Annotated in this window: 43 protein-coding genes and 6 pseudogenes (1 of these 49 cut by a window edge); 7 read left to right on the top strand and 42 right to left on the bottom strand. The window is 47.7% G+C overall.

All coding sequences use genetic code 11. The features are described from left to right. On the bottom strand, positions 1-428 hold the start of the coding sequence (locus ACSQ8P_RS10905; protein WP_436235188.1) for a glycoside hydrolase family 2 TIM barrel-domain containing protein. 2,020 nt of this gene lie to the left of the window's left edge; 428 of the gene's 2,448 nt are visible here — the first part of the coding sequence; it begins with the start codon at positions 426-428; its stop codon lies off the left edge, out of view. Positions 429-780: 352 nt separating this feature from the next. On the opposite strand from ACSQ8P_RS10905, the gene ACSQ8P_RS10900 reads away from it, so the two are divergent. Further along, positions 781-1,656 carry a DMT family transporter gene (locus ACSQ8P_RS10900; RefSeq protein WP_436235187.1) on the top strand — a complete coding sequence of 292 codons (876 nt, stop codon included), beginning with the start codon at positions 781-783 and terminating at the stop codon, positions 1,654-1,656. A gap of 321 nt (positions 1,657-1,977) precedes the next feature. Here the strand turns inward: ACSQ8P_RS10900 and ACSQ8P_RS10895 are convergent, their stop codons facing one another. The 5 genes from ACSQ8P_RS10895 to ACSQ8P_RS10875 all read right to left on the bottom strand — a co-directional run bounded on the left by ACSQ8P_RS10895 (position 1,978) and on the right by ACSQ8P_RS10875 (position 4,720). After that, entirely contained in the window at positions 1,978-2,154 is a 177-nt protein-coding gene (locus ACSQ8P_RS10895) for a hypothetical protein (protein ID WP_436235186.1), read from the bottom strand. Continuing rightward, positions 2,151-2,609 carry a hypothetical protein gene (locus ACSQ8P_RS10890; protein ID WP_436235185.1) on the bottom strand — a complete coding sequence of 153 codons (459 nt, stop codon included), beginning with the start codon at positions 2,607-2,609 and terminating at the stop codon, positions 2,151-2,153. Before ACSQ8P_RS10890 ends, ACSQ8P_RS10895 begins: the two co-directional genes overlap by 4 nt. A gap of 192 nt (positions 2,610-2,801) precedes the next feature. Then, complete coding sequence (locus ACSQ8P_RS10885) at positions 2,802-3,473, bottom strand: ABC transporter ATP-binding protein (protein ID WP_436235184.1); 672 nt, start codon at positions 3,471-3,473, stop codon at positions 2,802-2,804. Positions 3,474-3,538: 65 nt separating this feature from the next. Continuing rightward, positions 3,539-4,063 (bottom strand): RNA polymerase sporulation sigma factor SigK, encoded by a 525-nt coding sequence (gene sigK, locus ACSQ8P_RS10880; RefSeq protein ID WP_173115694.1) that lies wholly within the window; start codon positions 4,061-4,063, stop codon positions 3,539-3,541. A gap of 108 nt (positions 4,064-4,171) precedes the next feature. Beyond that, positions 4,172-4,720: a TetR/AcrR family transcriptional regulator gene (locus tag ACSQ8P_RS10875; protein WP_436235183.1), complete on the bottom strand. Its 549-nt coding sequence runs from the start codon at positions 4,718-4,720 to the stop codon at positions 4,172-4,174. A gap of 195 nt (positions 4,721-4,915) precedes the next feature. On the opposite strand from ACSQ8P_RS10875, the gene ACSQ8P_RS10870 reads away from it, so the two are divergent. Beyond that, positions 4,916-5,275, top strand: a complete 360-nt coding sequence (locus tag ACSQ8P_RS10870; protein WP_436235182.1) for a ketopantoate reductase family protein — start codon at positions 4,916-4,918, stop codon at positions 5,273-5,275. A 30-nt stretch (positions 5,276-5,305) separates the two neighbouring features. After that, complete coding sequence (locus ACSQ8P_RS10865; RefSeq protein WP_436235181.1) at positions 5,306-5,962, top strand: hypothetical protein; 657 nt, start codon at positions 5,306-5,308, stop codon at positions 5,960-5,962. Positions 5,963-6,227: 265 nt separating this feature from the next. Here ACSQ8P_RS10865 and ACSQ8P_RS10860 read toward each other — a convergent pair whose 3' ends face one another. From ACSQ8P_RS10860 to ACSQ8P_RS10835, 6 genes are all read right to left on the bottom strand, one after another. Further along, positions 6,228-6,767 carry a nucleotide-binding domain containing protein gene (locus tag ACSQ8P_RS10860; RefSeq protein WP_436239498.1) on the bottom strand — a complete coding sequence of 180 codons (540 nt, stop codon included), beginning with the start codon at positions 6,765-6,767 and terminating at the stop codon, positions 6,228-6,230. Positions 6,768-7,022: 255 nt separating this feature from the next. Further along, positions 7,023-9,428, bottom strand: a complete 2,406-nt coding sequence (locus tag ACSQ8P_RS10855) for a glycoside hydrolase family 95 protein (protein ID WP_436235180.1) — start codon at positions 9,426-9,428, stop codon at positions 7,023-7,025. A 45-nt stretch (positions 9,429-9,473) separates the two neighbouring features. Next, on the bottom strand, positions 9,474-11,522 hold the full coding sequence (locus tag ACSQ8P_RS10850; protein WP_436235179.1) for a beta-galactosidase: 2,049 nt from the start codon (positions 11,520-11,522) through the stop codon (positions 9,474-9,476). A 247-nt stretch (positions 11,523-11,769) separates the two neighbouring features. Beyond that, positions 11,770-13,137: a glycoside hydrolase family 140 protein gene (locus ACSQ8P_RS10845; RefSeq protein ID WP_436235178.1), complete on the bottom strand. Its 1,368-nt coding sequence runs from the start codon at positions 13,135-13,137 to the stop codon at positions 11,770-11,772. Positions 13,138-13,559: 422 nt separating this feature from the next. Continuing rightward, entirely contained in the window at positions 13,560-14,336 is a 777-nt protein-coding gene (locus ACSQ8P_RS10840) for a response regulator transcription factor (protein WP_436235177.1), read from the bottom strand. Between the two features lie 300 nt (positions 14,337-14,636). Further along, the gene (locus ACSQ8P_RS10835; RefSeq protein WP_436235176.1) at positions 14,637-18,080 is read right to left on the bottom strand and encodes a hypothetical protein; all 3,444 of its coding nucleotides are present in this window, start codon (positions 18,078-18,080) and stop codon (positions 14,637-14,639) included. Positions 18,081-18,194: 114 nt separating this feature from the next. On the opposite strand from ACSQ8P_RS10835, the gene ACSQ8P_RS10830 reads away from it, so the two are divergent. Continuing rightward, on the top strand, positions 18,195-18,377 hold the full coding sequence (locus tag ACSQ8P_RS10830) for a hypothetical protein (RefSeq protein ID WP_436235175.1): 183 nt from the start codon (positions 18,195-18,197) through the stop codon (positions 18,375-18,377). 173 nt (positions 18,378-18,550) lie between these two features. Here ACSQ8P_RS10830 and ACSQ8P_RS10825 read toward each other — a convergent pair whose 3' ends face one another. The 5 genes from ACSQ8P_RS10825 to ACSQ8P_RS10805 form a co-directional block, all read right to left on the bottom strand. Beyond that, entirely contained in the window at positions 18,551-19,201 is a 651-nt protein-coding gene (locus tag ACSQ8P_RS10825; protein ID WP_436235174.1) for an SGNH/GDSL hydrolase family protein, read from the bottom strand. A gap of 156 nt (positions 19,202-19,357) precedes the next feature. Continuing rightward, complete coding sequence (locus tag ACSQ8P_RS10820) at positions 19,358-20,920, bottom strand: extracellular solute-binding protein (RefSeq protein WP_436235173.1); 1,563 nt, start codon at positions 20,918-20,920, stop codon at positions 19,358-19,360. A gap of 120 nt (positions 20,921-21,040) precedes the next feature. Then, positions 21,041-21,922 (bottom strand): carbohydrate ABC transporter permease, encoded by an 882-nt coding sequence (locus ACSQ8P_RS10815; protein WP_436235172.1) that lies wholly within the window; start codon positions 21,920-21,922, stop codon positions 21,041-21,043. A 19-nt stretch (positions 21,923-21,941) separates the two neighbouring features. Continuing rightward, positions 21,942-22,934, bottom strand: a complete 993-nt coding sequence (locus ACSQ8P_RS10810; protein ID WP_436235171.1) for an ABC transporter permease — start codon at positions 22,932-22,934, stop codon at positions 21,942-21,944. Positions 22,935-23,360: 426 nt separating this feature from the next. Next, complete coding sequence (locus ACSQ8P_RS10805; protein ID WP_436235170.1) at positions 23,361-23,525, bottom strand: hypothetical protein; 165 nt, start codon at positions 23,523-23,525, stop codon at positions 23,361-23,363. 8 nt (positions 23,526-23,533) lie between these two features. Here ACSQ8P_RS10805 and ACSQ8P_RS10800 point away from each other — a divergent pair, with 8 nt between their 5' ends. Next, a complete protein-coding gene (locus tag ACSQ8P_RS10800) occupies positions 23,534-24,016 on the top strand; it encodes a glycosyltransferase family 8 protein (RefSeq protein WP_436239497.1) in 483 nt (160 codons plus the stop codon). A gap of 308 nt (positions 24,017-24,324) precedes the next feature. On the opposite strand, the gene ACSQ8P_RS10795 is transcribed toward ACSQ8P_RS10800, so the two are convergent. The 4 genes and pseudogenes from ACSQ8P_RS10795 to ACSQ8P_RS10780 all read right to left on the bottom strand — a co-directional run bounded on the left by ACSQ8P_RS10795 (position 24,325) and on the right by ACSQ8P_RS10780 (position 30,393). Continuing rightward, a complete protein-coding gene (locus ACSQ8P_RS10795) occupies positions 24,325-27,480 on the bottom strand; it encodes a glycoside hydrolase family 2 TIM barrel-domain containing protein (RefSeq protein ID WP_436235169.1) in 3,156 nt (1,051 codons plus the stop codon). Positions 27,481-27,524: 44 nt separating this feature from the next. After that, complete coding sequence (locus ACSQ8P_RS10790) at positions 27,525-29,276, bottom strand: sensor histidine kinase (protein ID WP_436235168.1); 1,752 nt, start codon at positions 29,274-29,276, stop codon at positions 27,525-27,527. 402 nt (positions 29,277-29,678) lie between these two features. Then, positions 29,679-30,032, bottom strand: a pseudogene (locus ACSQ8P_RS10785) (FGGY-family carbohydrate kinase); the annotation flags it as partial. Positions 30,033-30,120: 88 nt separating this feature from the next. Beyond that, complete coding sequence (locus tag ACSQ8P_RS10780) at positions 30,121-30,393, bottom strand: hypothetical protein (protein WP_436235167.1); 273 nt, start codon at positions 30,391-30,393, stop codon at positions 30,121-30,123. A gap of 297 nt (positions 30,394-30,690) precedes the next feature. On the opposite strand from ACSQ8P_RS10780, the gene ACSQ8P_RS10775 reads away from it, so the two are divergent. Then, positions 30,691-31,638, top strand: a complete 948-nt coding sequence (locus tag ACSQ8P_RS10775; RefSeq protein ID WP_436235166.1) for a GH39 family glycosyl hydrolase — start codon at positions 30,691-30,693, stop codon at positions 31,636-31,638. On the opposite strand, the gene ACSQ8P_RS10770 is transcribed toward ACSQ8P_RS10775, so the two are convergent. The 13 genes and pseudogenes from ACSQ8P_RS10770 to ACSQ8P_RS10710 form a co-directional block, all read right to left on the bottom strand. Then, positions 31,532-31,996: a hypothetical protein gene (locus tag ACSQ8P_RS10770; RefSeq protein WP_436235165.1), complete on the bottom strand. Its 465-nt coding sequence runs from the start codon at positions 31,994-31,996 to the stop codon at positions 31,532-31,534. The genes ACSQ8P_RS10775 and ACSQ8P_RS10770 overlap by 107 nt on opposite strands. Before the next feature lie 381 nt (positions 31,997-32,377). Further along, a pseudogene (gene polYB, locus ACSQ8P_RS10765) lies at positions 32,378-32,556 on the bottom strand (DNA polymerase IV); the annotation flags it as partial. 233 nt (positions 32,557-32,789) lie between these two features. Continuing rightward, positions 32,790-33,187, bottom strand: a pseudogene (locus ACSQ8P_RS10760) (ABC transporter ATP-binding protein); the annotation flags it as partial. After that, a pseudogene (locus ACSQ8P_RS10755) lies at positions 33,183-33,269 on the bottom strand (IS3 family transposase); the annotation flags it as partial. The pseudogenes ACSQ8P_RS10755 and ACSQ8P_RS10760, both read right to left, overlap by 5 nt. Before the next feature lie 926 nt (positions 33,270-34,195). Continuing rightward, entirely contained in the window at positions 34,196-35,383 is a 1,188-nt protein-coding gene (locus ACSQ8P_RS10750; protein ID WP_436235164.1) for a cytochrome P450 family protein, read from the bottom strand. A gap of 166 nt (positions 35,384-35,549) precedes the next feature. Continuing rightward, complete coding sequence (locus ACSQ8P_RS10745; protein WP_436235163.1) at positions 35,550-37,148, bottom strand: sulfatase family protein; 1,599 nt, start codon at positions 37,146-37,148, stop codon at positions 35,550-35,552. Between the two features lie 112 nt (positions 37,149-37,260). Beyond that, positions 37,261-39,519, bottom strand: a complete 2,259-nt coding sequence (locus tag ACSQ8P_RS10740; RefSeq protein WP_436235162.1) for a beta-glucosidase family protein — start codon at positions 39,517-39,519, stop codon at positions 37,261-37,263. A gap of 25 nt (positions 39,520-39,544) precedes the next feature. Then, entirely contained in the window at positions 39,545-41,104 is a 1,560-nt protein-coding gene (locus ACSQ8P_RS10735; RefSeq protein WP_436235161.1) for an ABC transporter substrate-binding protein, read from the bottom strand. A gap of 118 nt (positions 41,105-41,222) precedes the next feature. Beyond that, complete coding sequence (locus tag ACSQ8P_RS10730; protein WP_436235160.1) at positions 41,223-42,809, bottom strand: response regulator transcription factor; 1,587 nt, start codon at positions 42,807-42,809, stop codon at positions 41,223-41,225. Positions 42,810-42,829: 20 nt separating this feature from the next. Continuing rightward, positions 42,830-44,602, bottom strand: coding sequence for a sensor histidine kinase (locus ACSQ8P_RS10725; protein WP_436235159.1), 1,773 nt, complete (start codon positions 44,600-44,602; stop codon positions 42,830-42,832). Positions 44,603-44,688: 86 nt separating this feature from the next. Next, positions 44,689-45,576, bottom strand: coding sequence for a carbohydrate ABC transporter permease (locus ACSQ8P_RS10720; protein ID WP_436235158.1), 888 nt, complete (start codon positions 45,574-45,576; stop codon positions 44,689-44,691). 18 nt (positions 45,577-45,594) lie between these two features. Further along, a complete protein-coding gene (locus tag ACSQ8P_RS10715; protein WP_436239496.1) occupies positions 45,595-46,464 on the bottom strand; it encodes an ABC transporter permease in 870 nt (289 codons plus the stop codon). Between the two features lie 187 nt (positions 46,465-46,651). Next, on the bottom strand, positions 46,652-47,425 hold the full coding sequence (locus ACSQ8P_RS10710) for an SDR family NAD(P)-dependent oxidoreductase (RefSeq protein WP_436235157.1): 774 nt from the start codon (positions 47,423-47,425) through the stop codon (positions 46,652-46,654). A 368-nt stretch (positions 47,426-47,793) separates the two neighbouring features. On the opposite strand from ACSQ8P_RS10710, the gene ACSQ8P_RS10705 reads away from it, so the two are divergent. After that, the gene (locus ACSQ8P_RS10705; protein ID WP_436235156.1) at positions 47,794-49,572 is read left to right on the top strand and encodes a sulfatase; all 1,779 of its coding nucleotides are present in this window, start codon (positions 47,794-47,796) and stop codon (positions 49,570-49,572) included. 379 nt (positions 49,573-49,951) lie between these two features. Here the strand turns inward: ACSQ8P_RS10705 and ACSQ8P_RS10700 are convergent. The 8 genes and pseudogenes from ACSQ8P_RS10700 to ACSQ8P_RS10665 all read right to left on the bottom strand — a co-directional run. Continuing rightward, a pseudogene (locus ACSQ8P_RS10700) lies at positions 49,952-50,350 on the bottom strand (sigma-70 family RNA polymerase sigma factor); the annotation flags it as partial. 47 nt (positions 50,351-50,397) lie between these two features. Further along, positions 50,398-50,622 (bottom strand): hypothetical protein, encoded by a 225-nt coding sequence (locus tag ACSQ8P_RS10695; RefSeq protein WP_436235155.1) that lies wholly within the window; start codon positions 50,620-50,622, stop codon positions 50,398-50,400. Further along, positions 50,606-50,803: a fibronectin type III-like domain-contianing protein gene (locus ACSQ8P_RS10690; RefSeq protein ID WP_436239495.1), complete on the bottom strand. Its 198-nt coding sequence runs from the start codon at positions 50,801-50,803 to the stop codon at positions 50,606-50,608. Before ACSQ8P_RS10690 ends, ACSQ8P_RS10695 begins: the two co-directional genes overlap by 17 nt. 69 nt (positions 50,804-50,872) lie before the next feature. Continuing rightward, positions 50,873-51,117, bottom strand: a pseudogene (locus ACSQ8P_RS10685) (glycosyl hydrolase); the annotation flags it as partial. Between the two features lie 42 nt (positions 51,118-51,159). Beyond that, positions 51,160-52,605 (bottom strand): sulfatase, encoded by a 1,446-nt coding sequence (locus ACSQ8P_RS10680; RefSeq protein ID WP_436235154.1) that lies wholly within the window; start codon positions 52,603-52,605, stop codon positions 51,160-51,162. A gap of 151 nt (positions 52,606-52,756) precedes the next feature. Continuing rightward, on the bottom strand, positions 52,757-54,397 hold the full coding sequence (locus ACSQ8P_RS10675; protein ID WP_436235153.1) for a sulfatase-like hydrolase/transferase: 1,641 nt from the start codon (positions 54,395-54,397) through the stop codon (positions 52,757-52,759). 50 nt (positions 54,398-54,447) lie between these two features. Then, a complete protein-coding gene (locus tag ACSQ8P_RS10670; RefSeq protein ID WP_436235152.1) occupies positions 54,448-55,995 on the bottom strand; it encodes a sulfatase family protein in 1,548 nt (515 codons plus the stop codon). 87 nt (positions 55,996-56,082) lie between these two features. Then, positions 56,083-57,600 (bottom strand): extracellular solute-binding protein, encoded by a 1,518-nt coding sequence (locus ACSQ8P_RS10665; RefSeq protein ID WP_436235151.1) that lies wholly within the window; start codon positions 57,598-57,600, stop codon positions 56,083-56,085. Between the last annotated feature and the right edge of the window lie 71 nt (positions 57,601-57,671).

The following is a 57,671-nucleotide window of genomic DNA, read 5'->3' as shown; positions in this document are numbered from 1 at the left end:
CCTGCACCGGAATACCAACGGGCATCCTTTTGATTCATGGCAACAACCTTGATCTCGTTTTCCTCGCCGTATTTCAAAAACCGATCAGCTTTAATATAAAAATTTGTATAACCGTACGGATGCTGTCCAGCAAAATCGCCGTTAATGTACACCATCGCATTCATGTAAACACCTTCAAACTCGATGGTTACACGTTTTTCTTTGTATTCCGACGGCACGAAGAACTTCTTTTTGTAGTCATATCCCCCTTCTGGGAAGAAACCAATGGCGACGTTTCCCCCTTCCTCGGGCTTCAGTTTCTTGTTTCCTATCATGGCATCATATGGAAGTGTAATTGTCTTAGGAGCGATGGGTGCAGCTACAATCTCCGAAAAAAAACCTGACTTCGGTCCAACCGTCCAATTATCGTTAAAGGAAGTTCTTATCATCGTTTATCTCGCCTTTCAATTTGAAATTATGGCAAGCTGCAATTGTATTTGTTGATGCTTGCTACTCCATTGTAATAATAGGCGTTTTACATGGCTTCTATATTTCCGTCATGCAGCTTTCAATTTTCCGTTGTCTCCTATTCAAATACTTCACTATCCGGTTTTACTGTTCACCGTAATTCTATGCTATAATTCTTGTAAAATTAGACTAGAGGTGAATCAAAATGTATTGGACTCCATTATTTGAAAACGATGTACCAGTAGCTCCCTTCGGCTCTTAGTGGAGTGAAGGTGACTACTTCTCTCCGTTAGGGGCATTTTCGACCCAAATAAAAGACGGAGGGCATCAAAAATGAAAAACACCTTATTAGGTTCTATATATTTAGCTTTAGCATCCAGTATTTGGGGTGGTATGTACGTTGTCGTTAAAATGGTAGTATCGGTCATACCTCCACTGGAACTTGTGTGGATGCGATACTTAGTGGCTATTGTAGCTCTTCTCATTATCGGCTTAATCACACAACAAAAATGGCGGATTGAGAAACGTTATGTCTTAATAATCATAACCATTGGTGTCATTGGTAATGCCATTTCAATTGTTGCTCAGGAAACGGGTACAATGCTATCCTCAGCACAAATGGGAGCCATTATAACTTCTTCAACACCAGCATTTATGGTTATTTTTGCTCGCTTACTCCTTAAAGAACGGTTGACGTTAAAAAAGGGAATCTCTGTTTGTTTAGCGACAATTGGAGTTTTTCTCATTGTTGGAGTCGGTCATATGGATCTGTCCAGTAAACTTGGTGGTATTTCACTGCTTATTGCGGCTTTAACATGGGCACTCATGTCTGTACTTGTCAAGCGTGTGCCGAGTGATTATTCACAAATTGTGTTAACAACCTATTCTATCTTGGTAGCTCTAATCGTGTTGACCCCTTTTGTTTTGCCACGATTACATGCAATTAATATGTCTCAACTGACTCACCCGACTATTTGGGGAGGACTCTTGTATTTGGGTATTGTCTCGACAGCAGGTGGATTTATACTTTGGAATCGTGGATTACAAATGCTTAACGCCTCAAGTGGGGGGGTATTTTTCTTCTTTCAACCCGTGGTTGGAACATTACTTGGTTGGCTTATGCTAGGAGAGAAAATAGGTGTAACGTTTTGGATAGGCTCTATCCTAATTCTCATAGGTGTTTTATTCGTTATCATAGAGAAAAAATAGTATTTAAACACCCCTTCAACCGTATCTGAAGGGGTGTTGCTTGTTTAACAGCACTCATTATTCATGAATAAATATAATTGCCTTTATTCAACTAAACTGCTCGTCCCTCGGTTCTAATGCTTTATCTCACTTTTACTCACTCATTCGCAGGATTCCGTTGCCTTGGTTAACAGTAGTCGTCTGAAAAGTACATTTACGTACAGCAGAACCTTCTCCTCACTGATGTCAGCGCCACAAAAACTTAGCTCGATTGCTCTACCCGGGACCTATCTAACCACACCATATAGGCGTAATAAGTACCTCATTAAGATTTTTTCAAACCTAAGCATCCTTCTCCTTGTAATCGAAGAAGCCGAAGTCCGCATGCAGGAGCGTCCCTCTCAAATCCTGTGCGCACAGCCCGACGAATGCAACGGTAAAAGATAATTTACGTTGGTAAATATCGGCCAAGATTGCCAGAATACACTGTCGGACCGATAGACTGCCACGCCCGATCATCTGTACGATAAGAAGAATTGAATTTTATCGAAATTCATTGTTGCTTTAAGATGTATGTGTTCCCCTTCAGGAATCGGCACATAAGCGTCCAATCCATCATGCTGCCCCTGATCGCTTAGGATTAACGCCAGATGCTTGCCCAGTTGTTCATCACGGGAGATGCGCAGATAGTTAATGATCGGATTCATCATAGTAGTACAAGACCCGCCATTTGGGTAAAAACTTCCGGCTCGAACGCCACGCATGTCAGCATCTCGCACTGGAAGCTTTGAATGCGTCTTGCCACCGACATTGAATTCCATGAAAGCGTTATTCTTTAGGTCGATGTGCATATTCTTTTGGACAATATTCAATAAAACATAGAGGGCATAATCACGAATGATCATGCCCTTCGAATCAACTTCCACTTTTGTCCCGAAGACCCGTTTTTCAACCCTATCTTTACTCAGTCCCAATATAAATACCACCGACAGACACAAATGTTGTGGGAAGTTACATAGTGGAATAAGGTTTTGACTGTCAAAAGGAGCCTGTTGGTGAAGAAAGGCAGCCGAATACAGACCATGCCCTTTTGAAATGCATAAAAAAATCAAATAGCCTTACGATTTCTCGTAAGGCTATTATCATTTGTTGTATATTCAGCATATTTAATGAACCAACCGCCCATCCCGAAACTTTACAATCCGTTTCGCCTGATCCGCTACCTGCCGGTCATGCGTTATCACTATTATCGTTCTTCCTTGCTCATTCAACCTCCTGAAAATATCCATAATCTCCACACCAGTCTTCGAATCCAACGCACCAGTAGGCTCATCAGCCAAGATGATCGGCGGATCGCCCGCCAACGTACGCGCAATGGCAACGCGTTGCTGCTGCCCGCCGGATAGCTCCGAAGGAAAATGATTCCTCCGGTCGAGCAAATCCACCGCTTCCAGCGCTTGCATTACCAGCGGCTCCCGTTGTTTTCTCGTCATCCCCCGATATATCAACGGAAGCTCAACATTCTCAAACGCACTCAACCTCGGCAACAGGTTAAAGCTCTGAAAAACAAACCCGATCTTCCGATTCCGAATCTCAGCTAATTGCGAATCCTTTAGAGCGTGAATCTGCTTTCCATCCAGAACATAATGGCCTTCATCCGAAATGTCCAAACAGCCGATGATATTCATCAGCGTGGACTTGCCAGAGCCCGAAGGTCCCATAATGGCGACAAACTCGCCTTGCACGATGTCTAACGTAATGTCATCCAACGCACGAATCGTTTCGCCGCCCATATGATAAAATTTACTAACATGCTCAATTTGAATTAAGGCTGTCATTGTCTTCGCCTCCATTATCTGATGCCAAATAAATGAAGAATGCGATGCTACAACCTAACGATGACTTACCGCTTCGCCTTATAAAACTCATGATACAGCTTCATGAGCGCCCGTTTCTCGATACGCGATACGTACGAACGTGAAATTCCCAGCTCCTTCGCAATCTCCCGCTGCGTCCGCTCTTCGCCGCCAAGCTCCAAACCAAACCGACCGACAACAACTTCCTTCTCGCGGTCGTCCAGTATTTCCAGATTGCGATAAATCTTGCTCTTCTCAATCTTCAACTGCACCGCATCTACCACATCGTCCGCCTCGCTGCCGAGGATGTCGATGAGCGTAATTTCGTTCCCCTCTTTGTCCGTTCCAATTGGGTCATGCAAGGACACATCTTTCCGCGTTTTCTTCAATGAGCGCAGATGCATCAGGATCTCATTTTCAATACAACGTGCCGCAAAAGTCGCTAGCTTTGTCCCTTTGTTTGGGGAGAAGGATTCGATAGCTTTGATCAGGCCAATCGTCCCGATTGAAATCAAATCTTCCAAATCTTCTCCTGTATTGTCGAATTTTTTGAGGTTATGAACACGAAGCAACGTAAACTCCCATTTCGCTTCCCACTAACTCTTTCAGTAGATAAGAAAAGAGGCCGCATAAGCCTGAAGGTTTCTTGAAGTTAAATAAATTGGCTTGGTTGTCTATTTTTAGGAGAGTCCTTTTTCTGTTGTGTTGTGATTGCCCATTGAAGATATAAGATAGGCAATTGTTCGCGGACTTTCATCGCTATTTGACCCAAGCCATTGATTAATCACTCCAATGGAACCATGAACTTTGTAAGTAAAAGAGTAGTCCATTGTTAAAACTCCCTTCCCATTCCTTCGCACATAATCTGCTAGCAAAACTTGTGATAAAAAATCCGTGTTTTCTCTCTCTGAAATCAAGATTTTATACATGGTTTTCTTTGCTTGAATAATGTGCAAAAGGTTAACTAATGATTCTTCCGTTGTGCAAGTACTTTCTCCCGTTTCTAACGTTGCCATGACTTCTTGATTAAACTCATCTTGCATGACTTCAAATAATTCGAAAGGATCCTTATAGTGCAGATAAAAGGTACCCCGGTTAATATCCGCTAATTTACATATTTCAGTGGCCGTTATTTGAGCCAGTTTTTTTGTTTCTAACAATTTAATGAAAGTCTCTTTTATGAGATCGATCGTGTATTTCGTTCTTCTATTATTTTTAATTCCAACCATTGATATCACCTCTTTCCTCATCCTATCAACAAATCCACACTGAATTGCTGAATGAATAACACTTACTCACTTATTGCTTATTGTGAAGGTAGTCATGAAGAGATTATACTGACATCGTGATATTAAATCAACATATGTTCATTCAATGGAAATCTTATCTTACATTTCCGTTTCATCTAAGTAAGGAGCGATAAAATGACAACCGTCGTTAACAAACCTAAGATCCTAATTATAGGCGCTGGGGCCGTTGGTTATTCTGTTGGTTACCATCTACACCTATCCAACACTGAGATTACATTTCTTGTTCGTAAAGGTCGAAAATCAACTTTCGATTCTCCACAGAAACTATACTGCTATGACGATGCTACATTAAAAGATTTTCATGGTTATAACGTTATTGAGGATGTAGAAAAAGTGAAACCCCAAATTTATCAGTTTATTATCATTACACAGGACGGGAGTGCAAGTCGAATGCCTGAGGGCATAGATCTGTTAACCAAGCTGGGGAATATCGTGCGTGGTTCTGAAACAATTGTAATTATGTGCGCATTTTGAAGTTGGATTCGTGAGCATTATCTAGAAGTTATGCGAATTCCAGAAAATCAGTTGTTAAGAGGAATACTCGGTACACTAAGTCACCAATCCCATGCTGTTTTACCCATACATGAGCCAACGGATCCTAAAAAAATTTCCCAAGCTATAGTCTGTTATAAACACCCGAAAAACAACATTGGTTTTCAAATTGAGACTAAGAATAAAAAGGCAGCGAAGCAATTTATTTCACTGTATAATCGTTCCCAAGTGTCTCGTTGCGGCCAAGTAAGCCCTTCCATGTTCAATGTCTACTCAAGTGTTGGTTTTCCAGTATACGCTGCTTGTGATATTTTGGGCTGGCCAAATTTTTCATCAATTATCACGAATAAAGAACTTTGGGATCTTGCTTGTCGTGCACAAATTGAAATTGCAACCCTACCTAAACATGGTTTGTCAGGAAAACTCATAGGTTTGATGATGAACTCGTACATGACAGCAAAAATCCATCTGAAAATGGAACGAGATATGTTGCCTTTAGATTATCAAGCATTTAATCGTTTTCATCATGGTGGTAAGGTTCGCACTCAGGACGTACAATCTCTTCGGGATTCAATAGCAGAAGGGCAACATCAAGGTCGATCTATGAAAGCTTTGAAGGAATTGCTGCAACTTGTGGTTGAACATGAGGCAGCAAGTAAGGAAGTTTAGAAAGAGAAAAGAGGTCCTTGCTCTCTCGGCAAGGACCCTTAACAAATATAGAGTAGTACTACGATTTCTCGTAAGGCCAGTATGGCACCGACAATGCTTTCATCGCAGGATGATCTGAAAGCCCTAATCAAACATCGGAAATAGCAGGTGATATTTCACCTGCTGTATCCTTAGCATATGAAATGCTTCAAACACCTCTAAGCGTTTCGCCATCTGAATATCACGATTTTCAGACACATGAAATCTATCGACCTTCGGGTTTTCGTTATCTATAACCAGCAACCTTTTCAAAAAAATTCGCGGTGCCAACCTGTCCGCCCTTGAGTACTAGTTCAAGACCCTCAAACTGAGGGTCATTCGCATAAGCACTGCAGAGCGGCCCTCCCGGATCAAGTGTAGCTATACATTCTATAGCATACACACCTAGCTCCCTCGTCACATACCCTGAGGTGTCTCCTCCTGCAATCAAAATACGTTTAATTCCAAGCTGTCTTACTAGCTCTTTAGCTAAAGAGCCAAGAGCCATGCCTAGCAATCGGCTGCTGTCTTCTGCCCTAATTCCCTCAGCGGCCAATACCTTGCGCATAGCTTCGATGCTCTCATCACTTGGACCTGTTGCCGAATACATCATGACATGTTTCCCTTGGGACAGCCACTGTTGGGCTTCTAGCTGCAGCTTTACGCGGGCAGCCTCTCGCGTTTCTGACATGATCAGTTCGATAATGGGTACACGAATACCCACAAATCCTGCTTGTAAGTCATGTTGAATCTGTTCTTCAGTGACCGGTGAACAGCTTCCTGAAATAACAAGGAGGGGAGGTTTAAGGACATCGAGGCCAATGGGGTTATGTGTATATACGGTTTTTCAACTTGCAACTCGTATCATGATTAGATAACCTCCATTTACGGTGTCGTTGAGTTCGAAACGGTATTCTTACAACCTCGGAAATAAAAAGATTGCCAACAACTACCTAGGCAGAATAGCCGGATCATTGGCAATCTTTTATGTCATCCCATCTTAAACCTGAGTGCCTCGCCAACTCTCGCTAGGAGTAGCCCATCATGACCTTTTGGAAATAATGTGTGAAACGTCTGCAGTGATCGTGTAGCTTCGGCCAGCTTCGGCCGTGAAAGCGATCACGCCATCTTCTACCTGCTCCCAATCTGCGACTTCTACCGCAATTGGCACTGCTGTGCGCACTTGGCAGCGTCCAGACTGTGAAGCTCGGATAGCTGCGCTCAGTAGCTTCCCATCCGCCCAGTCCAGATCGAGCTCGTAGCCACCGCGGGCGCGGATGCCGCTTATCCGGCCGGAAAGCCAAGCCTTCGGGAGCGCAGGCAGCAAATGCAGTTCACCAGCATGGCTCTGCATGAGCAGTTCGGCGATGCCTGCCGAAGCCGCGAAGTTGGCTTCGATTGTGAGCGGATAGAATGTTATTTTCGGATGGCGGTGCGCATTGAATAGGTTCGGAAATGGATTGCCCAGTAGTTTAGTCAAATACGAATGTGCCATCTCCCCATCTTCCAGACGCGCGTACATGCTAATATTCCACGAATAGCACCAGCCGATCGTATCCTCGCCTTCGTACACACGGCGGCGATCTAGGCTGACACGGGCGGCCTTAGCCAGTTCTGGCGTCCCGCGAACCGTAATCTGATTTCCCGGATGCAACGGGTACAGATGGGCGGTATGACGATGGCCCGGCTCCGCTTCATCAAAGTCGCGATACCATTCCTGCAATTGGTCGTGCCGACCGATTCGCAGCGGGAGCAGCCGCTCCAGAGCATCCTGCAAGGATTGTCTGAACTCCGTATCCGTTTCCAAAACACGTGCAGCCTCGATACAGTTCGTGAACAGCTCGCGCATCAGAGCTATGTCCATCGTTGAGCTCATACTTACCGCAGCCCGTTGTCCATCGGGTGCAATGAATGTGTTCTCCGGTGACGTCGACGGCACCGAGACGAGATTACCTTCACCATCCTCCACCAAGTAGTCGAGACAGAACAGTGCCGCTTCCTTCATAATCGGATAAGCCTTGCTTCTTAGGAAGTCCTGATCGACGCCGTAAGCGTAATGCTCCCACAAATGCTGGCACAGCCATACGCCGCCCATTGGCCAGTACGCCCAGCTTGCCGAGCCTTGGGAAGGACTCGTATTACGCCACAGATCGATGTTGTGGTGCGACGCCCAGCCCCGACAGTTGTAATAAGCCTCTGCCATACGTGCTCCGGCGATTCGTAAATCTTCCAGCAAATCGAATAGCGGTTCATGGAACTCCGCGAGATTGCAGACCTCAGCCAGCCAATAGTTCATCTGAGTATTAATATTCGTCGTATAGTTGCAAGACCATGGCGGCTTCGTCATGTTATTCCAGATGCCCTGCAGCGTCGTCGCCTGTGTGCCGGGACGCGAAGCGCTTATCATCAGGTAGCGGCCGAACTGGAAGAATAGCTCAGTAAGCCGCTCGTCCGCTTGACCGGCCAGTACGGCCGCGATCCGTTCGTCGGTCGGGATGTCATCGCGGCTTGGCGCGTCAAGCTCCAATATCACGCGATCGAAGTACTGCGTGATGTCCGCGATATGGCGTTCCCGCAGCTCGGCGTAACTCAGCTTCGCCGCTTCGTTCAGCCATGCGTCGCAACGCGGTCGCGGGTCCAACCCTTCGAGAGCGGGATCGTGGTCGAAGCCGTTAAAGCTGGTCGCAGCGGTCAGCAGCAGCGTTACTGCATCGGCTCCCTTTACGACTAGTCTTCCGCCATGCGTCTCGACATTTCCACCCTCAAGGATTGCCCGAAGATGAACCTGAAACTGGATGCCTTTATTTTCCTCGTAAACGACCGTATCTTCCGATAGCTCTTTCTCGTGATCCAGCAGGCTTGGCGCTGCGCCAGTCAGGATGATGCGGTCGATTCCAAATTTCTCGACGCCGTAATTAAGCCGGCTGGTGAGCGCCGCCTCCAGTCCGATTGCCCCCGTACGGTCGGCTTCGAGCCGCATGACCATCACCTGATCGACTGCTGACGCGAACACCTCCCGTTTTATGCGCACACCGCTCGACAACACATATTCAGTCAGGAACAAACCAGTGCGCAGATCAAGCTCACGCCGGTAATCTTCCACCGAGGAAGGATGGCTCATAACGATCTCCAGATCGCCCATGGCTTGGAACGCATTGCCCGCCGGCCCTAGCATATGCTCTTCAATAACCGCTTGAGCATCGCTGTACCGGCCTGCGAAGATGAGCCTGCGGCTCTCCTCCAAATAACGCAACGGCTCCTCGCGCTCTACCTCCCGCTTCGTACCAGACCACAGTGTATCCTCGTTGAGCGCAATTTGCTCGCGCTTGATACCGCCATAGACCATACCGCCCAAGCGGCCGTTGCCGACAGGCAGCGCCTCGACCCAATCTTCAGCCGGCTGGCGGTACCACAATTTCATGTGTTTGCCGCCTGTATTGTCTTTCATTGGTTCAGCTCCCCTGTAGTTGTGTATGAACTAACACTTCGTGCCTTACGCATTAACGACTGCCAAAATCCGGACATCCAACGCGGTAAGCAGCAGCGTGCCTTCGTGTGAAGTGCCGTTTAACAAATCAACATAGGTGCCCGCACCTATCTGAACTTCCTCTGCAGCCTCGTTATGATTAAGCAAGAACAGGAATGCTTTTCCGTCTTTGACACGGACGGACACCTCCACGCCGGAAGGCGTATCCAGCAATGGCTGTATGCCGCACGTTTCACACAAATGCCCGATCAATCCGCTCAGCATAGATGGCTCCGGCGAGGTCGCTACGTACCATGCCTCGCCTGATCCGCGTCGGTTGCGCGTAAGGGCAGGGAAGCCTTGGTAGAAGTCGCGCTCGAATACGGCAAACGGCTCTGCTCCCTCGGCATGAACGACATCACACAACACGCCGCAATCGTACGAGCCTTCCAGCTCGCCAAGCTGCAATGTCATGACGACGCGATTTCTCTGATGTTCCATCGGTGCGTCGATCTCCTCCACCCATATACCGAGCAGCTCGCGAAGCTCGCCCGGGTAGCCGCCAGGCATAACCAGATCGCTCTCGCCAACGATGCCGCTAAACGTTGTGGTAACCAGCGTGCCGCCCTGCTCCACGAAATGCTCCAAACGTGCGGCATAGCCCGGATGAAGCAAATACAACACCGGAGCAACCACAATCTCATAATCAGTCAGAGCCGTTTCCACGCCGATCATATCAACCGGTATATTCCGGCTGTAGAAGGCTTCATAATACTTCTCGACTTCCTTGACATAGCGCAGATCCACGGTTAGTCCGCTGGAATGCTCTATCGCCCACCAGATTTCCCAATCGAACACGATCGCCGCGCGTGCATCAGAGCGCGCGCCAAGCAAAGTATCGCCTAGCTGCTGAAGCTCACTGCCGATTTGGGCACATTCCCGGAATACCCGGGTATTCTCATGGCCCGCATGATCGATCATGGCCCCGTGGAATTTCTCGAAAGCGCCGAGCGAGCGACGCAGTTGGAAGTACATAACCGCATCCGCACCGCGGGCGACTGCATGATAACTCCATAGTCGGTTTATGCCAGGACGCTTCAGTGCATTGCGGGGGCGCCAGTTGAGCTGAGTCGGGCACGATTCCATCAGCATGAACGGGTCTCCGCCTTTCAATCCTCGCATCAAATCGTAGCGCATCGCCATCTGGCTCGGGGTCATGTCGTCTCCGGGATACATATCGAGCGCAATGACATCCAGTTCCTTCGCCCATTTGAAATAATTAAGTGGCTTGTACGTCCCGTTGCTTTGAAAGTTCGTAGTCACAACCGCATCCGGATTTACGTCCTTGATGGCGTCCCGTTCCAGCTTGTAGCATGCCAGAATGGAATCTGAATTAAAGCGGTCATAGTCGAGCGAAATGCCTTGGAAGGCGGTATCATCCGGATTGCTCGAGCTCAAGTGCTCGCTAAGCGCGCTCGGCAGCACAATTTCGTTCCAATCGTAGAACGTATGGCCCCAGAATCGGGTATACCAGGCGCGATTCAGCTCCTCGAGCGTGCCGTACCGTTCGTGCAGCCACATACGAAACGCCGTCTCGCAGTTGTCGCAATAACATCTCAAACCGTATTCATTATTGACATGCCACAGCAGCAATGCAGGATGATCCATATAGCGCTCCGCAAGCTTGCGTGCCATCCGCTCCGAATATAGCCGGAAGGTCGGGCTGTTCGGGCAAGAATTATGCCGGCGTCCGAACTTGCGCTTGCGGCCGTCATACTCGACCAGCATGACATCGGGATACCGCATCGCCATCCATGCAGGATGAGCCGCCGTCGACGTACCAAGACAGACCTTAATTCCCTGTGCATGAAGCTTATCCATCATCTCGTCCAGCCAGTCAAAGCAATACGTTTTCTCATCCGGCTGATTAAGCGCCCACGAGAAAACGTTGAGCGTGACAATATCCACACCGGCGATCTGGAACAGCCGCATGTCCTCATCCCAGATTTCCCGTGGCCATTGTTCCGGGTTATAGTCTCCTCCGTACATTAATTTCGGTAAGTTCTCCGTAAACATCAGCTATTCGTCCCCTTGGCTTCAAAGAATCTTTTGATTTCCATCACACTGCGGCGCAGACTCGACAGCGTAGGCTTGCCGATACACTCCTGAGCTATTACGTGTAGGTAAGCGCTATCTTTTCTATTAATTGTAATCGCAGAATTGAAGCAATACAGCGTTCATTATTAATGAATTTGCTTTAGATTTTGTACAGCCCCCGCAGCTGATCAACACAATGGCTCCTGTGGAGGGTACTCTCAGGGCATTAGCGTGAAAGAGGGAGACCTGGCGCCGCAAATCCTTGATCGACATCGTCAAGCACCAGCACCCAGTCGTTGCCAGGTACGCTTACCGTTGGAGGAACGAACTCTTGTGTTCCTTCGTTGTCCACCACACCAGCGGAATCACTTTCACCTGTTCGCGGATTGAACCACCAAACCGCGGCCCGCTTGCCGGAGAATAGTCCAAGTCGGAGGGTGATCGTCCGGCCCGTATAGGTGTACGCCATCAAATAGCTCTTACCCAAGTTCACGAATAAACGATCGTATCGGTAACCTGGATCGCCGCAAATCGCTGTCTCGTCAGGCGTCCGCTCATCATAAGGTCTTGATAGGACCAGATGCTTCAAATGGACCATCTGCTTCGCGCCGTCATCATCCAACGCATCGATCCAGCTCCGCGTGCAGCCGTATGCTCCGACGCCCCGCTCCTCTGTATGAAACTGCATAACCGCATTGTGTCCGTATGTATGTCCGAATGCGCCTGCGAACACTGACCAATAGGCATAACGCCTTACATCGTCCACCTTCCATCTTGGAGCTTCCAGGAAATGCAAGCCATGTGGAATATCCTCATAAGACGGCTCGCCATCTATCGTCGGCTTCAATGGTACTTTGGCCCAATCTATTTGCACAAATCGCCAGTTGTCTTCGCCGACTAACGTGTCGGGATTGTCCTCTTCCATCTGGTCATAGCTGCGATGCCCCGACTGAAACATATTGAAGTCGAGCCAATCCTCGTTATGGAACCACGTCGAGGACTGTGTCCGTCCGTACGGATGGAACGTCATCAGGTGATCTGGAGCAGCCTTCCGTATCGCGCGGCCCATATTGAGCCATACATCCCTATTATCGCTGCCACGGATATCGCCTCCATTCAGCCAGATCACGTTAGGACGATCCTTATAGCGATTACCGACCCATTCGCCGTAACGCTCCGCTGTCCCGGCATTGATTGAATAATGCTCCACAACGCTGCCCCATACGGGGACAAGCGCGACATACAGCCCTTCACGCTCTGCCATGCCGATCACCTCATCCGCATATGACCAATAACTTGTAAACTCTGGAGATCGTTCCGCATCGGGTTTGTCCAAATCGAGATCTCGGAACGGCACTCTCCCGTAAACGTTTTCAGAATTCAGATCATGCACAAGCATGATCTGGATGACGTTATAGCCCTTGTTTTTCCGGTCACGCAGATAGGTTAGCGCCTGTTCCCTCGTCGTCCGCTTTAAGAGCAGCCATGCCGTATCTCCCAGCCAAAAAAACGGAGTGCCGTCTGCATGCTGCAAAAAGCGTCCGTTTTCCGTAACAATTAGTCTCCCGTTATCCCAAGCTATCTGATTATTCAATTTCATTTACCTCCTATTTCAACTGCATTATACAATGAGAGCTTGATGCGCAATTACGCTCAAGCTCTCATTGTTTGGATTAACTGGTCTCATTCTCCGTATAAGAAAAACAGCGGCGTCGAAGCCGGCACGAAGAGCAAGAGCCAGTTCTCCGGCAAAAGCCACCTCACAGCGGCATCAGCACCCGCGCAATAGTTCGCACAGAGCTGCGAGCGGATTGGCTTTGACGGAATAAAACAACTCCCAGCCTGCAGGCAGAGTCGCTGTTAATGTTGTGCACTGACCGGCGATTATGTCAGCATCATATAGGTAGTACGGCGTTCGTCAGACATCCATTCCTTAACTTTCATATCGACCCAATCCCTTCTGGACATTTTGCATTAAGGTGATCTGCGAGTTTAAGCGGGAACATTTTGTAATGACTAATGCATTTTGTAGTGCTGCCGATATTCGCTCGGTGTGAGACCGCAATATTTTTTGAAAACGCTGAAGAAGTGTCGGACGCTCTCGTACCCAACTTGCTCGGATATACGGTGCAAGGAATCCATCGAATCGCCCAGCATTAGTAACTTCGCCTTCTTAATGCGGTACAGATGTAAATAATTGATCAACGTCAGCCCAGTCTCTTTACGAAAGAGCGAGGAGATATAATTTGGATGTAAGTATACATGCTCGGCAATTTGATCAAGTGAAATATTTTCCCTATAATGCGTCTCGATATGACGGATAATTTTTTTGACGTTCTTGGACATTTGATCGTAGTCGACGCCAGGGACGTTTTCTTCCCAATCTAATGAGGCTCGGGAGGTAACCTCATCTTCACTTTCCAGTAGCTCAAGTGACAAATTCGTCATCACGTCATAAAGCTCTGCCTTATTAATCGGCTTCAACAGATAATCAATCACTCTACAGCGTATTGCTTGGTGCAGATAGGTGGGATCATCGTATCCGGTCAAAATTATGAAGCGATTGCACAGGCCTCGCTCACGCACTTTTCGTATCAGTTCTAGTCCGTTCATCTCCGGCATTTGAATATCCGTAATAAGCAAATCGGGACGGAAGTTCTCCAGCTTTTCAAGCGCATCAAATCCATCATACGCACTGACGATCTGCGAGCACGGTGTCTGCCCTTTCTCAATGATATTAATCAACCCCTTTAACATAAAGGGCTCGTCATCTACGATCATCAGGTTAAGCATGCTATCCCTCCTCGTACTATGAGCTTTAGTGTGATAATTGTGCGTTCGCTGACATTGTATACCTTGGCCTGAATTCTCCTTCTGTAGCTCTAGTTCATGCCCTAGTACCGTTGAATTGTAAACGCATCCAATATATGAAACCGACGTATCCATTATTGGAATTTTATTCTATCTATTCAATTCTAACATTCTACTTAAAATTCAAGCAATATCATCAAGCGTCTAAATCCACGCCGACGACCTTTTCGGGTAAGAGAAATCCGCCTTGCGGGACTTAGTCACCTAATGATGTGCAAGTTGTTATTTGGTGGCGTACAGGCGAACGGGACCATACAGGCCGCCGGCCGCAAACGCCTTTTCCCAATGCTCAGGCATTGTATCAGACTGCCAGTAAGACACCTTCGGATTCGTGGATCCACCGACATTGCTTGACGGGCGTCCGATTTCATAATGGGTTCCCAACGTGTTTGTCACCCGAATACGCAGATGATGCGATCCCGGGCCGAAATCAAGCTTGAATCGATATGGGCTCCATGCGCGTACACCAAGCGGGTTGCCATTCAGCCATACCTCGGCTGTGCCGCGAACATGCCCCAGCTCAAGTACCGCGCCATTGTCTTCTTTCCATTCGACCATCGCTTCATACTCAACTACGCCACTATGATGCGGCAGACACAGCGCAGTTCTCCAATCGCCGAGTTCTCCTTGCACCTTCGCAACCTCGAACCGAATCGGCGCGAGCAGCACATCCGTCTCTGTACTCATATCACTTGGCACGCTGCGAAGCGCAGCCATTGTACCTGCCGACTGCGCTTCGAACCGTGCTTGGCCGTCACGCATTATTTTCCGCTTGCCGTCTATCCAACATTCACACTCTCCAGCGCAGATGACCCTTAGCGCCGTGGCGCCAGCCGGGAGTGGGAAGCGCAGCCAGATCGGTTTCCCAAGCTGAGATGTGTCGCGGACGAACGGCAATGGCTGAGACGTCGGTTTGGCATCCGGCATCAGCCAGCCGACATTCGGCAACGGATGGGTGCGGCCTGGAAGCCACATCGTCTCCGTCTCGGCAAACTGCAGCACAGCTTCATGCAGAACCTCGGAGTGCTGTTCCTGTTCATTTAACCACGATGGGCCGGTGCAGAACATTTGGTTACTTCCATCCACACGCTCGATTACGCCGTCCACCATGGCCACACCTTGGCCCTCTGGCATGACAAGCTCGATGATATTGTCGCCGCCCTGCCAGTACTGCGTCAGATCAATCTCTTCTTGACCCTGCCGAATATATGGATTGAAATCGCCATGCTCAGACATTTGCTTGCCGTTCACATAGAGCGCAACGCGCTCCTTCGCACAGAAGATGACGCGTACGCGACTGACAGCACCTTTCCCCTGCTCGGAAATCGTGTACGACAACCGCGTTTTAGGATTAGGTGTAGGCGAATAAATCCACTTCGGCAGCAGCTCCTGCTCTTCCGCGCACAAGGTAATCCCTGTGCGGATCAGCCCACCCGCCAACGCCTCCGCACACAGCAGCAACGAATTGGCTCCATGCTTCAGGTTCACGACAGATGTCATCTCCTCAGGACCTCCGCTGCATGCGATCCGTTCTCCATTCACCCATAGGGCTATCGCCGCGTTGCTCTCCATACGCAGCCAGTACGTCCCGTCCTTCGGCGCTACGACATGCGTCCTCGCCCACACCTTATCGCCAAGATCCGCCATGCCCAAATTCAAAAATTTGCGGGGAACTCGGCCCATTCGGCCCGCCCATGTTCGGAACGACAGATCCCCCAGCGTATTGCTGTAGACGACCCGCCATTTGCTACTTTCATCAAAGCTCTGATCCCGAGACGCTTCCCAGTATGCGGCCTCGCTCCATAGCCGCTTCATCCATACTGAATCGTCAAGTTTGCTCCCATGCCAGTTAGCTGCCATCCCGTCTGCTTCGCTCTCCTCGGACGCGACAAGAAACTCACGGCGCTCGATCGGCGCAAAAGCCGTTTGACCGCCATGCAAATCAAAATCCCCATAGCGATTATCCAGCGTGGGCACAACTAGTACCTGCCAGTCATGCAGTTCTGCCACCAGGTCCTGCTCTGCAGAAAATGTTGGTACTTCCGCCGGCTGCGCCAGTCTGTCCGATGGGGGCGTGGATTTCCTGAACACTTCAGCCTCTGTTTGATCCCATGAGCATACGACGAATGCCGCTGGCCAGCTGTCGAACACCACTTCCAGCTCAACCCATTCACCGTCCCTGCTATAGGAAAGCGGGGACACCTGCCCACTCACTGGATCCCACAGCTGCGGATTGCCTGTAGTGCGTAACCGATAACGCGCGCTCCGCGGAGGCCGCGCCCACTCGCCCGATGGTTCGTGCATCGGCAACAGTTCTCCCGCTTCCGGCAGCAGAAGGAACACATCGGCGTCCTCGGTCCTGCGCATCAAAGGCATATTCGGCCCTTTTGCGCGGCTCGGCAACTTCGATTCAAGTATATCTAACGCTTCTTGCGTGGAGCTGACGTAGATAGCTCCCTCCAGCACCGGATCATCCGCACCACACTGTACGGCAATAACCAGACCGCCGGTTTTAACCCAATTTTCCACCTTCGCTAAGGCAGCATCATCCATCAGAGTGGTCCCACACAGCAGTAGTGCTGAGAACGATTCGTCGCCAATTTGGAGCTTGCCATCCGACAACTTCGCAATCTCCAGAGCGGAATCGTCCGTCACATCAAAGTCGATGCATGCGGAGCGAAGCGCACCTGGTTGATTACGCTCCTTGCGATTCCAGCGGCCCGTCAGCGATTGGTAAACCTGTTGAACATGCGCGATCCGCTTATGCGGCATCATGTTGGCGACGGCCATCGGATGCTGGAGTGGCCCTCCGTCTGACAGTGACATCCAGCCGCACGCCGCGTGCGAAGGGTAATGAACTGCCACATCGGCAACATGTGTTCCTTGCGATAACAGCCAGCACGCGCGGCTGACCGTGTCAGCAAACACGCCGTAATGCTCATAATACGGCTGACGCCAACCAGTGTCGGGCGGCGCCCACTCCCACCATCCACCACGCGTACTGTAATAGACAGAGTGAGGACTGTAAAGCGTCACACCAGCCTGCAGCCAAGGCACCAGCCAGTGCATCGTCTCCTCCATCGTTCCTCCCCACCCGCTCGTATGGAAAGACTCCAGGAACACACGTTTGCCTCCGTGCAAATGAACCATCGAAGCATGCGGCTTGATCTCACCGTCCATATCACTGCCAGCGGCATTATACCAGCGATGCGTGCGCATATAATCCAGATAAAGCCGTTGCGCACCATGTAGATCGGCGCGACGCGCAGGTCCGGCCTGGTCGCAGCACTGCAGCATATTATGGCGCTTATGCCACTCATATTGCAGCTTGAATACCGCTTCCTCCGCCAGCTCCGTCGCTAGTTCGTAAACGCGCCTGCGTATAAGCGAAGCTCCCTCTATATCCTCGAACAATGCCGGCAATGCGGCAATCAAGTCTTCTCCATACCGCTGGGCATACAGCTTGGGAAGGCTATCTGTCCATAACGGCATCGATGGTAGTTCATCTTGGAAGCTGCCGCCAATCGTCCGACCTAGCTCACTAGGAAAACGCCGCTCGAACTCCCCGTAAATCCGATCATATAACTGCTCTGTCGCGCTCTTATCGAGCCAGTTAAATCCTTGCCGAACCGTTATGTATCGGTAGCCGCCGATCTCAGTCAGCAACGCTGCACCTTCAGACAGATCCTCGCCATGTGCAAGTCTACGTAGTTGATAGCCGGCCCATTCTGGATGCTCTGCGACAAGGTGAGCCGGGAAGTTGGTTCCGGAAAAGCCGATTTGGTCGTAGAAGAAAATGCGCATACCCAATCTTTGCGCTTCACGCAGAGCCACCTCGAACATAGACCACCAACGCTCGCTAAAGTATGGCGGATCGTCGGCAACGCTTCCGTATTGAGGACCCGTCGGCGCAATATTGATGATGCCGATATTGCGCAAGCCTCCGCTGCGAAATTTCTGTAATTGCCATCGAATACGTTCCGGTGTCACTTCCTCCGCACTCCACCACCAAAACGGCACTGGACCGAAATCCGGTTCCGGTGAAGCAAACCTCTCGCGCAGATTCTTGTAGTTCATAAAAAAGATCCTCCTGCTTACATCAAGATACGATTAGAAATTTTTCTGATATTCATCCTCTAAATTAAACCCTTTTGTTGAACCACAGATAACCATTCATTTGCCAAAAGCTGGTGTCCAGCGGAAGTCGGATGTACGCCGTCCCAAATCCAGTATGATGCATCTGCTCTAGAACAGGCTTCTTCGAAAGCCTTCTGGAGCGGAACGAATATAGCTTCGAATTCTTCCGCCAGATCACGTACGGTTTGTTGGTAACCCTGCATTGTCTTCTTCCAGATGTCCCATCTTTCTGACGTTGCTCCGGTTCTCAGGATGAACGGTTCGCACAAGACCAGTTTGGTAGCCGGAAGAACTTCCCGAGTCTCTTTCAAAAGTATACGGTACGTCCGTTCGAAACAGTCGGTGGCACCAACGGGTTCTTCGTTTATGGAGCTCCAAGCGTCGTTTACTCCGATTAGGATGCTGAGCAGGGTGGGCTTAATGCTGATGCAATCTTCATTCCAGCGGGCATACAGATCAGAGGCACGATTGCCACTGACTCCACAGTTGACGAACTCAATCGTTTCTTCTGCCATATCGAAGCCCAGCTTGGACCCGATAATAAAAGCATAGCCGTGTCCCAGAATATGATTCGGATCGGTTGTCCGCCCTCGGTTGCCGTCCGTAATAGAATCCCCTTGAAACAACACAACATTTCTACTAGTTGTCATAGTTATCTCTCCTAGTACATATGATCTTTTCCAAAAACCCTTGGATAACTAACATACAGAAATTCAAAAATAAATGGCTCGACTCAATGGCCGAAGTGCTTACGCATTTCGGCCATATCGGCAAGCATCCACTTTTGTTACATGTACATCAAAATACTATTGAAAGTTTTTTTGATATTCTTTGTACTTCGTTGTAGCCCATGTTTCCAGCTTCGCCAATCCCATACCTTCGGCCTTTTTCATCATGGCTTCGTAATTCGCTTTGGCGTCTGCTTCGGAAGCTGACAAATAGATTTTCAATTCCTCGGTCGTAACCATGTTTGTGATTTGAGCTTCAATCACTTGTTCTTCTGTATCTGGCTCTGTCGCAACCAGACCCAGTGCCGGGTTGAACTTAAGCGCGGCTCTGGCAGCAAGACCAAATTTCGTCATTTGAGAAGTCGGAGTATAACGCTGAAGTGCTTCGTTAACGCCGCTGCTGCCAATCAGACCCCACCAAACGACGCCCATTTTCTTTTGAATTTCAGCGTTGTTGAAATCATATTTCATAACCGGATATTTCTCGGCTTCGTTATATTCCCAATCTTCGCCTTTAATACCGTAAAGTCCGAGTTTTTGTCCTTCTTCACTGTACATATACTGCAGGAATTTAATGGAAGCTTCTGGATTTTTGTTCTTTTTCGTGATATACATGCCTGCCCAACCGGAACCTCCCATCGGAATACCTGCTTGATCGCTAAGCAGCTTCGTCACTTGCGTCATTTTAAATGCGGATCCAAGTTTTTCCAATTGAGGGTTGGTGGTATCCGCATTACCGCCGCCATGAGCAAAGGCTTTACCGTTCAATACCAATTGATCATCTTGCTGAGCATCCTTAAATGTGAAATTCTCAGCAGTCATATATCCTTTACGGTACAGATTGTTCATGTACAGGTAGTAGTTCAAATAGTTTTTATCTTTCAGGTAGTATTTCGCAGCGCCGTCTATGTCCACGAATCCTTTGCTCTTTTTTAAACCGAAGTTGACACGCAGATTTTGACCTATTTGATCTTTATCCCACACGAGTGGCACCATATCTGGATACTGTGCTTTCACTTTGCCTAGAACCGTGGTGAGATCATCCAAATTATTCAGTGCTGGGTTGCCAAGCTTATCCATAATATCTTGACGGAATGTCATCCCGCTCACGCCAGGTAGTGCTTTCGGATTATCTTTCCATTCTTGCTCCGTGGAGAAGGCATTGCGTATCGTATAGAAGTTGCCGTCAGGCATCGTATTGACACCAATACGTTCTTTACTAATATTGAAATCCGGCGCATACTTCTTGAACAACTCACCTAATGGATAGGATACATTACTGACGGCCATGCGCGTCAGATCAGTCGCTGTATACACCAAATCAGGCAAGTCGCCTGAAGCGATCAGAAGCGGAAGCTGCTTATCATCCGTAGCAACCTGGACGTTCAGCTTAACGCCGGTTTTCTTTGTAATTTCTTCCGGCACCTTGCCGCTCCAATCTTTCAACGACCACCATGGCATATTAACGAATACTTTAAGCTCTACAATTTTTTGTTCTTCCACTTTTTTGGTAGCTTCTGGTTTCGCAGCTTCTGGTTTGGTACTCTCTTTGCTAGCGTCACTATTGTTGCTGGTACAGGCTGTAAGTACCATCATCAATGCAAACGCTATCAACCCTGTCGATTTAAAAACCTTTCTCATTGAACTTGCCTCCTTTTATCTTTCCCCTTAGTTTATATGTGAAACGGAGTTAAACCTATACTTTTACGATTTTATTCCGCGATCCACCAACGTCAAACATAATAATCAAACAACTGCTGCTTAACCCTTTACAGAGCCAATCATAATTCCTTGTACAAAGTACTTTTGTAAAAAAGGATATACGAGAAGGATCGGTATAACCGCGATAACCATGGCTGTCACCTGGATCGAGAAGGTTGTCACACCAGTAACGGTCGCAGCGTACTCTGCAGAAGCCATATCCGTTGGAATCATACCCTGATTGATAACTTCCATCATTCGGTAGGTTAACGGCCTCAATGAATCCTTATTGACAAAATAGGCCGAATCCATCCATGAGTTCCACTGGCCTACGCCTATAAACAATCCCATTGCAGCAATTAGCGGTTTGGAGACCGGTAGGATTATTTTCAAAAAAACAGTTAAATCCGAAGCACCGTCTATTCGCGCCGATTCCTCCATCTCCGCAGGTATCTCACGGAAGAACGAGACCGCAATAATGAGGAAGAAGATCGTCACTGCACCTGGAACAATATAGACCCAAAATGTATTGAGTAATCCTATGCTGCGCAGTACAACGTAATAAGGGATAAGTCCGCCCGAAGTGTACATGGCAATGATAAAAAATGAAAAGTAGAACTTTTTAAACACCAGATTACGATACGCCAGACCATACGCTGTCAAACACGTAAAAAAGATCGTGACGGCCGCTCCGACACCAGTCCTTATTACGGAGACTCCAAAAGACTTAATCCACTTCGGATCGCTGAGAAACTTCTCATAATTGTTTAGGGTAAAATCCCTTGGCCAAAAATAGATGCCGCCCAGCGAGGTGTCAAGCCCGTTATTGAACGAAATAATTATTAAATAGTAAAAGGGGTACATCGTAACTAACGCAATGATGACAAGCAAAGTAATATTTACACTATCAACGATGCGATCTTCGATCGTTCTGCGATGCATAATTGACTCCTTTCCGCTGTTAGAACAAGCTGTTTTTGGTGACTTTTTTGGACAGGTAATTGCTTCCGAATACAAGAATGATAGCGATTACCGATTGTATCAAGTCGATTGCCGTCGCATAAGCATATCGTCCTTGCGCTAAGCCCATCTTGAACGCATACGTTTGCAATATTTCCGAGCGTTCATTATTAATCGAATTACCGAGCAAGTACGATTGCTCAAAGTTGGATCCAACAAGGCCTCCGCCCAGCATGCTTCCGACTGCCAGAATAAGTACGACTATAATCGTGCCACGGATACCCGGCAGTGTGATATGCCAGATACGGCGCAGTCGACCAGCTCCATCCATCTCGGCCGCATCATACAGCGTAGGATCAAGACCGCTGATCGCTGCGAGGAAAATAATCGCCCACCAGCCTGCCTCTTTCCACATTGCCGTCGTGACAGCTAGTCCCCAAAAATAATCCGGACTCGACAGGAAAGGAAGCGAATCCTTCACAATGCCTAATCCCTTCAATAAATCGTTTACAATACCAGAGTTGGTCGACAAGAAGACTACGAGCAACCCGGAAACAACGATCCACGAAATAAAATGAGGAAAGTAACTGACTGTCTGTGCGAACCGCTTAAAGAACTGGTGCCGCACTTCGTTAAACATAATGGCCAATAAAATTGGCATCGGGAAGGTAAAGACCAATTTCAAAAGACTGATTGCCAGCGTATTCGTTACAATGAGCTTGAAATTGTAAGCGTGGACAAATTCATCAAAATATTTGAGCCCTACCCATTCACTAGTAAAGATCCCACTAATGCCGGTCGTTATTGAATAATTTTTAAATGCCATCAAAATGCCGAACATCGGCAAATAATGGAAGACGAAGACAATTAGCATTCCCGTTAAAACGAACAAATGTGCATATTTCTGTTTTACAATTTCATGCCAGATTGATCGTTTTGCCACCGTGAGCTGCTTTGTCCGCTGCGTTGTGCCTACCTTCGTTAGCTGCTCCAAACCATCCTCACTCCTCTCTCTCCCCCCGACTCAAGCTGCCGCTTGGAGAACATGACTTTATTGTATAGTCGATAGATTGCCATGAATAGTGTTGAAAACTTAAAATACAGCGATCATTTTTAAGGTATTTGTAAGCGTAATCAAATTTCACGATTTCCAATTTTGTGAAGTGTGTATTATTAATTTTTTTGCTTAATATTCAGAATTAAAACGCTTTCAAAAGTATGATATAGTTACATTTCTCCTATTATTGGTCAGAATTCATTGCGTTTAGCCCAAGCTTACAATAATGGTTTTGCACAGCAGAATCTAATGGAGGTTTTACCGTGCGATCGGTGAAAGTCCAGTAGCGCTCTTAGGTTGATATCGCCGATACCATCGCCGTAAATCATCATGAACGTTCCGTTTCCAAGCCTTTGTCTCAACCTACGCAACCGTCCGCCAGTCATCGTCCGCTCCCCGGTATTGGTCAAATGTACAATGTAAGAATAGAACCAGCACTAGCTGCTTGCGCTTGTATAGCTCTTGATCGCGCGCTTCCAAAGCAATCGGCATAGAACTAAGAAAAGTACCGGAGCAATTAAACCCCAAATCATCATATAAATCGGCAGTCTCTCCAGTACATAGAAAGGAGACAAATTTGTGATGAGAACTACCTGCAGCAGGAAGCTGCCGACGATAGTCAGGATGTAAAGAAGGTAATCTATATGGATCCGGACACGATTATCAAGGAAGATATGTATGATCTGTGGAATATCGACATTAGCGATTATTATTTGGGGGCCGTAGAATGGGCTTTCGGAGACGATCAGATGAGCGTATTGTCCATTCCGGAACAATATGGGTATTTTAATGCAGGCGTCTTGCTCATAAATCTCGATAGGTGGAGAAAAGAAAACGTTACGAATCTCGTATGGGATTACTTGAACAATAATCCTGACAAAATACGGCATATGGACCAAGATGCATTGAATGCGATATTGTATGCTGGCCGGCTAAAGCTCGACCCGAAATGGAACTATACAACGGGTCATCTGTTAAAGTTACGTTTGGATATCCCCCCTGCGATCGACAAGGGCTAGACCCGCCTTGCGTCAGATACCGATCCGATTTATGACAAGCGCAGGGCGGACGCTCGCAATTGTAGAGCAAATCTTCAGCAAATGCGAGCCCATTCCGTAATTGGCGCCTGTACTTATATTATTCCTATGGTCTGTCACACGACTACAGTCACTTTTTGTCGGTGGTAGCCTGGACAATGGATATCATTGTCACGTAAAATCCATGTGCCTGCCATATTGCGAGAATCCCATGCGTTACCTTCCTCATCCCTGGTCAATTTGTATGGTGTCAAACAAGTGGCGATATCCATTATGCATTACCTGCCTCTTTATATTTCTACTAATGATTCCCCGTCCGCTTGCGACTCATTGCCTGAAAATGGCTTCAGTCGAACCGTAAATTCCGTCGATTCTGGGACAATCAGATAAGACGGCAAGGTTGGGGCATAGCCGCAGCTATGATTGCCAAGACCCGATTGTCTCCAATCGGCATTGATTTCCACTTCGCCTAGTTGGATCAGATCAGAATGATGCTTGGCTTCGCTCAAAGCCTGGGTTGAATATTGGCTTGCACCAACTTGCCCGAGTGGCATCCCCGCTCCAGCAATAAGCAGTCCAACGCCGTCTACGTCCGCGACAGAGGCCCAGCGCACGTCCGCCTTGCTTCCACTTTCTTGTGGCTTGATATATGGCACGAATTGCTCATCGACTGTCCCTTCGTACACGCCAAGCTTCCCGCTGGCTTTGCGGTCGGCGTAACATTCATGTGGGCCTAGGCCGAACCATGAGAAGCGATCGAATCGATTCGGCATCGTGAACCGAATACCGGCTCTGGGAAGAGGCGGCAGTCCTTCCTTCAAGGGTTCCAGCCGGTTCTCCAACTTCACTTCCCCGTTGCCGTAAATCGTATATAGTTGCTCTACTTGGAATAGTGGCCGGGAGCCTTTTACGCCGAGCACGGACTCCGTCTTGATCTGAATGATGGAGTCGTCCTTTTGCGTCCATAACTCGACACTGCGAACGTAGGCGTCAAGTTCATGATAGCCTGCATTACGCCACAGCTTCGCCAGATGGACGTCATTGTCGATCAGTGCCCGCCACAAATTGATGCGAGGTGCTTGCGCGAGCAAAGATACGCCTTTATAATCCCAGGCAGTTATTTCTCCGTTCAGCTTATCGAACGTCAACGTGAAGACATCGCCGTCGATGCGAATGATTCGATCGAACTCCGCAGCGGACACTCCGGCCAACACCTCCGTATCGGCGGCAGACTCCGAACAAGCCGAATTGTTCAGCGGTACGTCCGCCCACGCCACCTCGTGGCCTGCCTGCGCCCAATCCGTGGAATCGCGCAGGACGAAGCTGATATGCAACCAATATTCACTGCGTCCATCCGTCGGGCGCGTGCAGAAAGGAATCGTGACGAGCTCCTCTCCTCCTGCCGGAATATCCAGCGACGCAAGCTTCCCTTCCTCTAGTAGGATGCCGTCACGATACACACACCAATGGATGGCAAGATGCTTCAACGAAACAATATCGTAACGATTGCCTATCTGTAAGACGCCTTGCTCCGGTTGCACCGGATGGACGGTGACCGGTTCGATCGCCTTCTTGAATTCGATTAAAGCGGGCTTGGGGCTGCGGTCGGGGAACAGCAATCCGTCGATGCAGAAGTTGCCGCTATGAGGCTCATCACCGAAATCGCCACCATAGGCGTATTGGAGGCTTCCGTCGCTTGCACGGCGGCGAATCGCGAGATCTGTCCACTCCCAAATCAAACCACCACAAAGTCGGGGGTATCGGTAGACGGTGTCCCAATATTCCTTCTGATTGCCAAGTGCGTTGCCCATCGCATGCCCGAATTCAACCATCAGATAAGGTCGTGTCTCCTCCTTCTCCCCCTCGGCGATCAGCATGTCTACCGAAGGATACATGGAGCTGATGATGTCGACGATCGGTGCATCCTTAGCCCGTTCGTAATGAATCGGACGCGTCGGATCCGCCTCTCTCGTCCACACAGCCATGGCGTCGTGATTGTCACCATAGCCCGACTCATTCCCGAGGGACCAGACAATGACGGAAGGATGGTTCTTGTCCCGCTCTACTAGACGAGCCATCCGATCCATGAATGCATCCCTCCACTGAGGATCCTCAGCCAACAGGCTTTCATAAGCAGTCTTCTCGTCGGGATTGTTGATCCAACGACTGATCTCTCCGAGAAATACACAACCGTGCGTCTCCAAATCCGCTTCGTCGATGACGTACAGCCCGTATTGATCGCACAGATCGAGCCAACGCTCGTCGTTCGGATAATGAGAGCAACGGACGGTATTAATGTTATGCTGCTTCATCAGCGTAATGTCACGAACCATCGCCTCCATCGTCGTCACATGACCGAGATCTGGATCGAATTCATTACGGTTCACTCCGCGAAGGATGACCGGCATGTCGTTGACGAGCAGCCGTCCGGCCTTCACTTTCACTTCCCTAAATCCAACGGTATAGCGATGTGCTTCTGCCACCTTACCTTCCGCATTGGTCAATGTCAGCAGGAGCGTATAGAGAGCAGGCTGCTCAGCCGACCACAGCTCAGGGTCGCTTATTGGAAACTCAGCATGGACGACAGCTTGCGCACGAGGAGCAAGCGCAGCGACGGCAAGCGTTACGCTGGCAAGTTCATGCGCCGATCCGAGCAGAACCGCATGAATGCCGCAAGTCTCTCCCAATCGGTCAGATCGATTCATTAAGGTGACGGCAAGCTCCAACATACCTTCCCGGTACGTCTCGTCGAGGCGAGTCCGAATGCGGACGTCGAACATATGTACGATGGGGACGGATAGCAGATATACGTCCCGAAATATCCCGCTCAGCCGCCATTTATCTTGATCCTCGAGATAGCTGCCTGTCGACCATTGATAGACGCGTACCGCTAGCTTGTTCTCCCCAGAGCGGATATAAGGTGTAATATCAAATTCCATCCGATTATGGCTGCCTTGACCGAAGCCGACTTCCTCGCCGTTCACCCACAAATGAAAAGCCGCATCCACACCGTCGAACGCGAGAATGACAGATCTGTCGATCCAACTGTCAGGGATGATAAACATCCGAGCATAGCAGCCCGTCGGATTCATCTTCGGAATGAACGGCGGGTCAACCGGAAACGGATACTTGCTACTGCTGTATAAGGGCACGCCATAGCCGTGTAACTGCCAATTCGACGGAACTGGGAGTGTATCCCACGCCTCGCAGGAAAACGTTTGTTCATAAAACCGTTCCGGGGTTTCAAACAGATTCTCCGAGTAATTAAATTTCCATTCTCCATTCAGACAGCGATAATAAGGGGAGGCCGTTCGATCGTCCACTAAAGCAGCTTGTGCATTTGCGAACGGGATTGATGCAGCCCTCGGACGCTCTGCGTTTAGCTGCAAGATATTTAAATTTTCAAAATCAGGCAAACTGGCGATGCTTTTCCTAGTATTTTCCATTCCATATCTCCTCCTTACATATAAGCGGGCTTATTCAGCAATCATCATGCCTCAGATAATGAAAGCTTCAAGGTAAATGTCGTGCCTTCTCCTTCGCGACTTTCAATAAGCATACACGTTTGTCCGCCGTAGAACGTACGAATACGTTCGCTGACATTGTATAAACCGTAACCGGAATTCTCGTTCTGAAGAGCTTGTCGATCCAGCTCGTTGCCAAGCACGCCTCGAATCAAATCCAACCGTTCCTCCGAGATGCCGGGCCCATTGTCGGAGACACTTATAAGGAGCTCAGAGTATTCTCGTCTAACGACGATATCGATCTCCCCGCACTTGCGAATGCGCCCGATGCCGTGCTGAATGCAATTTTCCACGATTGGCTGCAAAATAAAACGCGGACAGCGAATATCGTCGATATTCGTCAATACCTGGATTGAGAAGCGCAGCCGATCCAACATGCGCAGCTTATGCATATCGAAATAATGCTGAACATTATCGATTTCGTGCTTCAGCATCGTCTCGTTATCTCCCGAATTCAGCGTATATCGAAGCAGACGGCCAAACGTATATATCGCATTGACCACTTCCTGATCGTTATTGATCTCTGCCAGCATACGAATCGATTCAAGCGTATTGTAAAGAAAATGAGGCTTGATCTGTGCTTGCAGCACAAGATAGTCCGCCTCCTTCTTCATGAGCTCAGCTTTATGAACCGTATTTAACAGTTCGTCAATGCGATGGACAAGCGAATTGTATGATCGGGTCAGAAAGTCGATTTCATCGTTAGACGTTCCAACCTCGTAATAGGTTAGCTTGTTTTCGTCCACATGTCGCATATGCTTTGCCAAACCAAGAATTCTGCTAACGAGAGAGGAAGCCGTCGCGTAATAGATCCCCGTCAGCACAGCCAGTAATCCCAATAACGAAAGTGCGAGAAAGAGTACTTTGATCCGGATGTCGACGAATACTTCATCCATCTGACTGAAGAAGTAGAACGTCGTTGACAGCTCAGGGATCGACAACGTGTTCACAAGCGTCCTCTGCTTGCGCAAATAGGCGTAGCCTTGATTGCTTTCTTCGGCCATAGCCAGTAAGCTTGCCGTCTGTTCGTCGTACAGTCCGATCCCCCCGCTATGGTAGACTGTATCGCCGCCTTGCACAATCAGTACTTGCATGTTCTGATTGACATCGACCGCCTTGAGGAAATTTCGCAGCAACGAATCATTTGTTATAATCTCCAGCACAGCCAACGGCTTCGTATAGCTGTTATTATAAACACGTTGGTAGTAGCTCAAGTTCGGAAGCGCGGTGGTGTCGGCTCCGCTGCGACGCAGCCAGATGCCTTTATCTACATTAACATTGTTTAGCAATGCTAGCGGCTTCTTATCCAATTGGTTCAGGTCCTCAAGCTCGCCGTTGACCGAGTGGACCTCATGCAACGTTTTATACAGTTTAATAGATGAAATCTCGTTATGGTGCGATTGCGCATAAATAAAAAGTGGTCGAATGTCTTTGAGATAATTGTATACAGATTGTAGCTCTGAAGAATTATAGCCACTAAGATAATCGATCAACTGCTGATTGTTCATGAACAGAGCATGAATCGATTCCACCTGGTTCAGACTCGACCGGAACCCTTCGCCAGCTTGAATGACCAGCTTCTGCTTTCCTTCCGAATACTCTGATGTGACATCCATATAGAACTGATTGTACAAGTAACCGCCGAACACAATAATCGGCAAAATCACGAGCAGCAGGTATCCAAGCGCCATTTTCTTTACGATCCTCAACTTCTTCATTTCAACGGCCTTCCTTTGCATCAAGCAGCCTCGATTGAAGCGCTGTCATACTTGAATTTTTTCTAGATCCTTTCGGCGACTAAGCGAGTGATCAATCCCCTTTTCTTCCTAAGTGTGCTACCGTTAGGAGAATATACTTATATTGTATAGATGTGCGCTTGGGATGAATAGTGCTGAAAACTTAAAAATCAACGAACATTTTTAAGATGTATGTAAGCGCAATTATTAGGTTCGGAATTGCAACGCTATCTCCCGTCTCTTTCATAAAGAAACCATTTCTGAAAATACGCACAACATCATCTGTCGCTCCTTTGTTCCAAAGAGTGAAATGATAGCCATGTTTTTTTCCGAAATGGTCACATGAATGTAACGCTCAAGTCTCATTCTTTCTCAATACAGAAATAATTCAGCAACTTCTGATTTAACGACTTTCTTGCCAAGCAGATTGGATTGGAATTGCATCAAGCCTACATTCTCAGATGATCCACCATCGGCACGCAATTCTTGAAGTTCAACACCTGTTTCATTCTCTATCAGATTAACAGCATCATTGACCTGATAAGCTATACTTTCAAGAGCTGCCCGAATGATATGGGCTTTGGTTGTTCCTCGATTCATTCCAGTGATTGAAGCCCTAGCGTAAGAATCCCAATAGGGTGCTCCGAGTCCAACGAAGGCTGGCACTAAGTAAACGCCTTCACTATCAGAAACTTCTTGAAGCAATTCCTCCATTTCGTCAAAAGTACGGAATAGTCCAGGCGTTCAGCCCCAGAGAGAGAACACCATTGTATCAATTCAGTTTCACTTCCACACGAGTTTTAAACACTTTCTCATTCAGTACTTTTTATCCAATCAATAGGTGAAGCTCGCATTTTATATTACTAAGCAGATCAACATACAAATCCTCTGATGTTTTATAATAAGGCGTTGCTAAAACATCATTCTTGAGACCAAAATCAATTTGGTCAAATGTTGTTACTGGAGCACTTTTATTTCTTACTCTTTGCTTACGGTCAACCTTCATTTTTACTTTAGCATAAGATTGAAATTCTAAACTTTTCAATTCCGGAAGCGAGTTTAAGAATAACTTTCCTTTCCCTTTATATCTGTTGTTCACCTCAACCTCAGTATAACTTTGGAGCTTCTATTGGATTAATTTAGCTGAATTCTATTTAACAGATTGCCTAACACTATGAGTTATTTCAATGAATATGATTTCATAACAAGTTAACAGAATGAAATGAATATCAATAAAATCACATTGTTACCACATTTTTAATAAATTAAAATTTAAGTGTAAGTACCTAATTAAAAAGGAGGGTAAGTTAGGAGTTTCTGCAAACGGTTACATATTATTGTGTTCTGTATTTACTGAAACCCCAATTATCAAAAGTCTGAGAAAGAAGGTTGAAAAATGTATATTCTGCAGTTGAGGAGAAATGTGGTTGTTATTTTAATTCTTTCGTTAATATTTGCTTTGTTTGATTGGAGTTTTAACTCATCTAAGGTGAATGCGGCAAACACCGCCGTTTCCATTACATCCAATTACGCAACAAATGCCGGGAACTACGATAAAACAAAATTGTTAAATGTAGCTCGTGGTGGACATCTGACGAATAAGAATCTACACTGGCTCCCCTCTTATTATGATATTATGGCTGCCGATGGCATTGATATGATGCGGATTGATTGGGTACTGTCTGATCAATTCTACCATCTAGTATCGCGTAATGGTTCCGGCCAATTAGTTTACGATTTTACAATGCTTGATGCTGTTGTTTTGCCTCTAGTACAAAAAGGTATAAAACCTTTTATGTGCTTGGCATATCTTCCAAGCGTAATTGACGGGTCAGGTGTTTCTGGTATAGGATATCCGACAAATCTGAACGAGTATAAGGCCATAGTGCAAGCAGTTGTTCAGCATTATGTAAACCTTGGTTATACAGGCTGGTATTGGGAGTCTCATAATGAAGCGGATGCCAGCGTAGGTGGAAGTCTATCGTCAACGCAAATTAATACAATGTATCAATATTTTGCTACTGGCGTTCGTGCTGTTGACTCAGCAGCCAAAATCGGAGGGGCTGGATTTGCAAATAATAAAGCTACAAATTCTAAAATAATTGGATTTATGGATTTTATTAAAGCAAATCCGACAATACCGTTTGATTATCTATCGGTCCATCAATATGGCGGGGCTGATTTTAATGACTCATTGAACGCTTTGTTTACAAGCAGAGGCATTCCTCAAAAGGATATCATATATTCCGAGTGGAATTATGATTGGACATCAGGTACAGCAGGCTCGGTAAAGGGTAAGCATCTAGTGGGGCAAAATCTCCTTTCGCTCCTCTTGATCCCATAAAGGCTAGGTATGCTGAGAAAATGTCAGGCATCGTCCCACTAAGCTTCGCTGAGTTCAGCTTCGTATCAATATCTTCAGCAGCGGATGGAAGCACAGTTGTTTCGATCGTTACGTTCGGATGAAGTTTCTCAAATTCTCTAGCTGCATTGTTGAAATATTCATCATTGGCTTTATCTGCGCCTGGAAACCAGAACGTCAGTTTAACTGGTTCTTTGCTTCCTGTGTCCTTAGATGTTGTTGTACCTGCTGCTTTGGCTGTTTCTGTTGCAGCTGGCTTGTCCGACGTGCCACACCCTGTCAGTAGTCCTCCCACAATGACCGTACTAAGTGATAAAGCGGTTACTTTTTTAACATTCATTTTATTCAACCTCCCCTAATGTGCTTTCTAGTGTTGCGTTTGAATCGCTTTGGCCTACTTCATCATTATAGATAGCGCTTTCTATTCCGTGAAGAAATGAAAATTAGATCATTTGTTTAGTTTTTCAGTAGTTTTTCCCAATTACATATCCAATTTGCAAAATATATAAAAATATTTAGGTAATCCCTCTACAAATTTAGGTTAGGTAGTTTTTGGATTAGCTTAAATAAAAAGCAATAAACACAAAACACGCCGCTCGGGATATTCCCCAGCGGCATATTCTAATGTTGTCTTGCGTGAACCAACACCATACATTTTTTCAGTTGTTAGCGGCCAAAGCACTCGTTCTACGACTTCTTTTCCGAGCGTGAATATGCCGCTAGCCTCCCAAAGTCGTTGAGCGGTTGAAATCCCGAAACTCTTCGCAATGGGACAAGCAGCTAGTATGATGCCGGACGTGCTGGATCACCAGCAACAACAACAGGATAATTTTCTAAACCGGGATGAGTCGCTTTTTCAACGCTAAGGAAAATCGTCCGTTCCTTTGCTAACATAATCATCTCCTATATAAGAACATTAGTTCGTGTTATTATATATCAGCGACTTATTGGTTATTCAAGCTGCATTTTCGAAACTAAAAACAATTCCTTCTGTATTTCAAAATTGGTTTTATAGGGGCGTCTGAACGTTTATTTTCGCAGGTTGCCCATTTTTCGAAATTTTTTCATCGAGTAACTCAAAGAAAATAAAACAAATCGGAACCCCTTATTCGAGAGTTCCGGTCTTATAAGCACTATACAACTTCATTCAACCGCCCATCCCTAAACCGCACAATCCGCTTCGCCTGGTGCTGAGCAATGAATAAGTCATGCGTTCAAAATAATCGTCCGACCTTGAGTATTTAATCTCTTCAAAATGTTTAAAATCTCCACACCTGTCTTAGAATCTAACGCTCCCGTAGGTTCATCCGCCAAAATGATCAACGGATCTCCTGCCAACGTTCGAGCAATAGCAACACGCTGCTGCTGTCCACCGGACAACTCTTATGGAAAGTGCTTCCTGTGATCCAATAAATCTACCGGTTCCAGTGCATGTAAAACGAGTGGCTCTCTTTCCTTTTTGCTCAATCCCCGGTAAATTAAAGGTAATTCCTACATTTTCATACGCATTTAATCTCGGGAGTAAGTTAAATGGTCCTGAATTCCATCGGACTGAGGCCGTTTAGTTTTGCTTGTAATCGTTCGTTTATGTAATAGTGGATATAGAAAGTTACGTCCTTCTCGAGTTACTCAAAGGTAGGGTACGTGTGTAAATAATACTTCTCGCATTTTAGTGTCCCCCAGAAAGATTCCATGGGGCCATTGTCGATGCACCGCCAAACCAGGGACATGCTCTAAGACAGCTTGTTTTCGTCCAAGAGCGCTTTGAAGTCCAGCGACGTGTATTGAACTCCCCTGTCGCTATGAAGCATCGGCCTACTTCCTGGAGCAGCTTGCAAGGCTAGTTTCAATGTCCGGAATACCAGTGGATTGTTATTGGAATGCCCCAATACGTAGGAAACGATGGATTTATCATGAAGATTAAGAATAGCGCTTAGAACTACTCATTTATAGAAAATATCTAGAAATAATTTCCCGTATAACCTGTCAAATTCCTTCAATAATTCATCATACTAGCCATGACATAATTACCGTTTTGCATCTACTGCACAGCGGAATCCTATATTTCCGGCCGAGCTGTCAGGCGTATTTTTGCTTCGCGTCGCTACGCGATATCGGATCGGTTGCAGTACCCCCACGTATGCTCCGGCTAGTCCCGGTTGACGGGCCTGTCGGGTTTACTACCATCCCCTGCGAATGATACGCCGGACTGAACCAGTCCGTACACACTCCCACACATTCACTGACATTCGATACAATTCGTATCAATTCAGCAAAAATGCATCCACGGGGCTGTGCCGGCATAGCCATCGCTCGCGTGGTTTATTACGGGAAACTTTCCTTGCCGGATGTTACAGCGATGTTCCCCCTTAGGCTTCAACTCGTCGCCCCATGGGTATCGTTTCTGATACAGCCCCCTTCGCGGACGCCAGGCTGCACGCGGTCCGGCCAGCGAATAATCATCGGGATGCGGCAGGTACCCTGGACCAAAACTGATGATCCTTAGTAGGAGGAGCACCAGTTTTCGTCGTTTGACAGTCTATAAAGAAAGCGGTATTTCTTTAACTCCTCTGACGATCATCCCGGGTCGCCACTCGAGCCCGTTTTTGTCTACCTTTAGTTTGATTTGAGGATAACGCTTAAGTAGATTCGTAATGGCAATTTCACCTTCCAGGCGAGCGAGGGGGGCGCCCAGGCAAAGGTGAATTCCTGTTCCAAATGCAAGGTGTTGGCTTTTTTGCCGGGTAATATCAAAAATTTCGGGATCTTGGAACTGGTTCGGATCGTGGTTGGCGGAATTCAGCGCAACAATCACTAAGTCTCCCTTTGTGATTGACTTGCCTTTGAACTCCAAATTTTCTCGCGCCCATCTCGATGTACTGAATTCGACCGGACCGTTGTAACGAAGCACTTCCTCAATTGCGGTATGGATCAATTCCGGATTATTTTGAAGCTGCTTAAACTGTTCCGGATGCTCTAATAGAGCAAGAATGCTATTGCCGATCAAATTAACGGTTGTTTCGTGTCCGGCAATAATGAGGAGTGTTACTACGCCATATAGTTCCCTCTCTGTTAACCGATCGCCCTCATCTTCAGAAATGATTAGCTGGCTAATTAAATCTTGCCCAAGATTTCCCCGCACTTTGGCAAACCACTGTCCAAGGTACTGGATGAATTCGTTTATGTGAGTATAAAGTTCAGCTGCATTTTCTCCGCTTGGACCCTCGATCAACGAATTGGACCAGACGCGGAACTTATCGCGGTCTTCAGAAGGAACTCCGAGCATTTCGCAAATGACGATAATCGGCAGCGGGAAAGCATACTCGTCGATTAAATTCATACTATCTTTCCCGGAGAGGTTATCGAGTAGTTCATCGGCAATTTCTTGAATGCGGCCTCTCAACCCGGCTATCATTTGCGGCGTAAACGCCTTTTGGACGAGTCCGCGTAATCTTTTGTGATCGGGCGGGTCGGCAAAAAGCATATTGTGGGTAAAAACGCTTGCGGTTTCTTTATCCGCGCCGGATATTTTAAAATTATCCTTAATAAATCTGGGGTCCTTCAAAGCCTCGACTGCATCTTCATATCTCGTTATCATCCATCCGTACTGGCCATTCGGAAGCATCATCCGGTACACAGGATCCTTCTCCCTTAATTGAGAATAAGCGGGATAGGGATTTTGAGTGAACGTTTTCGTAAACAAAAGGTTTGCCAAGTTTGAATTCATTTTAAACGCTCCTCGTATAGTATTTCTTGAAGGCAGTTATGAGCCAATTCCCATCCCCCGAGGGGGATGGGAGCCGCCCTCAAAATTTCCAGCTAGTTCTTTGAAATTAGCATTTGGGACTGGACCTTCAGGCATGCCTCTGGACGATGGTTCGAACGATCGGCTTTTATTTCTTCACCATCATTTCCGCGATTTGCGGATGTCGCCGCATGAGCTCTTCCAATTCATCGTGCCGTCCTTCTGCTTGCAGCTTTTTGATATGCTGCTCAATGATAGCCTTCGAAAAAGCTGGTTTTTTCTCGTTATTCGCAAATTCGCTCGGATGACGGCGCATCAACTCCGGCACTGCGTCCCCTCGTCCGGTCGCTTCCAGCCGTTTCACGTAATCCTTCAGGAATCCCTTCGCATGGAACGGACCTCCTTCGCGGATAACCGTCCACATCGGATCGACATCGCAAGTCATCGAGGCCATTCGTTCGTCATGCCATTCCATTAAATAGTAAACAGCCTGCTTAACGATATCGGGACGTATGGAGGCGATATTGTTGAATTCAAGCGGGTCACTCTCAAGGTCAAACAGCATTTCCTTATCGAACAAATGATAGCCATCATGATAGGTGCGCATGTACAGCCAATTGTCAAAGCGGACGGAACGCTGGCAAACGTGGGCCATTTGAGAAACGACCAAATAATTGCGTCCCTCGTCGGTTTCTCCGGTCAAGGATGCGGCATAGCTTTCACCATCCCAGCTTTCGGCAGGCTTTGAACCCAACATCTCCGCAAGTGTGGGCAGAAGATCGAGGTGATAGTGCAGCCCTTCACGGACACCCGGCTGTACACGATCTGGCCAGCGAATAATCATCGGGATACGGCAGGTTCCCTGATCGGCCGTGCCGTGCTCACCGTAGATGGCAAGCTCGCCCATGTTTTCACCGTGATCCGCAGTAATGATCACGACTAAATCGTCCATGACACCCTGACTGCGTAACGCTTCGAAGACCATTCCGAGATGATCGTCCATGAAACGGACGCCACAATCGTAGCCGTCGATCATCTTCCGCATGCCATCCATGTCGGCGATCTCGCCCGGATTGCGCGGATATTTCGCATACGTCTGGTTGTCGTACATGTTGATCTCGTTCACGCTGTGCGGCCCGACCTTTTTCTTGTGCTGCTCCAGCACGTTTTCATTGATCCAGGCGGGCAGCGGATCGTCGGCAAACGGATTGCCGAATGACTCTGGTGCGCGGTAAGGCGTGTGCGGATCCCAGTAATTCACGTATAGGAACCAATCGTCGCTAGCGCCGTTCCGCTTGATCCAGTCTAGCACCGTCGGGGTAACCTCTTCGGCCGATTCCATTCCGTTATCTCCCGTATCGTACACCTCATTGAATCCCGCATAGAAATGCCAAGCCGAATGCCGTTCACCGAATGGGCTGATCAGCGCGGTACGCAGGCCGCTAGAGCGTACAAATGCAGGCATGCTCTCAAAGGACAGCCTGCCCTTAAAGCTACGAGATACCCCTTCATGACGCAGTGAAGCTGCAGTTCCGCCGTGCCCGACAAGCCCGTTGCGTATGCCGAACTGCCCAGTCATGAGCGACGTTCTTGAAGGAAAGCACGGGGCGTCCGATGTGTAGTAATTATTGAAGCGAACGCCCTCGTTAGCAATGCTGTCGATGTTCGGAGAGGTGTTACGATGATAACCGTAGCATCCCAAATGTCGTGGAGCCATCGAGTCCAAATCCAAAAACAAGATGCGCATTAGTCTGTTTCCTTTCTTTTCTACATGGATAATATTTAAATATAAGGACATGTTTAACTTCTCATGCTGGACTTACTCCGTCTACTGATTGACTGTCGTGTAATCTTCCGCGTTAAGAGTTCAGCGCAGCCAAAATGCCATCCATCATCTCTTCCGTTAATCTGCCGCCGCTCATCGTGAGCAGTTGTCGAAGAGGCATAGCGCGTACGAAAGATTCAATCATGTGGCGCACGGTAGCGTCCAATTCACCCACTTGGTCGAAGCCGAACGGTAGGTATTGCTTCAATTGATTCATGAATTCCAATCCTCCAGGGAACTCCGCCAGCTCCTCGATTGTCGTATTCAACGTAGCAAGCTTCCGGATTATAGTTGTCGAATTCACCTGAATGTTCTGCTGAAAGACAATATCTTGTGACGACTTTCCAATCAGAATTTCAAATTCGCCGGATTCAACATGCCAGTCCGCAATCTCCACGTTATAGTAGGCGAAGGAACGTTTATCCAGCACAAAAGTAATCGTCTTCTCCTCGCCTGGTTCCAAACTGACTTTATCGAACCCCTTCAGTTCTTTAATAGGACGTGTCATGCTGCTCGCGACATCTCTTACGTAGAGCTGCACAATCTCTTTGCCCACTCGCGTTCCAATGTTCTTGACTTTCACAGATACCCGAACCGTCTCCGTATCGTCGATTTCCCGCTTATCCAGAAGCAGATCGGAATATTCGAATGTCGTATAGCTTAGCCCGTGGCCGAACGGGAACAATGGTCGGACGCTTTTCGTGTCATAATAACGGTACCCCACGAAAATTCCCTCACGGTATTCTACGCGGTCGCCGTCTCCTGGGAAGAACAAGTAGGAAGGGTTATCGCATAAGCGCTCCGGAAATGTCTCCGCCAGTTTGCCACAAGGGTTCGCATCGCCGAAAAGCAGATCGGCAATCGCTCCGCCTACCGCCTGTCCGCCGAGGTAAGCTTCCAAAATCCCCTTTACCCGGCTAACCCACGGCATCTCGACGGGGGCGCCGTTACACAGGACAACGATGACCCGGTTTTGCACGGACGCAAGCGAATCGATCAACAGGTTCTGGTTGTCAGGCAAGCGGAGATCCTTGCGGTCGAATCCTTCCGACTCGTAGCGCTCCGGAACTCCGGCAAATACGATTATCACATCTGCATCCCGAGCTATTGTCAACGCTTCTTCTAACTGCTGCGGGTCTGCGGCGTCGCTTTCCAGATCATAGCCCTGAGCGTACATAATTTCCGCGCCCAAACCTGCTGATTTCACCATTTCCTCGAAAGCATTCTCCAGCCTAGTCGGCTTAATATGAGAGCTACCGCCGCCTTGATAACGAATCGTCTTGGCCAGTGCCCCAATGACAGCGATCTTGCTCGACTTCGGGAGCGGCAGCAGATCGTCCTCGTTTTTCAGCAGCACCATGCTCTCTCTTGCAGCTTCCCTCGCCAATTGGTGGTGCGCTTCCGTGTCGTAGGATGCTCCGAACTTTTTGTTGTCCGCCGCTTTGAATATAACAGTCAGGAGACGTTCAACAGCCGCATCCAACTGCTGCTCGGACAGCTCGCCGTTTCGAACGGCATCGACGATTTTCCGATCCCCAAGGCCGCTGCTGGAGGGCATCTCCAGTTCAAGGCCTGCTGCAAGTGCGTCTACCCGCTTGTTGACCGCCCCCCAATCGGACATGACAAAACCTTCATGCCCCCATTCGTTCTTCAGAATGTCGGTCAGCAAATATTCGTTCTCGGAAGCGTAATCCCCGTTTACTTTGTTGTAGGAACACATGACGGTCCATGGCTGGCTTTGCTTCACTGCGCCTTCGAAACTGGCTAGATAAATTTCCCGAAGCGTGCGTTCATCTATGATCGCGTCGATTGTCAGCCGGCGGTGCTCCTGATTGTTAGCAGCGAAATGCTTCAGCGCGGTGCCGACCCCTTGGCTTTGTACCCCATTAATATGGTGCGTCGCCAGTTCGGAGGATAAATACGGATCTTCCGAGAAATATTCGAAATTTCGTCCGCCGAGTGGAGACCGTTTGATATTGACGCCGGGACCGAGTAGAATGGCAACATCCTCAGCTTGACATTCTTCACCTAGTGCGATTCCAACTTTATCCATCAATTCTCGATCCCACGATGCAGCTCGCCCTACCGCTGAAGGGTAGCATGTAGCAGGAATACTCTCAAACATGTTATCCGGCTTTTGCTTACGCAGCCCGTGAGGGCCATCCGTCATCATGATCGCCGGTATGCCGAGACGTTCAACGGCTTTCGTGCGCCAGGCATCTAATCCCGAACATAGTCCAGCTTTCTCCTCTAACGTCAATTCTTTCATTAATACTTTGATATCTCTTTTCATGGGATCACCTTTCTTGGGCTAGGCGTTATTGAATATGGTTTATTTTCGCCCACTCATCCAGCTGTTTTTGTTTTTCCGCGATGACTTTGTCAATGCCTGCCGATTTCAATTTGGCGATAAACTCCGGAAGCGTCTTGTCAGGATCTAATGTCCCCGTATTCAATCCGTTCAAGTATTGCTTCTTAATGTTTTCAAGAGACGTATATTCCGTTTTCACAGCCTCGGGGTTAAAGTTAAACCCAAGCGCTTTGGATTTCGTCGAGTTTGTATTGAACTGAGCGGTGGTTTTCCAGATGTCCGGGGCATTCCCGTTAAAGACATATGACAAGAATTGGTTCCCCATCATAAAGTCCCAATTCGGTGCATATCCGATGTTCTTGGTGTCAACGCCCGCAGCGAAGTCGATGACGTTATCGGCCACTTTCTGATAGTGCTTGCCTTCGATTCCCCAATCGAACAAATTCACGAGATCTTTATCCGAATAGAGCATGTTCAGGAGCATCATGGCCCGCTCCGGATTTTTGGAATTTTGGGGGATCGCCCACATAATACTGGTAACATCGGTGGTGGTGGAAACAGGTGGCTTGATTTCCACCGATACCATCGCGGTACCTGCAGTTATTGATTGTTGAGCATCGTAACCAGGCTTCATATTGGTGATATAACCGAACGCCTTTCCCGCCTTGACCAACTGGTTGCCGGTAATTTGATTCGTCGCGGCATCCTTCAGAATGTATCCTTCTTTGTACCATCTTCTAAGCGTTTTCAAGAGTTCCGCATATTCCGGCGTTTCGTAATAATTGGTTACCTTCAAGGAATTGTAGTCCATCAGAACACCGTAATCGTCCCCAAGCGAATCGCGATTATTATAGCCAAGCAGCATCCCATAATCACCGCCTACTGCAGGCACGATCGGTGCCAAGTCCGGCTCGTTGTCCTTGATCGTCTTCAAAACCTTCTCAACGTCAGCCAATGTTTTGATCGCAGCAATGTCAATTTTGTACTTATCGACCAAGTCTTTTCTCATCATAAATCCAGTATTGGTGGCAAAGTTCCGAATCGAAGGAATCCCGTACACCTTGCCTTTTACTCTCGGCGCGTTCAGGTAAGCCGGCTCCAATGCGCTTTGAATCCCCTTGCCATACTTTCCGATCAAATCGTCAAGCGGCGTCAACTGACCCTTCAGTGCTTGGGCCGCATATGCGGGGGCACCAATAGTGACCATCAGATCGAGCTTCTCCCCAGAGCTCAGCATCAGATTCATCTGCTGCTGCCAGTTACTGAATGGAACGACCATGATTTTTACGGTTGTATTGACTTTTGCTTGGGTGATTTTATTAATTTCTTTCTGAACCAGCGCCAAATCCTTGGGCTCTGCCAACGCGCTGGGAGCCGCGATGACAATCTCGTAAGGTTCTCTTATTACGTCATTCACGGCACCAGGGCTTGAGGAAACTTCGGAAGAGCTTGCTCCACCCTTGTCCGATGAATCGCCGCTGCCATTGCTCGAACTGCAAGCGGAAAGCAACATGAACACCATCGCGAGCGAAATCATACCCGCCATACTACGTTTCATTCTTGTCATCTTGTTACCCCCTTGAACTAGGATTACTTACATCACTTATGTTATCTCATCTGTGAAACGACTCTCTAACAATATCGAGACTATTTCTTATCACTTTTCCGACTATTGATTTCTCTCGCTACTCCCCGAATTTTTGCCGATACTCATTGGGATTTAAACCCGTTTGCTTCCTGAACACCTTGGAAAAGTAAGCAAAATAGGTAAAGCCAACCTCCAATGCGATCTGGCCGATCGACATCCCCGTCTTCGCCAGCAGTTCTTTGGCCAGCTTGATCCTCTCCTGCAGCAGATAATCCATGATAGAGATTCCCGTTTCCTTCTTGAATACCCTCGACAAATAATCGGGGTTCAGGAACGCATGATTCGCGATCTCTTCCCTGGATAACTCGCTCTCGCTCAAATGCTCCGCAATATACTGCTTGACAGCCTCCACCATGGCAGCCGCATGTTCCATAACGGCCGTACCGGATACGACCTTGGCAATGGTATGCTGGATCCAAACCATCATATCCTTGACGGAACAGCTCGCGTTGCGGGACATCTCCATCGAAGAGGGGTCGCACAATACTTGATGGGCAGGCGTTCCTTTGGAATGAAGAACAAAATAAACCATTTGCAGGAAGTTTTGATGAAACTCCTGCAACAGCTTAGCATCGATTTCACCGCTAGCGATGAGATGGCTGAAATAAGCGTCCACATCATGGGCGACTTTGTTTCCATTTCCTTGTTTCAGATACAAGGACCAGTTGCTCATATCTGGCAAGGAAACCGATATGGCTACTGGAGGCGCGGCGCCGGTTAACAGGAAGACTTTATTTTCGAAAGCAACGTTATTTTTCTCAAAGCGTTTTAATTGTTCCAGCCCTACCTGCAACTGCTGCGGTTTGGTCTGATTACCGATATAACAGGACAATTCACAATAAAAGAAACTCCGGCAGGAATCAATATACGCCTCGCAGTTTCGCTGCAAAGCTTCCATATCATCGCTTTCTTCGCAAGGCAGAATAATGAGGATCGCTCCCCGATCGATCGTTAAAATTTGCCCGCTCATTCCTTTGCCCGCGATCAATTCCTCGGCTGAATTTTTAAGCGCATATTCCATGATTTTCTCTTCCCGCAGCGTCAATTCCTTTTGCCAGCGGTGGATACTGACAAGTATAGGCACGAACAGCATGCTCTCCGTCACTGGTAGATTCCGTTCGGTCAAGACGCTTTGGATGGCGCTAGACTCCGATGGAATCACTTGGTACAACAAATCAAGCCAGAATCTCTCCAGCACAACCGGATGATGATAAGCCCACAATTTCCGAATCTGGTTCGTTTCACTGATTTGGTTCACTTTCCCTTGCGCTTTCCGGACCACTTGCTCCAATTCTTCGTCCGACGCAGGCTTCAGTAAATAATCGAGGCAGCCGAGCTGTATCGCTTGCTTGGCATACGTAAAATCCGCATGACTCGTTAGAAAAATCGTCTCCAAATTCGGGCAGTAGCTTCTCACCCACTCCAGCAGCTCCAGTCCGCTTCCTTGCGGCATTTCGATATCGCAAAGCATAATATCAACCCGATGCGCAAGCAAAATTTCTTTCGCTTGTCGAATATTATAGGCAGAGTGGATGGACGAGATATGTAGGCTTTCAAGGTTCATACTAGCCATCAGGCCTTTGACCACATGGATTTCATCATCGACAATCAGCATGCTGTACATGGTTGTTGTCCTCCCAGCTTCTAAGTTTCGGCCGTATTTAGGGGCAGCCACATCTTCACTACCGCGCCGGTCGGCGTCGCGTTCGAGAACTCGATCTGTGCTCGATCCTGATACAGCAGGTTCAACCTCCGTTGGACATTCCAGATGCCGAGATGCTCACCCTGTTCGTTCGTTAAACGACTTCCTTGCCTGATAGCTTCCAGAACGGAATCGGGAAACCCTCGCCCCGAATCCTGAATGACGATCTGAATGCATGGCTCCAACCCTTGCTCTACGATATCGATCGAAATGGCAATGCGGGTAGGCTCGTCCAACGTAACGGAATGCTTGATCGTATTTTCGACAAACGTTTGGATAATGAGCGGCGGCACAAGGACATTAAGTACATAGGGAGGAATGGAACATTCGCTGGAAAGACTGTCCATAAATCTCAATTCCTGAATACGAAGGTAGTTCTTCGTATGCTCGATCTCATCTTGAATGTGAACAAACTTCATCGTGCTCTTGAACATAAAACGAAAATGCTTGATCAAACATTGCGACATTTCCAGAATTAGTTCATAGTCCTTCACTTTGGCCAAACTATAGATGATATTTAGCGAATTCAGGAAAAAATGCGGATTGATCTGAAGCTGCAGCGCCTGTAGCTCCTCCCTTTGTTTGCTGATCTGTTCTTCGTACACGTCGTTTTTCAACCCTTGAATCTGCCCCATCATGTTGTTGAACGTGGCATGGACGTATTCAAATTCAATCGACGAGGGAGAGGGTTCGACTCGAGCGCTCAGATTACCAGTGTGTATTCTTCTCATCGCCGCCATTAAGCGGCTAAGGGGCAGCAAAATAATTTTCCTGAGGAAAAACAACCCCAGAGGAATGAAGATAAGGGTAATAAAAGGGATCATCGTTGCAAGACGTTGAAAATAAGGAAGCTTCTCCAAAATTTCATCGTCGGGAATCAAGGAAACCAGACTGAAGTTTCCCTTATCGGACTGTTCCCCGACTACCAGTACCTTTTTCTTGTCGCCGGAGATCTTGTACCCACTCGCGCCGATCACAAGATCAAGATGGTTTCCTTCAAGAAGGGAAGAATCCGTCATAGCCGTGCCATCCCTCGTCGCCAGTAACATCCCGCCGCTTGCGCCGAAACGGATCTCCTTCAAAGGTGCGATTCCATTGCTGGCCCTAACCCAAGCGCCGAAATATAGGCCACCTGACTTAACCGTGTGGAACAAATAATACACATTGCCGATCCGCCGTGTTTCCCAGCTGTTGGAATAAAACCCGTTAATGTCAGGGGTTGCCTTCAGACGATCTTGAATATCTTGCTGAATGTTCATTGTTTCATCATAATAAGCGCTCTGGCTGCTTTGCACTTGCAAAAAATTGTCCCACTTGGGGGATAGGACGAAAAATCCATTGATGGATTTGTACATGATAATATCGTCGTTCAGCTTTCGATACAGTGCAATCTTTGCCTTATAATAGTCTTCTTCCGTTTCGGCCTTGTCCATCGCGAACAATTCCATCCCCGTGCCCGCCATATTATTGATATACTTGTCCACATCCTCCAAACCGGAATCCATGCTCTTCATATACAGGTTCATCATATTGCTGTACGATTCCGCTACCTGATTGCGGACAACGCTAACGGCATAGGCGTTGCTATAAATAAGAATGACAATTAAAGGAACAGTCAGGATCAAAACGCCGCTGATGAGCTTGACACGAATTGAACGAAAGGATAATTTGCCTGTAGCCGATATCATAGTACTCCCGCCTCTTCTTTGTAGCATGCTTACTCCTTCATTTATAACAAGAATCTTGTCAAATAAAGAAAGCCCCAACGCAGACGAGGCGGTGAGGCTGGCGCAATCCAGGATTACCCTTTGACTGCTCCAATGGCGATTCCTTTGACAAAGTATTTTTGGAAGAACGGATACGCTACCAAGATCGGAATGACCCCCAAGACGGCAATCGCCATCTTCATCGCTGCAGTCGGAGCCAAGGCAGCTTCGCTCGCGGGACCGGACCCAAAATTATTTGAAGCCAAAAATTGTGAGTCCGATAAAATCCTGTTGAGTAGGTTCTGAATGCCATACAACTTGGAGTCTGTTAAATAAATGGTCCCATTCGTCCAATCGTTCCAGTATAGAAGCGTTTGCAGCAGGCCCGTCGTCGCCATGATCGGCATCGAGAGCGGCAGGACGAACGACCAATAAATTCGCCATTCGCCGGCACCGTCCATATTCGCTGACTCGATGACAGGCATCGGGATGGACGTCTGAAAGAACGTTCTCATGAGCATAACCGAAAAACCGTTCATCAATATACCTGGGATAATGAGCGCCAATATCGTATTTTTCAAATCGAAAATCTGCGTATAAACGAGGTAGGTGGGCACGAGCCCGCCATGGAAAAGCAAGGTCACGAATATGCATAACGCAATCGCGTTGCGTGCCGGAAAATCCGCTCGCGAAATCGGATAGGCCAGCAAGGACGTGATGAGCAAGCTGATAGTCGTTCCCATGACCGTCACAAAAACTGTAACTCCGTACGCCCGACCGATAGACGATCCACCGCTGAATAAGTAGGTATATGCCTCGGTACTGAACACTTTCGGTAAAAAGGAATAGCCGTTTTGCAAAATTTCTTTCTCATCCGTAAACGATGAAGATATCAACAGAACAAAGGGGATGATGCATGCTGCCGCAAGTAAAACAAACATTAGATGGCCGAACCACTGCCATGCGCGATTTTCCGTAATCATTTGATCTCCTCCTTCTTGCTAAAACAAAGCATTGTCTTTGCTGAGCTTACGGACGATCATGTTCGCACTGATAACAAGCACGAAACCTACGACCGATTGGTAAGCGCCGGCGGCAGCCGACATCCCGATATCCCCGGTCCCCAACAGCCCACGAAACACGTAAGTGTCGATAACATTGGTCGTATCATAGAGCGAACCGGAATTCATGGGAACTTGGTAAAACAAGCCGAAGTCGGAATAAAAAATGCGACCGATAGACATGAATGTAAGCATGATAATAACCGGCATAATAAGAGGAATAGTGATTAACCGGATTTGTTGCCATTTGCTTGCACCGTCCAATTTTGCCGCTTCGTAATACTCCTCGTCTATTCCGATGATCGAAGCGTAGTAAACGACAACGGAAAAACCGATTCCTTTCCACATATGCACCAAAGTCAGAATGAACGGCCAATACTTCGGCTCGAAATACCAGTTAACTTCATCCAATCCGAGCGCCGGCAGCACTGTTTTGTTCATAAAACCGGTATCCAGGCTTAGCCCCGCATAGACCAAATAACTGATGATAATGATCGAAATCAAATGCGGCAGCAAAATCACGCTTTGATAAAAACGGGCGAAAAACTTATTTTTGATCTCGTTCAGCAGTACAGCGAAGAAGATCGGCAACGCGGTACCGAGAACAATCCATGATCCGTTGTATAGAATCGTATTCCGCGTAATCACAAAAGCATCGGATGTTTTGAACAAATACTCAAAATTTTTAAATCCAACCCAGTCGCTTGCCCAAAATCCTTTCGTAAAGTTAATATCTTTGAAAGCGATGGTGATTCCGAGCATCGGGAGGTAGTTATTAAAAAATAAATACGTTAAACCCGGAAGTGTCATCAGAATAAGCGGTACATATTTGCGCCATTTAGTTCGTTTTTTTACTGGTACATTTGTAAGTGAAATCTTTCCAGATAGTTGTGCCACATGTATTTCTTCCCTTCATCCTGTTATACCAATCATCCTACCTCAAAGCGATATTCCGCTTCTAACAGAATTCCGACTTTTCATTAATGATTCTCTGACTTTATAGCGTTAACCCGCCGTCAATCGCAATAATCGATCCCGTCATGTAACTGGATTTATCGGAAGCCAGGAACACAACCATTTCCGCCATTTCGTCAGGCTCGGCAAATCGTCCCATTCGCATGTTTGATAACTCTTCCGGAATGTAGCCAGTTTCCATCATCATCGTTGAAACAGATTTCGTTAAGCTTGTATCTACGCCTCCCGGACAGATCGCGTTGACGCGAACTCCCCGTTTCACGTACTCCAGCGCCGCCGCTTTCGTCAATCCGATTACAGCATGCTTACTCGCGGTATATGCCGCAATGCTGTGTTCTGGCCGAATTCCCGCTGTAGAAGCCGTGTTTATTATAGAGCCATATCCCTGTTTTTCCATAACCTTGATAACATGCTTCAACCCTAGAAAAACACCTTTCACATTAACACTCATGACGCGGTCATACTCAGCTTCTTCAATGTCCGTCAGCATAGAAAATTTCTGAATGACCCCAGCGTTGTTAAAGAATGCATCTATACCTCCATACGTTTCGACGGCCAGATTGACGTACCGTTCGACGTCTTCGTTCCTCGATACGTCGGCTTGAACGAAGATACCCTCCCCGCCTTGTGCACGGATAATGGCAATCGTCTCTTCCCCCGTTGATCGATTAAAGTCGACGGCAACGATCCTAAAGCCCGCTTGCACTAATTTTAAGCATGACGCACGACCGATTCCGCTTCCTGCTCCGGTTACGACGACAGTTTGTTCCCGTTCCGAATTACCATTAACTCCCATTTTCATTGCCTCCTATGAAATATTATTGTTGAACAAGTCACCTTCCACATCAGTTTTCAGCGTGGATTTCGATGTGTTAGCAATCATGTTATTTCAAAACTGCATGCTGTCTCTAACAAAATACCGACTTTTTGATAATGCTTTTCTGACTTTTAATCCGTCTACAACCCTTACATGAATCAAAAACGAGTCTATAATCGCATGAAAGTCGGAAAAGTGACAATGAGAAGTCGGAAATAGCTTAGAACATTGGCCGAGTATACAATACAATAAATTCGAATTACCCAAGGAATTGCCGTTCAGGCACATAATAATGAGAATATACGCAAGGCGCCAAGAAGCAGAAATTTTACTGGAGGGGATATTATTTGCGCACGATTATGGTCATGTTTGATACGTTAACCCGTCATTTGTTGCCGCCTTATGGAGGAAATTGGGTGCATGCGCCGAATTTCACGAGGCTTGCGGAGCGTACCGTTGTATTCGACAACAGCTATGTGGGCAGCATGCCGTGCATGCCAGCGCGCCGGGAGCTGCACACAGGGCGCTACAACTTCCTTCATCGCAGTTGGGGGCCGGTAGAGCCGTTCGACGACTCCATGCCGGAGCTTCTGAAAAAACAAGGCGTACACACCCATTTGGTCACCGATCATCAGCATTATTGGGAGGACGGCGGCGCCACCTATCATAACCGGTACAGCACATATGAGCTCATTCGCGGTCAAGAAGGCGACCTATGGAAAGGGCATGTGAAAGGTCCGGAACTTGAACAAAAGGTACCCCTGGAAATGATGAAACCATCGCGCCGCCAAGATCAAATCAATCGCGAATATATTGCTCGGGATAAGGAAGAGGAGTTCCCGCAAGCCCAAACGTTCACGAGAGGCATGGAATTTATCCGGAAGAACGCAGAAGAAGATCGCTGGTTCCTTCAGATCGAAACGTTTGATCCTCATGAACCGTTCTATGCACCTCAGAAGTATAGGGATCTGTATCCCCACGTCTACAGCGGTGGAACATTGGATTGGCCTCTCTATGGACCTGTCAGGGAAACGCCGGAGGAGATCACCCACTTACGCTTTGAGTATGCTGCTCTTCTGAGCATGTGTGACGCTTATCTTGGCAAAGTGCTTGATTTGATGGACGAGCTCGATATGTGGAAGGATACGATGCTGATCGTCAATACCGATCATGGCTTTCTTCTGGGCGAACACGATTATTGGGCAAAATCCTCCATGCCGTGGTACAACGAGATTGCCCATACCCCGCTGTTTATATGGGATCCGAGAAGCGGAAAGAAAGCCGAACGTCGAAACAGCCTGGTGCAGATGGTCGATATTGCCCCGACGCTGCTTGACTTTTTCAGTCTGCCGCTGCCATCTGGCATGACCGGCCGTCCTCTCCGGGAAACCATTGAGACGGACAAACCGGTGCGTGAAGCTGCTCTGTTCGGCACCCACGGCGGACATGTGAACTGCACCGATGGGCGATACGTATATATGAGGGGCCCGGTACATCCCGACAACGGTCCGCTGAACGAGTACACGCTCATGCCGTCCCATATGAAAAATATGTTTACTCCCGGGGAATTGCAAAACATTGAATTGCATAAGCCGTTCACCTTCACGAAGAGCTGCCGTACATTGCAAATTCCTGTAGGATTCCAATGGATGAATCCTTATCAATATGGAACTAAGTTGTTTGACCTAGAAAGCGATCCAACACAGTACGACGAACTTCATGATCCGGCAACCGAGCTTCGTTTCATTCGCATCATTGCGGAGTTGATGATCGCGAACGATGCGCCGCCCGAGCAATTCGTCCGTTTGGGCATACCGGAAGACGGAATCATGAACGAGGCAAGCCTTGCGCAGCAGAAAGCGACCATATTGGAGCATGCCAAAGTGGACCTTCTGCAAGACGTGGAGTGGACGCGCGGTGCGCAAAATCAGTGGCGCAGGCTGCTTGCCGTGATGCCAGCGGCTGCAAGAACGCATCTGATGCAAGGCTTCGAGCAGTTTGCTAAGGGCATGGGAGTCAAGCAAGTGAACCATGACGTCATCCTGACATTCGCCGAGCATGCATTGCCGCCGGAGCAAAAAGAATTAGTAAGAAGCTTATTGCTCCTAGCTAGTCGAACGAATTAGCGTCTATATCCGGACACATAGTCCCGAAGTAACTGCGCGTATTTGGGTGGCTTGAGATGTTGGCTTAACAGCCAGTTAGCGCTATTTCTTTTTGTCGGTAATGTAACAAGAATCTTATAAATCAAATGAAGATCCAACCCAAACTCAATTTTTGTGAAATCAGGCTGCGACAGACTATCAAGCTTATGTTTTTCACCAAATGGTTGTATAAGACTTAAGGTACTTAAGGTATGACACCTATGCAAGTCCGTATGAAAAGACAGCCCTGAACTTTGGTTCAGGGTTGCTTTTTCATGTAGTAATGTTTTTGTTTTCCGATATCAATCTTAATTTTAGTATAGTTTTACTAAAAAAACCGCCCGTCTGCGATTCAATTTCCTTACCTCTTCGCCTTATAAAATTCATGATACAGTTTCATCAGCGCCCGCTTCTCAATACGCGACATATAGGACCTGCTAATGCCCAGCTCCTTCTCAATCTCCCGCTGCGTTCGCTCTTCCCCACCTAATTCAAGTCCAAACCCACCAACCACAACTTCTTTCTCCCGCTCATCCAATATCTCCAAATTCTTATTTATCGTCGATTTCTTTATACTGAGCTGTACAGCATCTACCACATCGTCCGCCTCGCTGCCGAGGATGCCAATCAGCGTAATCTCACTTCCTTCTTTGTCCGTTCCAATGGGATCATGCAGGGACACGTCTTTGCGCGTTTTCTTCAAGGAGCGCAAATGCATCAGAATCTCGTTCTCGATATAACTAGCGGCGAAAGTTCCCACTAGGAGGGCAGCTCTGTCATACCTGACCGTTTTTATTTACTCATATATTAAAAATCTACATCTTCCGGCAAAGTCTTCTTTAACGACGCTTCATCGATATTGTCGTTACCGAACGCTAAAATAGCCCTCAACGGCATATATCTCATCATCGCTTTCATCATGTCCTCATGCGTGTCTTCTGTCTCCAAACCAGACAGGATGGGAGTTTTTTTGACTCTTCTTAATGAACTCGAGTAAAGCGCTGGTGTTTGAGGATCATCGAACAGAATCACCTATCGTTGTAATCATCGTATACGTCTTCTTCAACCGAACGGTCGACTCCACTCGACATATATCCTTCAATATGATGTCCTGGGAAGACTTGCCGACGAGAATGGCGAACTCGCCAGTTTCCACATGCCAGTCCTTCAGCTCGTCGTTATAATACGCAAAAGCGCATTTGTCGAGAGTCATGGATACTTCCTTCTTCTCATACGGGTTCAGCTCCACCTTAGCGAAACCCTTAGCTTTTTCTCCGGTCGGATCACCGTACTCTCCAAGATAGATCTCTCGCAGCGTTCGCTCGTCCACAACCGCATTCGTCGACATCCGGCGGTGCTCCTGGTTGTTCACCGCAAAGTGCTTCAACGATAGCTGCCTTGATTTTGTTTGCGCAGCCCATGCGGACCATCCGTCACCATGATCGATGGAATGCCTAGCCGCTCTACACCATTCAATTGCCAAAAATTCAAGCCCGAGCATAATCCTGCTTTTTCCTCGAGCGTCATCTGCGCAGCGCTTGGTAATCTCTTTGCACTATGTGTCCTCCCTCAAAATCCTAATCTTACATACTGCTCGGCAGGGGCCGCTTCTTGCTCCATCGCTTCCCTTAACTTCTCCGCATAAAAAGCTTTCAAAGTCTCATTCTGGATGGGCTTAAGCTGATGATAGTCAGAAGCGATGTCAAACAGCAGCGACTCCTTAAGATGTAACGGGGCCCCCGGTATACTAGCCGGTATGCGGAACACAGGATACTCTGTGTAAGTCAAAAATCTCCCGTTTTCGATAGATTCCGGTGCCGCAGCGCCGAGATACCTTCGGAACATGGTCGGCATCGCCGTGTAGATGTAACTTGGATGATTATCCTCCCCAACCGGCGCACGGAAGTAAGTATAGTTTCCATCCGTCATATTCACGGTAAGTCCGAACATCCCATACAAGGCATAATCCCGCAGCGGTTCCTCCGTTCCATGAATCAATCCGAGATGTGATTTTCCCCTTACCGTCGAAGGCGTTTCAAGCCCGAAATACGATAAGATCGTCGGCATCAAATCGATATTTTGCGTCAATGCCGGAATCCTCTTCCCTTCTGCCGATGCTCCCGGTACGTGAATCATCAAGGGCAAATGGGCAATTTCATTATAAACATGCATGATGTTCTTCCCCGTCCATTCATGTTCCCCAAGCAAGAACCCGTGATCCGTCGTGAAAATAATGAGCGTATCCTCCCACAGGTTTTGCCGATCCAACACATCGAGCAGCTTACCGAGCCAGGTGTCGATCATCGTGAGATTGGCGGCGTATCGTATTCGCACATGCTCCATCGCTTCAGAATCCTCAGTCACCTTTCCATATTTCGGCCATGTGAAACGAGGACCTTCATATTGATAATCATAGAGATCCAAATAATGCTGCGGGCAATCGAATGGCTCATGCGGGTCAAATGCTTCTACCATCAGGAAGAACTGGTCGGCCTCCTGGTTTTCTTCCAGCCATCGGCATGCGCCCTGCATCGTTTGCGGACCGGGATATTGCGCTTCAGATTCCATAAATTTCTTTCGATTGAGCTCGTATTGGGGACGTGTTTGGCCGAGGATCGCTTCCGGCAGCTCTGGTGGCGTCACTCGCGAAATCCATGGATCGCTTTCTTGGCCGCGATAAAAGTCCCATGTATCGAAGGACTGACAATAATTTTCTCCACCCGTGGAAAAATAATGATAGTGATCCGTCACGATGTGTGTGAAAATTTTCTCCTCCCGAAGCTTGCTCGGAAGCGTCACGTCAAACGGCTCCAGACCGCCCCAGCCGCGTTCAAGAAAAGCGAGTCGTCCGGTCATGATATCCCTCCGGGCCGGCATACAAGGCAGGGAGCCCGCCCAATGGTTATCGAAAATGACCGACTTCTCAGCTAACCGTGAGATGTTTGGAGCTTTAACCCATGTTTGTGAATTGTAGCTTTCAAGCATATGGCGATTTAATGTATCGAGTAGTATCATAATTGCTTTCAGTAAAGTCAGCCTCGCTTTGCCATGAAATTTCGACCAAATCTCTTATGTTAGTTAGTAAAAAGCCGGCTGCGTGAAACCTCGGAATGATCCCCACTCCCAAGATGACTTACCGCAGCCGGCTTCACGCAGCCAGCATGACTTATTCGATTACAAATGAACCGGTGGTTTCTTCGCTATCCTTGTATCCGATTCGAACCGCCTTGGCACGAATAATCGTGGTTCCTTCTAACAAAATAAACGGCTTCGTATATAGCTTCCAGGACGGATTCAGTCCCTTATCCGTCGTGTAAGCAATGGATGCTCCTTGCGTAGCGCAGTGTAGCAGGACCGCAGTCGGTTCGATGTATTCACCGTTTGCGGTAGCTTCTCTTCCGGGCAGTTCGCTGTTCAGCGGGATGAAAATGGGCGCAGCGGTTTGCGGCTGAACGCCGCCGGGATACATCTGAGCCACCATTCGTTCCTCTGGAACGTCGCCCCATACATCGTATTGATCACGCCAATCGTCCAAAACGGTTCGAAGTCTTTCCAATTCGACTCGATAGACAGGATCGTCCGCTAAATTGCTAATTTCATACGGGTCATTCACGCAATCGTACAGTTCCTCCACGGGCCGCTTATGCTGCATCAAGAGCCTCTGATCGCCCTCCAGTTGCCCGGATAGCTCCAGCCTCCAAAGTTCCTGGAAAGCCGCATGCTGGTGACTGAATTGTATCCATTGCAAATACGGCTTCTCCGGATAGTAATTACGAATGTATTTATACTGCTTGTCGCGTGCGGCACGAACCATATCATAGGATTCGTCGTAACGGTCGCGGGTAGCAAAGATGTAGTCTCTCGATTTCGCCTGCTCGCCCAAGAAAGGCTGCCCTTGCATATGATACGGTATGGTTGTTCCCGTCAATGAAAGTACGGTCGGGCCCAAATCAATCAAACTAACCAGCGTATCACTTACTTGCCCCGGCTCCATCACGCCAGGATGGCGAACAATAAGCGGCACTCGGATGCCGGCGTCATACGGCCATCGCTTTGCACGAGGCAATCCTTCACCATGATCGCTCCACAGGAATACGATGGTGTTCTCAGCTAAACCATCCTCCTCCAACTGCTGAAGGAGTTTGCCGACAAACTCATCGGCCTCGGCGATCAGATCATAGTACTTAGCAACCGATTCACGTATTTTCAGCGTATCGGGCAAATAAGGCGGCAACTTAACCAATTCCGGATCTGTAACTCGCGGAATATCCTCAACAGATTCCCGATCCGTATACTTTCGAATCATATCCCCCCACATGCTGCTCTCATGCGTCAGCATATGGTTGAACACAGCGAAGAATGGCTGCCCCGGCTCACGATGGCGCCAATGCGCCTCTCTCCCATTCTCGTCCCAGGCGGTTAAAGGAGACGGGAATTGATAATCCGTCTTCCAGTTATTCGTACAGAAGTATCCTTCAGAGCGCATATATTCCGTGAACGTCTTCACATGAGCCGGGGGGACGACAGCATAAGGTGTAGGCAATTCCGGCGTGAATTTATTGACATGCTCCGTGCGCATATGGTGCGCTCCAATCGCCGTCGGGTACATACCGGTAATGATGGATGAACGGCTGGGGGAGCATACGCCTGCCGTTGCAAATCCGTTAGAGTACAAAGTTCCCGCTGACGCCAGTTTGTCGATGTTTGGAGTGCGAGCCAGCGGATCCCCATAGCAGCCGAATCGGGGACTCGTATCCTCTATTGAAATCCATAGAATATTAGGCCTATTGGTAGCTGTAGTTGCCATCTTTGCTATTGCTCCCTTCCTTCCATCTTCCAACGAAAATCTTCCAGCTTCTATTTCCCTGACATTCTCGCGCTAATCTTCGCTTGGAATCCCGCTAAAACATTATTCTGCTCTCGCGGAAACTCGCCGGGATGTCTGCGCACCAGTTCATCAACCAGATGGCCTCGACCCGTTTCCTTCAGCCGTTCCACGTAATTTTTGAGATAGCCCCTAGCGTGGAATGGTCCGCCTTCCTTCATCACGGTCCACAGCGGATCAACTGCATCGCTGTTCCTCCGCATCATATTGTCATGCCACTGGTTCAAGTAATAGACCGCTTCAAAGCAAATGTCCCGATTCTCCGCCGCAATATTACACTGCTCCTTCGGATCCTCGGCCAAATTGTACAGCATTTCCTCATCAAACAAATGGAAGCCGTCGTGATAGCTGCGAATATAAATCCAATCCTTGAACCGGACGGCGCGCTGTACCACATGAGCGCATTGGGATACGACTAAATAATCGCGTCCACAATCCGACCCTGCCTTCAGAACAGGAGCATAGCTCTTTCCGTGCCAATCCGGAACAGCGGGGCTGTCCAGCATCTCCGCGAGCGTCGGGAGTAAATCCAGATGGTAGTGCAAGCCTTCGTCTACGATGCCCTGCTTCATACCCGGCCAGCGAATGATCATGGGAATACGGCAGGTACCTTGATCAGCGGTAGCATGTTCACCGTAGATGCCGAGCTGTCCCATATTTTCGCCATGGTCCGCAGAAATCATGATAATCAGATCCTCCATAACCCCTTGCTCTTCCAATGCGGCAAACAATCGACCAAGATGCTCATCCATATAACGTATGCCGCAATCATAGCCATCAATCATTTTCCGCATGTCATCCATGTCCAGAATCTCGCCGGGATGTCTCGGAAAATGAGGCGGAGCTTCGTTATTGTAAGTTTTATTGCGATAATCGATGTTCAGCTCATGAACACAGTGCGAGCCGACCATTTCCTTATGTCTGTCCAGCGCTTCATTTGTCAACCAATCAGGCAGCGGATCCGATGCAAAGGGGTTCCCAAATTCCTGTGGCGCACGGTAAGGCGTATGAGGATCCCAATAATTAACATAAAGGAACCAATTATCCTTGCTCGCGTTGCGCTGAACCCAATCCAGTGCCACTGGCGTGACATGCTCGGCCGATTCATTCCCATATTTTCCCGTATTTAGGATTTCATTAAATCCGGCATAGAAGTGGAAGGTCGAATGTCTTTGTGCGAACGGACTGATCAATACCGTGTTTAAATCGGCAGCTAAACCTAAGTAGGAAGGAAGAGAGCCGCCTCGTGTCAACTTGCCCATCAGCTCACGTTCGGTCCCTTCCAGCTTCATGTCACCGGCGGTACCGCCATGCCCGACAAGACCGTTGACGATTCCGAATTTGCCGCTCATCAGCGCTGTCCGGGAAGGTGCGCAAGGGGCATCGGAGGTATAATAATTCGTAAATCGAACGCCCTCTGCCGCAATGCGATCAATATTTGGTGAAGTATTTCGCTGATAACCATAACATCCCAAGTGATCCGGGCTCGTCGAATCCAAATCCAAAAACAATATCCTCATACTTTTTCAGCTCCATTCGTTAAATGAATTCACTTCAGAGAGTCACAAACAGTTGTTTGTGACTCCTCAGGGATTTTTACTGCAATCTTATTCCGTGTAAGACTTGTTTATTTCTTCAATGATTTTATTGCCGCCGCCTGCCAGCCAGTCTGCGGATGCTTTCTCAATGGCGGATACCGGCTCGCGTCCCATAATGATCTTCGAGACTGTTTCCATAAATTTAATGTTCAGGTTTGCCCCGCTCTTCGTCATCGTTTCGGATTCCAGCCCCGCACCCTTGTTTCTCCAAACACTCTTCTCGTTTGCTGCGAACATTTCTCTGATCATTTGATGATAGGTTGGGTCCTCCCATTTGTACATCTGAATACCTGGGTCGAATGGGCGAAATACCCAGTTGTTCAGCAGGTTTTGACGGTCCTTGTCCGCTGCCGGCAGCTTTTCATACTTGCCGTCGGACACTTTCTTGTAATGAACCCCTTCGATGCCGTTTTTAATGAAGTCCGAGCCTTCAGGGGAAAGGAAGTAATCCAGAATCTTGAGGATCCGCTGCTGCTTTTTCGGATCGATCTTCGCATTGATGACATTTTTCTCGAGCATTTCATAGGTAATGGTACCTGTCAGTCCCGTAGGACCTTTGGGAGGATCAATTGCTGTGACAACTGCGCCGGGGGTCAATTTTTTAACTGCGTTGACGTGATTCTTCCAATCATTTGGATTCAAATAGGCGAAGCCAACTTTATTTGCTTCGAACTTCTCTACGGTTGACCTGACTTTATTAACGGCAAAATCTTTATCCAGAACGCCTTCATTATAGGCTTTGTTCATGAAGGTTAAGAATTTTTTCCATTCTTCCACCTGTGTTTGATAGGGAACTAATTTACCGTTTACATCTTTCCATTGGTTGGATATTCCGAAGCCAGCCATAATGAAGTTAGCATCGACAATCGTATTGTTCGTTTGATCGTAGTAGAAAGAAAATCCGGTTGTGTCCTGCTGTCCGTTGCCATCAGGATCTTTGGTCGCAAACGCTTTCGCCACCTCGTAGAACTCGTCGATGGTTTTAGGCGCAGACAGATTCAGCTTTTTCAGCCAGTCCTCGCGTATGCTCAATGAATCTCTAGTTTCAGTTACATAGTAAGGGAGGCCAAGGAGCTTGCCTTTCGGATTAAGTGAGTACAGCCGATCTTTAGGAATGTTGGAAAGGTTCGGATATTGGTGAAGATCAGGCTGGATATCCAGAAACAATCCCTGCTTCTTCCACTTATTGAACTCCGGGTTAAGTACTAAGAACACATCAGGGAAATCATTTGAAGCCGCTAGTACATTCAGCTTCTCTTTATAGTTTGCTGCAGGCACCCATTGTATCTTAATATCTACATTAAACTTTTTGTTCAATTCCTGGATCATCGGGTTGTCATCCGGCCACCCCCCGCCTTGGTAGGAACGCGCCATCCAGTTGATGGTCAGCTTTTCGCTCATGTCAACTGCAGTTGCCGTATTACCGTCGCTTTTTTGCGGTGAAGCGCTTCCAGCATCCTGCTTTGAGCAACCTACTGCACTACCTATCGTGAGCGCCAGCGCACACAAAACCAATAACTTCTTCATATGTTTTCCCCTTTCGTTCTTTCAGCGTTAATGTGGTACATCCTTATGATAGGGCAATCAAGTCATTTTGG

It is taken from the genome of Paenibacillus sp. LjRoot153 (assembly GCF_964253085.1).
Taxonomy (GTDB): Bacteria; Bacillota; Bacilli; order Paenibacillales; family NBRC-103111; genus Paenibacillus_E.
Note: the sequence above shows the minus strand (reverse complement) of the source record. Positions and strands in the feature narration are given on the sequence as shown.

Excerpts from the sequence above, each read along its gene's own strand:
- ACSQ8P_RS10790 (WP_436235168.1), bottom strand. The coding sequence starts at position 29,276 with ATGAAGAAGTTGAGGATCGTAAAGAAAATGGCGCTTGGATACCTGCTG.
- ACSQ8P_RS10665 (WP_436235151.1), bottom strand. The coding sequence starts at position 57,600 with ATGAAGAAGTTATTGGTTTTGTGTGCGCTGGCGCTCACGATAGGTAGT.
- ACSQ8P_RS10725 (WP_436235159.1), bottom strand. The coding sequence starts at position 44,602 with ATGCTACAAAGAAGAGGCGGGAGTACTATGATATCGGCTACAGGCAAA.
- ACSQ8P_RS10815 (WP_436235172.1), bottom strand. The coding sequence starts at position 21,922 with ATGCATCGCAGAACGATCGAAGATCGCATCGTTGATAGTGTAAATATT.
- ACSQ8P_RS10855 (WP_436235180.1), bottom strand. The coding sequence starts at position 9,428 with ATGAAAGACAATACAGGCGGCAAACACATGAAATTGTGGTACCGCCAG.
- ACSQ8P_RS10820 (WP_436235173.1), bottom strand. The coding sequence starts at position 20,920 with ATGAGAAAGGTTTTTAAATCGACAGGGTTGATAGCGTTTGCATTGATG.
- ACSQ8P_RS10690 (WP_436239495.1), bottom strand. The coding sequence starts at position 50,803 with ATGACTCTCGACAAATGCGCTTTTGCGTATTATAACGACGAGCTGAAG.
- ACSQ8P_RS10895 (WP_436235186.1), bottom strand. The coding sequence starts at position 2,154 with ATGATCGGGCGTGGCAGTCTATCGGTCCGACAGTGTATTCTGGCAATC.
- ACSQ8P_RS10875 (WP_436235183.1), bottom strand. The coding sequence starts at position 4,720 with ATGGTTGGAATTAAAAATAATAGAAGAACGAAATACACGATCGATCTC.
- ACSQ8P_RS10710 (WP_436235157.1), bottom strand. The coding sequence starts at position 47,425 with ATGGGAGTTAATGGTAATTCGGAACGGGAACAAACTGTCGTCGTAACC.
- ACSQ8P_RS10745 (WP_436235163.1), bottom strand. The coding sequence starts at position 37,148 with ATGCGCATCTTGTTTTTGGATTTGGACTCGATGGCTCCACGACATTTG.
- ACSQ8P_RS10795 (WP_436235169.1), bottom strand. The coding sequence starts at position 27,480 with ATGGAAAATACTAGGAAAAGCATCGCCAGTTTGCCTGATTTTGAAAAT.
- ACSQ8P_RS10670 (WP_436235152.1), bottom strand. The coding sequence starts at position 55,995 with ATGAGGATATTGTTTTTGGATTTGGATTCGACGAGCCCGGATCACTTG.
- ACSQ8P_RS10865 (WP_436235181.1), top strand. The coding sequence starts at position 5,306 with ATGCGAATTCCAGAAAATCAGTTGTTAAGAGGAATACTCGGTACACTA.
- ACSQ8P_RS10870 (WP_436235182.1), top strand. The coding sequence starts at position 4,916 with ATGACAACCGTCGTTAACAAACCTAAGATCCTAATTATAGGCGCTGGG.
- ACSQ8P_RS10900 (WP_436235187.1), top strand. The coding sequence starts at position 781 with ATGAAAAACACCTTATTAGGTTCTATATATTTAGCTTTAGCATCCAGT.
- ACSQ8P_RS10850 (WP_436235179.1), bottom strand. The coding sequence starts at position 11,522 with ATGTTTACGGAGAACTTACCGAAATTAATGTACGGAGGAGACTATAAC.
- ACSQ8P_RS10840 (WP_436235177.1), bottom strand. The coding sequence starts at position 14,336 with ATGCTTAACCTGATGATCGTAGATGACGAGCCCTTTATGTTAAAGGGG.
- ACSQ8P_RS10825 (WP_436235174.1), bottom strand. The coding sequence starts at position 19,201 with ATGACAACTAGTAGAAATGTTGTGTTGTTTCAAGGGGATTCTATTACG.
- ACSQ8P_RS10885 (WP_436235184.1), bottom strand. The coding sequence starts at position 3,473 with ATGACAGCCTTAATTCAAATTGAGCATGTTAGTAAATTTTATCATATG.
- ACSQ8P_RS10770 (WP_436235165.1), bottom strand. The coding sequence starts at position 31,996 with ATGAATGTTAAAAAAGTAACCGCTTTATCACTTAGTACGGTCATTGTG.
- ACSQ8P_RS10735 (WP_436235161.1), bottom strand. The coding sequence starts at position 41,104 with ATGACAAGAATGAAACGTAGTATGGCGGGTATGATTTCGCTCGCGATG.
- ACSQ8P_RS10715 (WP_436239496.1), bottom strand. The coding sequence starts at position 46,464 with ATGACACTTCCGGGTTTAACGTATTTATTTTTTAATAACTACCTCCCG.
- ACSQ8P_RS10750 (WP_436235164.1), bottom strand. The coding sequence starts at position 35,383 with ATGAATTCAAACTTGGCAAACCTTTTGTTTACGAAAACGTTCACTCAA.
- ACSQ8P_RS10740 (WP_436235162.1), bottom strand. The coding sequence starts at position 39,519 with ATGAAAAGAGATATCAAAGTATTAATGAAAGAATTGACGTTAGAGGAG.
- ACSQ8P_RS10730 (WP_436235160.1), bottom strand. The coding sequence starts at position 42,809 with ATGTACAGCATGCTGATTGTCGATGATGAAATCCATGTGGTCAAAGGC.
- ACSQ8P_RS10680 (WP_436235154.1), bottom strand. The coding sequence starts at position 52,605 with ATGATACTACTCGATACATTAAATCGCCATATGCTTGAAAGCTACAAT.
- ACSQ8P_RS10675 (WP_436235153.1), bottom strand. The coding sequence starts at position 54,397 with ATGGCAACTACAGCTACCAATAGGCCTAATATTCTATGGATTTCAATA.
- ACSQ8P_RS10720 (WP_436235158.1), bottom strand. The coding sequence starts at position 45,576 with ATGATTACGGAAAATCGCGCATGGCAGTGGTTCGGCCATCTAATGTTT.
- ACSQ8P_RS10775 (WP_436235166.1), top strand. The coding sequence starts at position 30,691 with ATGTATATTCTGCAGTTGAGGAGAAATGTGGTTGTTATTTTAATTCTT.